The organism is Empedobacter sp. R750 (genome assembly GCF_030324345.1).
GTDB lineage: Bacteria > Bacteroidota > Bacteroidia > Flavobacteriales > Weeksellaceae > Empedobacter > Empedobacter falsenii_C.
In genome coordinates this window covers 115,026-157,043 of sequence record NZ_JACAGF010000008.1, presented here as the reverse complement: position 1 = coordinate 157,043, position 42,018 = coordinate 115,026, and the positions used below count along the sequence as shown (strand labels likewise).

Below are 42,018 nucleotides of genomic sequence, written 5' to 3'. Positions count from 1 at the left end.
TTAAGCCTGCCTGCGCCGATGGTACTGTTACTTACGGGAGAGTAGGTCGTCGCCAGTTTTTATCAAAAGCCTCAAGTGAATAACTTGAGGCTTTTTTTGTGGTTATGGATTTCGCTTTAAGCTGAACTGTAAGCTTTACGCTAACTCAAAACTATGTTCTATAAAACGAGAAGCTTCTTCTTAATAAAAAGGAAGCTTCCTTTTTACAACTAACTCAGAATTTACTACTCATAACTTCCAAAACACCCCTATAATCCCCTCAAGGGGATAGTTTTGTTTAGAATTTTATTCTGATATAATCTTAAGTTATTTAACATAATTCTTATTATTGAGTAAACTAAAAATTAGTTTCGCTTACCGCTTACCGCTTACCGCTTACAACTTACAACTTACAACTTACAACTCAACCCGTGTTAGGGATAGCAGTGAAAATCCTTTTGTAGGAATTAGATTGTCTGTAATTACTTCTATTTTCTTCTACAAAAGATTGGAACGGATAGCCCGACCGAGCGACTTATATTACTTGTTATTGAATTATTAAGAAGAAATTGATGAATCGTATAAATGAAAGGAAAAGAGCGAAGGAACGCCCAAATAATAGACATTTAATGAAGAATTTTTATATATTTAGGTTTTAAAGTAAAGAAGATATGAAACCATTTAATGTGCGTGTATATGCGTTATTGGAGCACAAGGGAAAGGTATTGGTGATTCACGAGCCGTTTCAGGGAGAGTTAATTTATAAGTTTCCTGGAGGTGGACTGGAGTTTGGTGAAGGAACGAAAGATTGTATAAGGAGAGAGATAAAAGAGGAATTGAATTTGAAAGTGGAAGTTCATGAGCATTTTTATACACAAGATTTTTTTGTGCTGAATGCTTTTGATCCAACAGAACAGGTTTTATTGATTTATTATAAAGCAACAATTACAGAGAAGGCATTGGCTAAATTGAAAATTTTGGATGCGGATATCAACGAATTGTTGTGGTTATCGAAAGAAGAATTGAACGTAGAGAAATTTACGCTAGATGCAGATAAAGTGGTCGTTGATTTGTATAAAAAAGAAAACTTCGAATCTTAAGACTCGAAGTTTATTATTTTTTGATCATCAAAATACTGTATAACGGCGTATTTCATCAACAAGGTTTGCTCATTTGTTTTAAGCGGTGGTAAATTTTCCAGTAACTCAAAATGTGGCCAACCATCTGGATCTAATCCATCGAAACGATAAAAGCCAAAAGGTTCTAACACGCGACAAACTGCAATGTGTAATAGATTGAGTTTATCATCTTTTTTGAATCGTTTTTTTCCTTGTCCTAATTCTTGAACACCGATTAAAAAAAGAATCGTATCTAAATCTGGTCTTTCACCGTCTGTGAAATTTTGTTGAAAAAATTCTTCAATCAGTTTCCACTTGTTGGTGTTTGATGATGATTCTTCTGTAAATTTTGATATATCCATTTAGAATTTACGCCCTTTGTGACGCATGTGTGGGTTTTGTAATTGCGAATTACTTACGTTGAAACGTTTCATTTGATCGTTCATCATTTTGATTTGATCAGTAAACATTCCTTTCGAATCGTTTTTCTTCGCTTCTTTAATATAACCTTCCGCTTCTTTCTTTTTACCTTTTGACATTGCAGCTCCAGCCAAAGATAAGTTAGCCATTGCTCTGTCATGATCAAACGATAAACCGTAGTTTAAGGCTTCTTTCATATATTTTTCTGAAACCGCAACATTGTCCTGTGCTTCAGTAATTCCCATCATGTAGTGGTAATATCCCATTTGTTTAGGAATTAATTCTGATGATGGATTTTTGATCTTTTGTAACCATTTTTTCGCTTTTGCCATATCCTCTTTACGTAAAAACCAGAAAGCTAACAAGATGTTTTCGTTTCTGAAATAGAATAAAATTGGAAATACAGCGACTAATAACGAAACAAATCCCCAACCGTATTCGCGAATGGTAAACAAAAAGATTGCTAAAGCGATTAATACAGCGGCGATTACTAATTTAATGTATTTGTTCATCGATTATAAATATGATTTGATATTATCTGCAATTTTGATCATTTTCTCGGCAGATAATTGAAGTTTTGGATTTGAGAAATTGATATCTTGCATTGTATTTAGAGGAACCAAATGCACATGTACATGTGGTACCTCTAAACCAACAACAGCTACGCCAACGCGTAAACAAGGTATTGCTTTTTCTATAGCTTGTGCAATTTCATAAGAAAAGTCCATTAAACCTAAATAGGTTTCTTTGTCTAAATCGAAGATTTTATCGATTTCTTTTTTCGGGATAACCAATACATGACCTTCTACCAAAGGAAAAGCGTCCAAAATAGCGATGTACTTATCGTTTTCGGCAATTTTGTATGATGGTATTTCTCCGTTTATAATTTTAGTGAAAATGCTTGCCATATGTTTTTTAATTTTTGAAATCTTAGTCCAAAGATATTTCTAAAATTTCAAAATTTAAAGTCATTCCGTTAGGTAATGTAATTTCTGCAACTTCTCCAAGTGATTTTCCTAACAATCCTTTTGCGATTGGAGTATTCACAGAGATGCGCATTTTAGCTAAATCAGCTTCAGATTCAGGCACCAAAGTGTACACTAATTCTTGTCCGTTCGCTGTATTTTTTATTTTAACTTTTGATAATATTGATACTTTAGAATGGTCTAATTTAGATTCATCAATTACACGTGCATATGCTACAACTTCTTTCAATTTAGCAATTTGCATCTCTAACATTCCTTGAGCTTCTTTTGCAGCATCGTATTCTGCATTTTCAGATAAATCTCCTTTATCACGCGCATCAGCAATTTGTTGCGAAATTTTTGGACGCTCAAAAGTTTCTAACTGATGAAGCTCTTCACGCAACTTTTCTAATCCTTCTTTCGTTACATATTGTATATTTGCCATAACAACAATGTTTAATTAATTTTTTATTAAATAGGTCTTATAAAATAAATAATCCTACACATATGTAATACTATGCGCAGGACTATTTAGTTATTGTACTACAAAGATAATAAAAAAAATACAGCAAATTAAAAATGAAACAATTTATTAAAACGATTCTAAATAAGGTTATTTTGGTTTGTGTTTTTGCCAGCTTATTTCAAGGTTGTAATTCAGATGACGGTGTAGTAAGTTGTGTGCCAAATACGATTGTAAATGTCTCAATCAATATCAATTTACCTTTATATTCTAATCTAAACAATCCAGGAGGATGGGTATACGTTGATGGAGCAACAGCTGGTTCTAGAGGTTTGATTGTGGTGCGTACAGCTTCTGGTTTCAAAGCTTACGATCGTAATGCGCCGCATATTTGTCCTGGTGCAGAAACTACTTTGTATGTAAAGAATGACATCAGTATTGTATGTGATGCAGATAATTCTGAATGGATTTTATTGACAGGACAACCTACAAAAGTAGCGAACAGAGCGCCAAGAACATACCAAGTGTATGTAAATGCAAATGGAACCCTTACAATAACAAATTAAATTTTTTATCTAAAGTTTTTTTAATTCACTCAAAAAATAATAATCTTTGCAGGCATCGAAATTATACTTCTTTATTATGCATGCATAAGTTTTTCGAATTGTTTTTGAATTAAATTATTTTTAAAAAAAGATAATTTCGTTGTAAAGATTACTCAAATCCATTATTTTTGGTAAATCAAAATTTTATCAATTAAAAAATATTAATAATGAGCATTATTTCGCATATCCATGCAAGACAAATTTTAGATTCTCGTGGTAACCCAACTGTAGAAGTAGACGTGTATACAGAATCAGGTGTTTTAGGTCGTGCAGCTGTTCCATCAGGAGCATCTACAGGAGAGTATGAAGCAGTAGAATTACGTGATGGTGGAGACTTGTACTTAGGTAAAGGAGTTTTGAAAGCTATCGAGAATGTAAATGAAGTGATTGCTCCAGAATTAATTGGTTTTTCTGTTTTTGAACAAAATTTAATCGATCAAGTAATGATTGATTTAGACGGAACTGAAAACAAAGCTAAATTGGGTGCTAATGCAATTTTGGGTGTTTCTTTGGCGGTTGCAAAAGCTGCAGCAGAAGAATTAGGTTTACCATTGTTTAGATACATCGGTGGAGTTAATGCAAACACATTACCAGTTCCAATGATGAATATCGTAAATGGAGGTTCTCACTCTGATGCGCCTATTGCGTTCCAAGAATTCATGATTATGCCAGTTCAGGCAGCATCTTTTTCTGACGCTTTACGCAAAGGAACAGAAGTTTTTCATGCATTAAAGAAAATTTTACACGACCGTGGTTTATCTACAGCAGTAGGTGACGAAGGTGGATTTGCACCAACTTTTGATGGCACAGAAGATGCTTTAGATACTGTAATTTCTGCAATAGAAAAAGCAGGTTACAAAGCAGGTGAAGAAATTATGATTGCATTAGATTGTGCATCATCAGAGTTTTATCACGATGGAAAATATGACTATACAAAATTTGAAGGAGAGAAAGGAGCTATCCGTACTTCTGCAGAGCAAGCAGCTTATTTAGCAGAATTGACAGAGAAATATCCAATTATTTCTATCGAAGATGGTATGGATGAAAACGATTGGGAAGGTTGGAAAATCTTAACAGATAAAATCGGTAAACGTGTTCAGATTGTTGGAGACGATTTATTGGTAACGAATGTAACTAAATTAGAAAAAGCAATTGATGTTGAAACAGCAAATTCTATCTTAGTAAAATTCAATCAAATTGGTACGTTAACAGAAACGATCAAAGCAGTACAAATGGCGCAAAATGCACGTTATACAGCAGTTATGTCTCACCGTTCTGGAGAAACAGAAGATGCTACAATTGCAGATTTAGCTGTTGCTTTGAACACAGGACAAATTAAAACTGGTTCTGCTTCTCGCTCTGATCGTATGGCGAAATACAACCAATTATTACGTATTGAAGAGATTCTTGGAGAAACTGCAATTTTTCCAGGGCTTAAGGCTTTTAAAGTTAAGCGATAAAATAATTTGAGACTGATATTTATCAGTCTCAAATTAATAAAAAAAGTGTAAATTACGCAATAAATAATATAAACTATAAAATGTCAGATAAGGTAATATTAAATTACAACGGAAATGAGTTGGAGCTACCTGTTACAACTGGTACAATGGATGAAAAATCTATTGATATTTCCAAGTTAAGAAGTGCTACTGGATTAATCACAATGGATCCAGGTTACAAAAATACAGGGGCATGCGAATCTAAAATTACATTTTTAGATGGTGAAGAAGGTAAGTTGATGTACCGTGGATATCCTATTGAACAATTAGCAGAGAAATCTTCTTTCGTAGAAGTAATGTATTTGTTAATCAAAGGAGAATTACCTACACAAGCTGAATTAGATAAATTTATCGCTGATATTAATGAGTATAACTATGTGTCAGAAGATTTAATCAAAATCTTAGATGCATTCCCAAGTTCTGCTCACCCAATGGGAGTATTAACATCTTTAACAGCTGCTTTATCAGCATTCAACCCAAAAGTTGTTGATGTTACTTCTCCAGATGATATGTACAAAGCGGCAGTTACTTTATTAGGTAAATTCCCAGTATTAGCGTCTTGGACACAAAGAAAAATTAAAGGATTACCAGTTAACTACTCTAACGATAAATTATCTTATGTAGAAAACTTTTATCAATTATTATTCAAAAAACCAGGTCAAGAATTAGACTTAGATCAAGTTATTATTGATGCAATTGACAAATTATTAATCTTACACGCAGATCATGAGCAAAACTGTTCTACATCAAGTGTACGTTTAGTAGGTTCTTCTCATGCAGGTTTATTTGCTTCTATCTCTGGAGGTATTTCTGCATTATGGGGACCATTACACGGAGGTGCTAACCAAGCAGTATTAGAAATGTTAGAAGCGATCAAAAATGATGGTGGAGATGTTGAAAAATACTTAGCTAAAGCAAAAGATAAAAACGATCCATTCCGTTTAATGGGATTCGGACACCGTGTTTATAAAAACTTTGACCCTCGTGCGAAAATCATCAAAGTAGCTGCGGATAACGTTTTAGAGAAATTAGGAATCAATGATCCTATTTTAGATATTGCGAAAAAATTAGAACAAGCTGCTTTAGAAGACGAGTATTTCAAATCAAGAAACTTATATCCAAACGTAGATTTCTATTCAGGAATTATCTACAAAGCGTTAGATATCCCAACTGAAATGTTTACAGTTATGTTTGCTGTTGGACGTCTACCAGGATGGATTGCACAATGGATGGAAATGCGCGAAACAAATCAACCAATTGGTCGCCCTCGTCAATTATACACAGGAGCACCATTACGTGATTACGTTGAAATTGAAAACAGATAAGAATTTTCTTATTTATCATATAATCCGAAAATCAAACTTTGATTTTCGGATTTTTTTTAACAATTAATTTTTAGAGATTGTTTGTTTAAAATATGTTAAAACCTTATTTTTAAGTAAATTAAATTTTGTAACCATGAAATTTGAGAAAATACATAATAAAGGTCAAGCGCAAATCTTCGAAAACAAATACCTCGAAATGTTGACAAAAGGTCATCCCGCAGTTATTTGGGGAATGTACATTCCTCTACTTTCCTATTGTATTTATTATGGAATTTCTAGTTACGATTTATCAGTCTTAACAGTTGTCAGTCTATTTTTTGGAGCGATGTTATTTTGGACTTTGTTCGAATATTTTGCGCATCGTTATCTTTTTCATTGGACAGCCGAACAACCAAGTCTAAAACGAATTGTTTACATTTTTCACGGAAATCATCATCATTATCCGCGCGATAAACAACGTTTGTTTATGCCTCCAGTTCCAAGTATTCTTTTGGCGTCAATCATTTTCTTGATTCAATATTTAATTTTAGGGAAATACACCTTTGCTTTCTTTCCTGGTTTTATGATTGGCTATTTATTGTATGCGTCTATGCATTATTTGATTCACGCTGTTGCACCGCCTTTCAAGTTTATGAAACCTCTTTGGCGCAATCATCATTTGCATCACTATAAAGACGAAGAATTAGGTTTTGGAGTTTCAAATACGTTTTGGGATCGTATTTTCGGAACAATGTTCGACTTAAAGCATGAAAAAGAAGACAAAGAAAAAGTAAAAGAATTGATGTTTGAGAAGAAAAGTTAATATGAATAATATCAAAACTATAATACTTTTATTGTTGTTTTCTAATTTGCTTTTTGCTCAAGAAATAAAAGAAGATTTTTCAGCTGAATTAGTGATTTTAAATGATGAAAATTTAAAAGAAATAATTACGAATATAAATCTTAATGATTATTGTATTAATAAGGGCTATGTTTGGTATTTAAATTATAAAAAAGATTATTTACAATTATCAAGTATTTCTAGATACAAACTTTATGGAATAAAGACTAATTATTATGCAACTATGATTAATAATAACCTTATTTTCATAAGATTAAATAAAGAAAATGATTTGATTTTTAAGAAGTTAGGATTCAGGATTAATTTAAATGATTTCAAATCAAATATAATCTCAACTGGACCTCATACTACTTCTTGGTATTTTAAAAAGGTAAATGAAAAAACAGAATTGGTAAAAGAAAATATCTTTCCATGTGTTTATAATTAGATGTTTGAGAAGAAAAGTTAATTTTTCGTATCTTCCGTCAAATTAAGTTCACACAGAAAATGAAAAAATATACTTTACTTGCAATTGGATTACTTGCTTTCAATCAAGCAAACGCGCAATATTCTAAAGAAAATCAAAAGAAATATGTCGAAGAATTAGCCTCCGATGCTATGCAAGGTCGAAAATTTGGAACGCCCGAAAATCGATTGGCTGCTGAATTGATTGCTGAAAAATTCAAACAAAATAAATTAAAACCTTGTGTTGGTGATTCATATTTAATCGAATTTGAATATAAAGGGAAAACGGGACAAAATGTTTGTGGAATCAAAGAAGGGAAATCGTCTGATATTTATGCTGTAGGTGCGCATTTTGATCATGTTGGAACAGATGACAAAGGCGATGATAAAGTTTTTAATGGTGCGGATGATAATGCAAGTGGAACTTCGGCTGTAATGGCTTTATCTGATTATTTCAAAAATAAAAAAGTTAAACAAACCATGATGTTTATGGCTTTTGATGCTGAAGAAATTGGATTAATTGGTTCTAAAATGTTGGTAGAAAATACAGATTTTCAGTCTTATTTACCAAATATGAAAGTGATGTTGAATCTTGAAATGATTGGAACTGTTTCTGCTTTCGGCGAAGGAAAAGTGTATATGACGGGTAGCGATCGTTCGGATTTGATGAATTTGATGAACAACAATTCGACTAAAACATTCAAAGTCGAAAACGATCCTTATTTGCAGCAAAAATTATTTTATCGTTCGGATAATGTAAATTTTGTAAATCACAAAGTGGTATCACATGCGCTTTCTTCTGTAAACATGGAAAATCAACATCATTATCATCAAAAAAATGATGAAGTTTCGGTGATTAATTTCGAAAATCTATCAGAAATTACGCAAGGAATTGGACATTCTTTATACGAAATGATGAAGAAAAATATTCAACCAAAATATAACAACTAATGGATAAAGCAATTAATATTGTTAGTGTTGCGGTTATTGTAATTTTATTGTTAGCATTTTTATCAGAAAAATTTTTCCCTATAAAAGGTCTTGAATTGTTTTATGAGAAAAAGTTTTATCTCGCAATTATCTATTTAATTTTAAGAGTTTCCAGAATTTATATTCTTCGAAAATCAAAATAAATTTTTAAATCCGTTCCAATTTCTGAACGGATTTTTTAGTACCTTTTATTTACTTAAAATAAATGTATGGAAGGTTATTTAGGAATTGTTTTGCGCTGTATTTCGGTGTATTTTTTTATGTTAATTGCACTTAGAATTTTTGGGAAACAACAATTATCGCAATTAAATACAGCAGATGTTATTTTGATTTTATTGATTAGTAATGCTGTTCAAAATGCGATGGTTGGTTCAGATTCGAGCTTGCAAGGTGGATTGATAGCAGCTTTTGTATTGTTTCTTTTAAATTTTATTGTCAAAAAGATCATGCTGAAAAGTAATTTTTTAGGAAACTTAATTGAACAGAAACCCGAAATTTTAATCCGTAATGGTAAAGCAGATTTTACGATGTTGAGCAAATTGGGAATTAATTCGGAAGAATTGAACGAAGCAATGCGCGAACATGGTGTGGAGCATATCAAAGATGTAAAATTGGCAATGATGGAGATTGACGGAAATATTTCAATCGTCACAACAGATAAAAATCAGTTTAAGGAAACACATTATAAACGCAAACATAATCACAAAAATTTACAGGGAGTTAATTAATTTGTAACAATTTAGATTATACATATACTTATATTAAAACTAAATCTATGAGCAAATTTATCAATCCAATTAGTTATTTTCTTTTTGCAATTATATTATTTTTGATTCTTTCTAATAAATTTTTCCCAATCGAAGCTTTAGAAGAATTATATAAATATAGAATTGTTCTGATTATTCTTTATGTTGTTTTAAGAGTGTTAAAACATTATGTATTCAAAGAAAAACAAATAATAAATGAATGATTTAGTAAACGGGATTATCAAACAATTCCAGTATTATAAACAATTGGGTGAAAAAACATTTTCGCAATTATCAGATGAAGAATTGTTTTGGCAATACAATGAAAACTCTAATAGCATTGCGATTATTGTGAATCATCTTTCAGGAAATATGTTGTCGCGTTGGACTGATTTTTTGACAACAGATGGTGAAAAAGAGTGGCGAAATCGTGATGAAGAATTTGAAGATACAATCAAAACGAAACAACAATTTTTAGATAAATGGGAGAAAGGTTGGAAGTGTTTGTTTGATGCTTTAGCACAAATCAAAACGGATGAAGATTTACAACAAATCATCTATATCCGAAATGAAGGACACACGGTAATAGAAGCCATAAATCGTCAATTGGCGCATTATCCTTATCATGTTGGTCAAATTGTTTTTATAGGAAAATTAATAAAAGACAATGAATGGAATTCACTTTCGATTCCAAAGAATAAATCAGCAGATTATAATCAAACGAAGTTTTCGGTAGATAAGAAAACACAGCATTTTACAGATGAGTTTTTAGATGATAAAGAAAAATAAAAAAAAGCTCCATTCGGAGCTTTTCAGGTTTTATGCTAAATTTTCTTCTTTCTGTAGAAGCATTTTATAAATTAATCCACCTACAATTGCACCTGCAATAGGAGCAACCCAGAATAACCATAATTATGTTAAAGGTTCGCCGCCTACAAAAATAGCTTGTGATGTAGAGCGAGCAGGATTTACAGATGTGTTAGTGATTGGAATAGAGATTAAGTGAATTAATGTTAAGGCTAAACCAATTGCGATTCCAGCAAATTTTCCGTTTGCAAATTTGTCTGTCGCACCTAAAATAACAATTAAGAAGAAGGCTGTTAAGACAAATTCAATTAAAAAAGCAGATAACATGCTGTAACCATGTGGTGAAAATGCGCCATATCCATTTGATGCAAATGCACCAGCTTTGGTATTATCAATTGCAAAATCTGCATTTCCCGAAGCGATAGCATATAATACTCCAGCGGCAGCGATAGCTCCTAATACTTGCGAAATAATGTAAGGAAATAATTGTTTTCCTTCAAATCGTCCTCCAGCAAATAAACCGAAAGAGACAGCAGGGTTGAAATGTCATCCTGAAATATGACCAACTGCGTAAGCCATTGTCAATACAGTAAGACCAAATGCTAATGCAACACCAGCGTAACCAATTCCTAATTCTGGGATTCCTGCAGCAAAGATAGCACTACCACAACCTTCAAAGACTAACCAAAAAGTACTGAAAAACTCGGTAGCATAATTTTTTATAATGTTATATTAAAAGTTTAGTTGGAATGAATTTAAGAAAATTTTAAGAAATAAAAACATTTTAAACATTTAATTTATTTTCAATAAAAAAATCGCTCCGATTTCTCAGAGCGATTTGTATTTATAATATATTCTTTCTAGAATAATTAATCCATATATGCTTCGATAGGAGCACAAGTACAGATTAAGTTACGATCTCCGTAAGCATCATCAATACGAGAAACAGAAGCAAAGAATTTACGTTCGCGAACCCATTCTGCTGGATATGCAGCTTTAGAACGAGAATAAGGATATTCCCACTCGTCTGCCGTAATTAAGTGAATTGGGTGAGGCGCGTTGTGTAATACGTTGTTATCAACTGGATAATCTCCGTTAGCAACTTCATCAATCTCTTGACGAATAGAAATTAATGCATCACAAAAACGATCTAATTCTGCTTTGTTTTCAGATTCTGTTGGCTCAACCATCAATGTTCCAGCAACTGGGAAAGATACTGTTGGCGCATGGAATCCATAATCAATCAAACGTTTTGCGATATCAGTTACTTCGATACCTGCTTTTTTGAATGGACGACAATCTAAGATAAATTCGTGTGCCACTACATTGTTTCCATTTGTATATAAAATATCAAAATGTTTCTCTAAACGAGTTTTCATGTAATTAGCATTCAAAATTGCACCTTGTGTCGCTTTCAATAAACCTTCAGCACCTAACATTAAAATGTAAGAGTAAGAAATAGGTAAAATGAACGCAGAACCATAAGGAGCCGCAGCAAATGTATTTGTAGCTTCTTTTCCTCCAGTTTCGATTAATGGAGAAGATCCTAAGAAAGGAGCTAAATGTGCTTTCACACAAATTGGTCCTACACCAGGTCCTCCACCTCCGTGAGGAATAGCGAATGTTTTGTGTAAGTTAAGGTGACAAACGTCTGCACCAATATTTCCTGGAGAAGTTAATCCAACTTGCGCATTCATATTTGCACCGTCCATATAAACCTGACCTCCATAAGCGTGAATCATTTCAGTAACTTCTTCGATATTGCTATCAAAAGCGCCATACGTTGATGGATAAGTAATCATCAATGCAGCTAAGTTATCTTTGTGTTTTTCACATTTTTCTTTCAAATCAACTAAATCTGTTTCACCAGATTCTAAGTTTTTCACAACAACAACTTGCATTCCAGCCATTGCAGCAGAAGCAGGGTTAGTTCCGTGAGCAGATTGTGGAATTAAAGCAACATTTCTGTGTCCTTCTCCTCTTGCTTCAAAGTAAGAACGGATTACCATCAATCCTGCATATTCTCCTTGTGCACCAGAATTTGGTTGTAAAGAAGTTGCATCAAAACCTGTGATTACAGCTAAATAATCTTCTAAGTTTTGGATTAATGTTTGGTAACCTTCTACTTGATCTTTTGGAGTGAAAGGGTGTACATTCCCCATTCTTTCCCAAGACATGTGCAATAATTCTGTTGCAGCATTCAATTTCATTGTACAAGAACCTAATGCAATCATCGATTGGTTAAGAGCCAAATCTTTACGCTCTAAACGTTTGATGTAACGCATTAATTCTGTTTCTGTATGATATAAATTGAAGTTTTCGTGTGTTAAGAAATCAGAAGTTCTGATTAAATCTTGAGGTAAATAAGAATCATCTACTTCAAATTCGAAACCATCTTCTGTATTTTTAATTGTAGCAAAAACACTTAAAATTTCGAAAATATCTTCTTCAGAAGTCATTTCATCAATTGTGATTGAAATTTTTCCGTTCTCGAATCCATTTACATTAATTTTTTCTTCTGCAAAAATCTTTACAATTTCGTCTGAGTTTTCAACTTCAATTTGAATGGTATCGAAGAAATTTGTATTCACTAATTTAAATCCTAAATGCTCTAAACCTCCATGTAAAACAGCTGCTTTAGTATGGATTTGATCAGCGATATATTGTAAACCATCTTTTCCGTGGTAAACCGCGTAGAAAGAAGCCATAACCGCTAACAATACTTGTGCAGTACAAATGTTAGAAGTTGCTTTTTCACGTTTGATGTGTTGCTCACGTGTTTGTAAAGCCATACGTAACGCATAGTTTCCTAAACGATCTTGAGAAACTCCAATAATACGTCCTGGAATTACACGTTTGTATTCTTCTGTACAAGATAAGAAAGCCGCGTGTGGTCCACCGTATCCCATTGGAACACCAAAACGTTGAGAAGTACCAATTGCGATATCAGCTCCCCATTCACCTGGAGGTGTTAATAATGTTAAAGCTAATAAATCGGTTGCAACAGCAACTTTTACGTTAACCGCATTTGCTTTTTCTACAAATGATCTATAATTATTGATTTGTCCTCCTTTTCCGATGTATTGTACAATCGCTCCGAAGAATTCTTCTGTTAATTCAGTTGTTTCAAAGTTTCCAACAACTAATTCAATTCCTAAACCATGTGCTTTCGTTTCTAAAACCGCTACAGATTGAGGGAATAAATTATCTGCTACAAAAAATTTGTTGACATTGTTTTTCTTTTGATCACGAGAACGAGATTCAAATAATATGTGCATTGCTTCACCACATGCAGTACCTTCGTCTAATAAAGAGGCATTTGCGATAGGTAAACCTGTTAAATCAGAAATAACAGTTTGGAAATTTAATAAAGCTTCTAAACGTCCTTGCGCAATTTCCGCTTGGTATGGTGTATAAGCTGTGTACCAACCAGCATTTTCTAATACATTACGTTGAATTGGCGCTGGTAAAATTGTACCATAATATCCATATCCAAGATAATTTTTTACTTTTTTATTTTTTGAAGCGATTTCAGCTAAATGATTAATAGCTTCAAATTCTGATAGAGCTTCTGGTAAATCCAAAGCATTTTTCAATCGAATGTTCTGAGGAACCGTCGCCTCAATTAAAGAATCAATAGAATCTTTCCCAATTACAGAAAGCATTTCAGCTGCTTGCTGCGCATTGTTTCCAATATGTCTAATGGAAAAATCGTTTGTGTTCATTGTGTTTGCGCTATGTTTATTTTCGCGTAAAAATACGTTTTTTTATCTTAAAATAAAAGCGATTAACAATCTTAAAAATTAATCGAATGAATGCATTAAAAATTATTTTTTTTAGAAATAAATGTGAATAAAATCTTTCTTTTTTTTCAAAAAATAGTAATATTGGCAGTAGAATTGAGATAAATAATTCGGTAGAATTTCTTAAATTTATTCTACGTTTAAAAAATCTAAGCAAACAAACGATTTTATGGAACTTAATGAAAATACTTCTGAAGTCAAAAAAGAGAAAAAATTTCCATTCTTAAAGAAATTGGAAATCATGATGGAAGATGCTAAGTTAGAGGATGCGAAAAAATCTAAAATGAAACGTGTTCATAAAAAAGGCAATTCGCAAATCGCTAAAAAAATGGGAGAAGAAGCTGTAGAAATGGTTATTGCTTCGGAACAAGACAATGATGATAACTTTTTGGAAGAATCGGCAGATGTTTTCTTTTATTACCTTATGGCTTTACATGCACGTGGTTTTGAATTGAAAGATGTTTTGGAGATTTTAAAGAAAAGGCACAAAAAATAATTAACACACACTAATATGCAAAAGGGCGGAACGTCGATGAAATTAATAATTGCTGCTGCAATTGTTATTTTTTCTCTTATAAAATATTTTTCTTCTTCAGAAGTCAATGAAATTACAGGCGAAAAGCAATATATTTCATTAACCAAAGATGACGAAATTGCGATGGGAATTAATTCGGCTCCGCAAATGGCACAAGAGTTTGGTGGACTATCTCGAAATGCTCAATTCCAGGAGCTTGTAAAACGAGTAGGCGCGAAAGTGGTTAATAATAGTGATGCGCGCAAAACCAATTATCCATTTCAGTTTTATGTGTTAGCAGATAATCGAACTGTAAATGCTTTTGCATTGCCTGGTGGACCAATTTTTATTACCGAAGCCTTGTTGACTCGTTTGCAAAACGAAGATCAATTGGCTGGAGTTTTGGGACACGAAGTTGGTCACGTTATTGCGCGCCATAGTGCAGAACAAATGTCGAAACAAGAGCTTTCGCAAGGAATTGCAGGTGCGGCTGGCGTTGCCGCTGGAGATGCAAATTCGGCTTATTATGCACAAGTTGTGGCAAATATGGTGAATATGAAATATGGTCGTGATGATGAATTGGAGTCTGATGATTTGGGCGTTCGATTTATGATTCAGGCAGGATATAATCCAGAAGCATTGATTGGTGTAATGGATATTTTGGAAGAAGCTTCGGGAGGAAGCCAAGTTCCAGAATTTCAGAGTACGCATCCATCGCCATCAAACCGTCGCGAAAAAATAAAAGCTGCAATTGAGAAATACAGAAATCAGTAGATTTTAATTCATTGTAATGATAAGAAAAATACTTTTATCAGTTCTTTTATGCACAAATATTACATTTTCTCATGCTCAAGATTATGATCAAATCAGTAAAGAAATTTGTAAATCAATTACAAAAGATCAATCATTATCAGGAAAAATAAAATTCCCAGATTTTAGAGATTTTATCAAAACGGATGCTGATAAATTTTTAATATCAGATGTAAATGTTTTTCAGTTCAATTTACAAAAGAGTTTGATTAAAAATTGTACTGAATTTCCTTTTATAGAGAATTATTCTTTGGTTCCGTTTTCAAATGTTGTTGATTTAGAAAAAGTCTTTAATAGAGAAGATTTAGCAAAACTTGAAAAACAATTAAAGGAAATTCAAAAGACCAGTCGTTTTCAGTTATTTATAATTTCTACAGATGATTATTTTCCAAATGAAAATATAACAGATTATTCATTTTCAATTCTTAATAATAATAGTTCGGATTTATTTCAAAAGGGAAATATGATAATTGTGTTTAATTTAAAATCAAGAGAAGTTAGAATTTCGACGAACAAGATTGCTCAAAATATAATTTCTGACGAATTTTCTCAAAAGCTAATTGATGAGATAATTGTTCCAAATTTTAGTGAGGAAAAGTATTTTGAAGGAATCAATGAAGCTATTGTAAAAATTAATGAAAAAATAGTTGCAGAAGATTAAATAATTTAAACAGAGTTAATAAATTGAAAGTCCATTTTTCATTTCTTGAAGTTTTATATCTTGCTCAAGTTATTTGTTGTTTCATCTATTTTAAATTTACAGATAGATTAGGTTATATGATAAATGAAGATACTTTTTATAAAGTGTCGAGCTTGTATATGCAACCAGAACAAGATGATGATGCTTGTTTTGTTCTTATTGGAATTTTTTCTTTTTTAGCTTTATTGATTAGTATGTTTAATAAAAATAAATTAACAATCCTTTTCGTTTATTTATTATCAACGTTTCTATCATTCTTAATTATCAAAAAGGGAGAAATAGATTCAACAATTCTAAATGGAAATTATATTTTGTTATTAATAATGCTTGTTATAGGAGTATTAACAATTTACTTTTTATACTTATTGATTCGCAGAGTTTTCAAATTAAAATAGATTTTTCTATTCCAAAAACTTTGCTTTCAATTCTGGAGTAGGTAACCAGCAACTTTCTTGTTTTCCGAACCAACGATAACGATTTTTCGCAATAAAACTATAAACCATATCGCGTAAAGGTTTTGGAACAATCATAAAAATAGTCAACCACGAAGTTATTCCATCCAAATATTTCGAAATTTTAAGTGCTGCAGATGATTTGGTATAAAATTTATCATCTTCAATAAAAACGACAGAATCAAATTTTGAGGCATCCAAATTATTTTCTTTCAAGAAATTTTGTCCAAAATCAGATTGTAATGAAGCAAACTGAAATTGATTTTTATCGTCATGTTCAATCACAAATTGAACAGATTGATTGCATAAATTGCAAATTCCATCAAACAAAATAATTTTCCTCGTTTTCATACAATAAATATACGACAAAAGTAGCTAAACTCTAAAGGTTATTTTTAAATTAGCCAAAATTAACAATCAATCATGTTTAGCGAATATTTATTCCGAAAAGTTGATAATTCTCCACTTGTAATTTTCCGAATAATCTTTGGTTTATTAATTGTTGCAGAATGTTGGGGAGCCATTTTTACAGGTTGGGTACAAACAAATTTTGTTGAACCACACATTACATTTTCGTTCATCGGATTCGAGTGGACCAATGTTTTCTTGGGACAAAATATGATTTATTTGTATGTGCTCATGGGAATTTTAGGTTGGTTTATCGTGTTTGGTTTTGCTTACCGATTTTCCATTATCGTATTTTCGATCTTATGGTCGTTGACGTATTTCATGCAAAAAACAAGTTACAACAACCATTATTATCTGTTTATGCTAGTTTCGTGGATGATGACAATAATTCCTGCGCATCATTTCTTTTCGATTGATAGTTTGATTTTCCCGAAAATAAAACGTCTAACCATGCGCAATTGGGTACCAACTTTATTCATTATTCAGTTATTGATTGTTTACACTTTTGCTGCTTTCGCTAAGATTTATCCAGATTGGTTTAACGGTGTTTTTTTACAAATGAAATTCCATGAATATGGCGATTTATTGACGACAAAATATAATCTTGTTGGTTTAGGAAAAGTTGTAAGTAGTTTAGAGTTTGCGCAAGTGTTTGCTTGGGGTGGTTTCTTTTTTGATTTATTAATAATTCCAGCAATGTTGATGAATAGAACGCGCGGAATTGCTTTCAAATGTGCTGTAGCCTTTCATATTTTTAATTCAGCAGTTTTCGGGATTGGGATATTTCCTTTTTTCGCTTTGGCGATGTTAATTTTCTTTTATGATCCCGTTAAGATTCAGGAAGTTGTTTTTCCTAAAAAATCATTTATGATGGATCGTTCAGATGATGATAATTTATTGACAACACGCCGTGTCATGTTCTCTTATTTGATATTTTTCTATGTGATTTGGCAAATATATTTACCTGTTCGCCATTATTTTATTCCGGGAAATGTTTTTTGGACAGAGGAAGGTCATCGCATGGCTTGGCGAATGATGTTGCGTAACAAAGCGGGTGAAGTTGTGGTATATGTTTCGAAACCAGATCCGCAGAAAAAAGGTAAATTCTTGAAACGCGAGAAAGTAGATTTGACAAAATATCTAACCTTCAAACAAATGTCAAAAATGGCGGTTAGCCCAGATATGATGTGGCAATTTGCACGTTATGTAAAATATGATTATGCGAAAAATGGTGTGAAAGATGTCAAAGTTTTTGTGGATGCAAAAGTTTCTGTCAATGGTAGCGATTATTATCAATTTACAAATCCAAATTACAATTTAGCTTATACAACTTGGAGTTATTTTGGTCATCAAAAATGGATTCAGCCAACACCAAAAGAGTTGAATTTATCTTATTTTGAATAAATTTATGTAACTTTATAGGACAACAATCAAAGAAATACAATTATGAAATATACATTATTCGCAATAGCTTTTTCGGTTTTATTATTTTCTTGTGGTAACAAAGAAAATGCTGGAGTAGAAGCTTATAAAGGTTTGGATAAGCAAAAGCAAGAACAAAAAGATTTGGATAGTATTGGGAAGGAAGCGCAACAAACGTTTGATGATTTCAAATTGGCGTTGTCGATGAAAGATACAACGACAACTAATTTTATTGTCAAACAAATGTATGATATTCCGAATGCGACACAAAAAGAGCATATTTGGATTCGTGATGTATATTCGGACAACGACCAATTAAAAGGAATTGTGGACAACGTACCTCAATACACAAAATTGGTTAAACACAATGATACAATTGTGATAGATCCAACTAAATTATCAGATTGGATGTATTATAAAGGTGATAAAATGATTGGTGGATTTACAATAAAATATATGCGTAGTAAAATGACTGATGCGCAGAAAAAAGAGTTTGATAAACAATATAAAGTAAAATTTGAGGATTAATTTCTGCTCAGAAAATAATAAAATCAAAAAGGCAATCTTTCGTTAGATTGCCTTTTAATTTTGAAATTATTTTCCTTAATCAATCAAAGACAATTGAATTTTACGTTTTTCTGTATCAATTCCAATTACGGTTACTTCAATTTGTTGACTCAAATGCACTTTTGAATTTACATCTGAAATAAATTCATTCGAAATTTTAGAAATATGAATCAAACCATTTTCTTTGATTCCTATATCTACAAAACAGCCAAAATTGGTAATATTATTAATAATTCCAGGAACTTTCATGCCCAATTGCAAATCTTCGAATTTCTTTAATCGTTGATCAAAACTAAAAACTTTTGCAGTAGAACGCGGATCTAAACCAGGTTTTTCAAGTTCTTTTTTAATATCTTCTAAAGTTGGTAAACCTACTTTTTCGGTAATATATTTGGTTAAATCAAGTTGATTAATCAATTCTTTATTTTGAATCAAATCTTTCAAATCAACTTTCAAATCTTTCGCCATTTTCTCTACAAGTGTATACGATTCTGGGTGAACAGCAGAATTATCTAACGGATTTTTTGCATTCGGAATTCGTAAAAAAGCAGAAGCTTGTAAGAATGCTTTTTCACCCAAACGAGGAACTTTTAGTAACTCTTTTCTCGAATTAAATGCACCATTTTCGCTTCGATATTCTACAATATTTTCAGCCATTTTTTCACCAATTCCTGCAACATAATTTAGTAAATGTTTACTTGCCGTGTTCAGATTTACACCAACTTTGTTCACACAGAAAGAAACAACATCATCCAACTCATTTTTCAATAAAGTTTGATCGACATCATGTTGATACTGACCAACTCCAATCGATTTTGGCTCTATTTTCACCAATTCTGCCAAAGGATCTTGTAAACGACGACCTATAGAAACAGCACCGCGAACAGTAACATCTTTATCTGGAAATTCGTCGCGCGCAATTTTAGAAGCCGAATAAACCGAAGCTCCAGCTTCATTCACAACAAAAACTTTTAGCGGACGATCAAATGCAATGTTCTGTACCAAGTTTTCTGTCTCGCGAGAAGCCGTTCCATTTCCTATCGAAATTGCATCGACATTATAAGCATTGACAAGCGATTTTAGTTTTTTGATAGCTTGCACTTTTTCATTTTGTGGCGCATGCGGATAGATATTTTCGTTGTGCAACAAATCGCCTTGCTCATCTAAAACGACAACTTTACATCCCGATTTATAACCAGGATCTATTGCCAAAATTCTTTTTTCTCCCAAAGGTGGCGCCAAAAGCAATTGATTTAAGTTTTTCGAAAAAACATTGATTGACGTTTCATCTGCTTTTTGTTTTGCCTCTTTCAACACTTCATTTGAGATTGAAGGAGCTAAAAGTCGTTTGTACGCATCTTTTATCGCTTCTTCAATAACCCACGAAACTTCTGGTTGAATAGATTTGATCAACGTATACTCCAAAAATTTGAAGGCTTCTTTTTTATCAATTGATACATTTACTTTTAAAAAACCTTCATTTTCGCCGCGTAAAATAGCCAATAATCGGTGAGAAGCAATTTTTTTCAATAGTTCTTCGTATTCAAAATAGTTCGAGTATTTAGCCGAATCTTCATCATCTATTTTAGATTTTATTAGTTTACTTTCAATCAAAGCAGATTTTCTGAAAATATCTCGCAATCGATGACGCACATACTCATTTTCATTGATCCATTCTGCAATAATATCTTGCACACCTGCAAAAGCATCTTCGATACTTATCACATCTTCATTTAGATATTTTTTTGCTAAATCATCCAAATCAGGAATATTATTTTGCTTCATGATGATTTTTGCCAAAGGCTCTAAACCTTTTTCTTTTGCAATGGTTGCACGTGTTTTTTTCTTCTTTTTATAAGGAAGATATAAATCTTCTAATTGAACCAAATCAAAACTTTTCTGAATACGTTGTTGTAATTCGTTACTCAATTGATTCTGCTCTTCCAATGTTTTTAAAATAAATTCTTTTCGAGAAACAATTTCATTGTATTGATTTTGCAGTTTTTTTATAGCAGAAATTTGAACTTCATCAAGATTTCCTGTGACCTCTTTTCTATATCTTGCAATAAAGGGTATGGTATTATCTTCATTCAAACAATTTACTGTATTGTTGATTGATTTTTCTGAAATAGAATTAAGATGTTGATGAATGTATTGAATCAAATTCATGTTAAAAGTTTGGCCTTGCAAATTACTATTTTTCACAAATATAAAAAATAGCATGTTTTATTTATATAGGTCGTATTTAATAGAGTATTTTTTTATATAATAATCTAAATATTTAGAGTTTTTTATATCAGTCTTATTTTAAATAAAAAAGAATAATAAAAAATTTCTAAAAAGTTTTGGTATTTATTAAATTATTTCTAAATTTGACCATAGGTAGTAGAGAGTAAGATTGATTTTTTTTAATGTTAAATTTATACTTACTAGTGTAAGTTTTTTTTAAAATCAATTGGGTTTAAGCTGAGGAGCTTAAACCCGTTTTTTTTTTATACAACTTTCTTATCTTTGAGCAAATATATCTACAAAATGGCTCGTATAAAATTAGATTTTTCAGACAAATTTTTATTTTCAACAATAATACCAGTACGCATAACTGATCTCAATTATGGAAATCATTTGGCAAACGATAAAGTATTGTCCATTATACATGAATCGCGAATTCAGTTTTTTCAACATTATGGTTATTCCGAATTAGATTTTGCAGGTGTAAGTGTGATAATGGGTGATGTTGCGATTGAGTATAAAAATCAAGCTTTTTATGGCGATGAATTGTTGATTGAGATTGGTGTGCAAGATTTTTCGCGCGTTAGTTTTGATATCATCTATAAAATTTCTACAAAAGATAAATTAATTGCAAAAGCTAAAACAGGAATTGTAACCTTCGATTATCAACAAAATAAAGTGGTTGAGGTTCCTCAAAAGATAAAAGATCTTTTCGAAGTTGTATAATCTTATAAATTAATTACGCTAATCATTTAAGTCTTTGTAAATTTGCACCGAGTTATGAAGATTTTACCATATAAAAATTTATTTGTCGGAATTACCGACACATTGCAACAAATTTTCTTCGAAGGAAAATATGCAGATAAAGAAGTTGAGCGAACATTGAAATCGAACAAGCAATGGGGAGCGCGCGATCGTGCTTTTATTGCGGAAACGGTTTACGATTTAGTTCGTTGGAAACGTTTGGTTGAAGGCGCAATGAGCCGTCCGCTTTCTCCTGATACAATTTGGGAGTTTGTTGGAACTTGGTTTGCTTTAGATCCAGAACAAACGTTACCAAAATGGGAAGAATTTCAGAAAATCTATCCAAAAGAAGTCTTGAAAAGACATCACAACTCGTCTAAAAATGTTGCGGTTGCAGAATCGTATCCAGATTGGATGTTCGAGTTAGGAGAGAAGTCTTTGGGAAATCGTTGGTTAGATGAAGTGCATGCAATGAACTCGCAAGCGCCAACAGTTTTACGTGTAAATTCATTGAAAACGGATCGTAAAACATTGCAAAAAGCATTGAAAGAACGTAGAATAAAAACGAAAGTTTTATCGAAATATCAAGATGCTTTAGAGCTTGAAGAGAAAACAAATATTTTCCGTACAGATGAATTTCAGAATGGTTGGTTCGAAGTTCAAGATGCAGGATCACAATTGATCGCGCCATATTTACGTGTTCAACCAGGAATGCGTGTGGTAGATGCTTGTGCTGGTGCAGGAGGAAAAACATTGCATTTAGCTGCTTTGATGGAAAACAAAGGACAAATTATTGCAATGGATTTGTACGATTGGAAATTGAAAGAATTGAAACGTCGTGCAAAACGTAACAATGTGCAAAATGTACAAACAAAGGTAATTGAAGCAAAAACAATCAAGCGTATGGAGAATTCTGCTGATCGTTTGTTGATTGATGCGCCTTGTTCTGGAATGGGAGTTTTGAAACGTAATCCTGATGCGAAATGGAAATTAAGACCAGAATTTATTGACGAAATTTTAGCAACACAAGAAAAAATCTTAGCTGATTATTCCAAAATTATTAAAGTTGGTGGAATGATGGTTTATGCTACGTGTTCTATTTTGCCACAAGAAAATGAGCAACAAGTAGAAAAATTCTTGAAAAATCATCCAAATTATAAAATGGTTTCAGATAAAATGCATTATCCATCTCAAACTAATTATGATGGATTTTACATGGCTTTGATCGAAAGAATTTCTTAAGCTGATAATTATATAAGATACATTAAAAGACCAAGATATTCTTGGTCTTTTTTTATTATATTTAAAATAAAAATTGAGATGAAGAATATTCTAATTCCAAAGCATCTAATTTTAAGCTTTATTTTGTTTTTAATTGTTCAGTTTTTAATACTAAAAATCATTCTGGTAAATGACAGAAGTTTGTCTAGTATGTTTGGTTTATTTTTCAATTTACCTATTGCAATAATTTTTATCTTTCTTTCAATATTTAGCTATTTAAAATTCAAAAAAACAACATCATTACTACCAATTATAATTTTACTTATCTACATTATTTTATCTATTTTGAATATGATATTTAATTAATCCTAAACCTCACTCGTCTATTCTCAAAATTTTTCCAATCAATACAATTTTCGGCAGGATTACATTCTTTGTGTTTCAAATCCGAAAAGCCTTTGGCAGAAATTGAAAATCGATTTTTATTCAGGCCTTTTTCTGCCAAATAATTCAATACCGCATTTGCTCTTCGTTGTGATAAATCGAAATTATAAGATTCAGTTCCAACGGCGTCTGTGTGACCTTCGATGATAAAATGATGCGACGGATTTCGTTTCATAATTGCAACAACTTCATTCAATTTGGCATAATCAATCGCTCTGATTTCAGCTTTATCAAAATTGAATTCGACTGTTTCCATCAAATAATTTGAATAATCTTGAACATAATTTCCAATCTTTTTATCACTCAAATTATTTTCAGGACAGCCATTTCCAAAACGATTTCCTTTTATATACGGACATTCATCTTCGATATCCATCACGCCATCGCCATCTGTATCATAATCATTGTTGTAATTTTCTATATTTCCTTTCTGGATCAATAAATTATAAGGTGTTGAAATATTGAATTCAGTTCCAATTTTCTCAATTTCTTTTCGATATCGTCCATCTTTTTTGCACATTTCACCGCAACGTTCCTCATCTTTTAAGAGATAATCAATTTTTTGTTTTGCCCAATAAAACTTAATTGCTTCGGTAAATTCACTTGGATTTGGTTGTTTGATTTCAAAATTTTGAGTGAAATTTTGGTTCGATTGATTACCAATAATTTCTATTTTTTTTGGATAACGACGATTACAATCGCGTGAAACAAAATTGACAGAATTTTGAGCTAAATACGTATTGAAATTCTTCGGAAACGTTTCGTTGAGGTTGATTTGGGATGATTGAACTTTAAGATGATAAATAGAAGAATTCAAAACAGCTTGCTGAAATTGTGTTATTTTCTGATTCAATTCTCTTGGTTCATTGACCGTAATCGGAAGCGTTCCTGTTGCCAAACTAATAAAATTCATCGCATGATAATCCAATTCTTTTCCAATTCCTAATGTTATAAATTGTGTGTCTTTTGCATAATTTCGGAGTGAATTGTAAACCGTTTCATTCAAATTTATCGCTCCATCCGATATAATTGTAATGATTCGTTTATAATTTTTATCAAAAGGATTTTTCTGAATTTGCTCTATTGCTTCGTTCAATAATTTTTCTCCAGTTCCATTCAAAGAATTAATTTTTTCTAAAGCTAAATTGATGTTTTCTTTGGTTGAAAATTGAGATTCTTTAAAAACTAATTCATTTTTTGTCGAATAAATCAGCACATTAAATTTATCTGTTTCGGTTAAATTTGGTAAAATTTGATTCATCAACTTTTTAACAGTTTCAATTGGTTGATTCATCATTGATCCAGAAGTATCTAAAACAAATAAAAATTCTCGCGAAGCTTTATATTTAGAAGGATTATTTGCTGGTTCAATTGATCCTAAAATATAATCGCAACCATTTTCGGTAAATGTTTCAATTCCGGTTTGTAGTTCATTTTTTGTATAAGCATATTGAAGAGTTGGAATCTTTTTATCCGAATTTTTTGAAACATAATTTCGATCATTTTCCTTTGAAAACTTTAAATCAGAAACAATTTTTGAAATCGGGAAATTTCCAGAAAGATGAATATTTGAATTTATGTTTTTCGGAAAACCATTCAATTGATTGTTCCAACGATGAATTTGCGTAAAAGATTCTGTTCGTTTGACGATAAATTCTGGAAACGAAACTTGATAATTAAAACTATTTTCTTCAACAATTTTCGAAACTTTTAGCTGAATTTTTAGTATAGTATTCGCAGGAATTTTTCCTAAATCTAATTGTAAAACTTGATTGTTGTGTTGATTTTTAAAAATAGTTGAAGCATCAATATTTTTTAACTCTTTTCGAATATCTACGATCGATTTGGATTGAATTTCGAAAATTTTATCATTTACAAAAGCTTTTAATTCGTACACATTTTGCGAAGGCTGATAAGGATAAATAAATTTAGCCGAAATATCTTCCGAAGAATTGTTCAGAAAAGTAAAAGTATGACTCAAATTTCCCAATAAATGATGAAAATTGTAGTTATTTTCGAGAGAAATTGCATCTATTTTTTCAAAATCTTCCTCATTTTTAAGTTCCAAATACGGAAAAATTTGCTGTGCACAACAAAATGTATTCAGTAGAATAAAAAAAATGGAAAAAAATAGATTTTTTGCGTTCAACGAATCAATTTTAAAAATTCAATGTAAAGATAATGAAAGAATTGATGTGTTTTCTATCATAAGTTATTGTAAAGTTTAATGTATATTTAATAAATTATCAAATCAGAAATAATTATTCAATCATATCTAAAAAAGATTGGTTTAATAATTGCATCATTCAGATTTAATAAAAAAGTTAAGTAAATTTGCACTTTATTTTACATAAAAGATGAATTTTAATTTCACAGAAGTTGAAAGAGTAGAAAGTATTTCTGCAAAAGATTTTCAGAAATATTACGTTAAACCTCAAAAACCAGTTGTAGTAGAGCGAATTACAGAGGATTGGCCTGCGTACGAAAAGTGGAATTTTGAGTATATAAAACAAGTTGCAGGCGACAAGGTTGTTCCTTTATATAATAATGATCCGGTTGATTATACGAAGAAAGTAAATGAGCCAGTTGCAAAGATGAAAATGTCTGAATATGTGGATTTGCTGCAAAGTGAGCCGACAGATTTGCGTATATTTTTGTACAATTTGATGAGTCAAGTTCCGCAATTACAACAAGATTATAAAATGCCAGATTTGGGTTTGAATCTTTTCAAATCGATGCCAATGTTATTTTTTGGAGGTGAAGGATCGAATGTTTTTATGCATTATGATATCGATTTAGCGAATATTTTGCATTTTCATTTTGCAGGAAAAAAACGTTGTATTATTGTTCCGCCGGAGGATTCGAAGTATATGTACAAAATTCCACATTCGGTAATTTGTCGAGAAGATATTGATTTTGATAATCCTGATTTTGATAAATGGCCAGCGTTGAAACATATTAATCCGATGGTTGCAGACCTAAAACACGGAGAAATGCTATATATGCCAGAAGGTTGGTGGCATTACATGAAATATTTGACGCCAGGTTTTTCGATGAGTTTGCGTTCGTTAGCACATAAACCAAAGCATTTATCAGAAGCTATTTATAATGTTTTTTTGATGCGTACGTATGATAATATTATGCGAAAAATAAAAGGTCAGGCTTGGATTCTTGAAAAAAATGAACGTGCAATTACGCAAACAAATAAATTAATTGCGAAATAAAAATACAATTTTTAGAAAATTTTTCTAAATGAAGGAATGTCTATCGAAAGATGTTCCTTTTTTTATTCTACTGTCCTAAAAACTTATAAATCAATAAATATTTGATTTTCATATTTTAAAATTTCGATAGATATTTGCAGAATATTTTTCTGAATTTTTAGTAATATGATCATAAAAAAAGGAAATTTTTGGGCTTTATTGCCTTTAATCATTTTCATACTTGTCTATTTTTCGGCATCTATTTATCTGAACGATTTTTACTCTGTTCCAGCATTGGTTGTTTTCATGTTGGCACTCGTAATTGCATTTGTTCAGTTCCCTAAGGTTTCATTTCATACAAAAGCAGAAGCTTTTTGTAAGAATGCAGGAGAGGAAACGATAATGTTAATGATTTTAATTTTTCTTCTCGCTGGAGCTTTTGGAAGTTTAGGGTCTACAATTGGAGCGGTAGAATCAACAGTAAATTTATTCTTGAATTATCTTCCTTCTTCCTTTATTGTAGCAGGTTTTTTCTTGTTGTCTTGCTTTATTGCGACAGCTTTGGGAACATCGGTTGGAACAATTGTAACTGTTGCGCCAATTGCAGTACAAATGGATAAAATGATTCCAGGTTCTATGCCAATTTTGTTAGGCGCAGTGGTTGGTGGAGCGATGTTTGGCGATAATTTATCGTTTATTTCTGATACAACGATTGCTGCAACACGTACGCAAGAAGTGAGCATGAAATCTAAATTTAAAACTAATTTTAGAATAGTAGTTCCAGCAGCTATTGTTTCGACGATTATATATTTTTCACTTTCTCAACATTTTGACACAACCAATTTCCAAGGAAAACAGTTAGATTTTGACTTGATTTTAGTTTTACCTTATCTATTAGTTTTTGGACTTGCAATGTCTGGAATTAATGTGATTTGGGCTTTAATTGTAGGAATTCTATCGTTTCTTGGAATTGGTTTGTTCTATTCAGGTGTTCCTTTACTAGACTTAGTTTCTTCTATTAATGAAGGTTTCAAAGGAATGTTTGAGTTGAGTATTATTTGTTTAATCATTGGCGGAATTGTTGGAATTATTCGTCTAAATGGTGGATTAGATTTTATTATTTATCATTTGACCAAAAATATCAAAACAAAACGTCAAGCCGAGATGAGTATTGCGTCGCTTACAGCTTTGGCAAATGCTTGTTTAGCAAACAACACGATTACAATTTTGATTTGCGGTAAAATAGCAAAAGATATTTCTGATCATCATGATTTGGAAGGAAAACGTGTGGCAAGTATTTTGGATACGGTTTCGTGTTTTGTACAAGGAATCTTACCTTATGGTGCGCAAGTTTTAGCGGCTGTTGCTGGTGCAAATGCAGTATCTAAAGTGACAAAAGTTTCTTCTGTAGATGTTTTATCTAATTTATATTATCCGTTTTTAACTGGAATTTGTACCCTTATTTTTATCTTATTTTTTCAACCAAAATCATTCAAAAAATAGATTGATGTAGGATAATCATTCGTCGAATATTATTTTATAACTTTGTAGACTGAAATTTTTTAAGATGAAAAGAGTTGTCGTAGGACTTTCTGGAGGAGTAGATTCAAGTGTTACAGCCTATTTGCTAAAAGAGCAAGGTTATGATGTGATCGGATTATTTATGCGTAATTGGAACGATGCATCGGTAACGTTGGAAGATGAATGCCCATGGATAGAAGATAGTGCAGACGCTTTGTTGGTAGCTAAAAAATTAGATATTCCTTTTCAGGTCATTGATATGTCTGATTCGTACAAAGAACGTATTGTAGATTATATGTTCAATGAATACGAGCAAGGAAGAACACCAAATCCTGATGTGTTATGTAACCGAGAAATTAAGTTCGATTTGTTTTTGAAAACAGCTTTAGAACTTGGAGCAGATTACGTTGCAACAGGACATTATGCACGAAAAACTTCTACAATTGATGAAAATGGAAAAGAGATTTTTCAATTGTTAAAAGGTAATGATAACAATAAAGATCAATCGTATTTCTTGTGTCAATTGTCGCAAGATCAATTAAGCAAAGCATTATTCCCAATTGGAGATATAGAAAAACCAGAAGTAAGAAGAATTGCACAAGAGCAAGGCTTGGTTACAGCGAATAAGAAAGATTCGCAAGGTTTATGTTTTATTGGAAAAGTTAGTTTACCCGAATTTTTGCAACAACAATTAAAACCAAAAGAAGGTGTAATTGTAGAAATAGCCAAAGATTGGAACGGATATAAAAGAGAAATTCCAACTTTTGCAAATAAATATGAAGCATTAGATTTCGAAGCAAAAGGTTTCTCATATAAACAAGAAGATGGAGAAATTGTAGGTAAACATCAAGGTGCGCATTATTTCACTCGCGGTCAACGAAAAGGATTGGGAGTTGGAGGAAAAGTAGAACCTTTGTTTATTATTGATACAGATGTAGAGACAAATGTTATTTACACAGGTCAAGGTGCTGATCATTCAGGTTTATTGAAGAAAGCATTGTTTATAAAAGAGGAAGAAGTACATTGGGTTCGAGAAGATTTAACTTTAAAAACAGACGATACAATGGAAGTGATGGCACGTATTCGTTACCGTCAACCTTTGCAAAAAGCAATTTTACACAAAGCTGAAAACGGAATGTATGTCGAGTTTGAAAATCCTCAATCTGCGATTACAGAAGGTCAATTCTGTGCTTGGTATGTTGATGACGAACTTTTAGGTTCTGGTGTAATTAATAACTAAAAATATAAACATCATTATTATACAAAACGCTCAAGAAAATCTTGAGCGTTTTTATGTTAATATCATTTTATTAAAAAACTTTTCCGTCTGCTTTTGGTTGTTTTGATAAGCCATCTTGAAATCTCATCGAAGCATGTGTTCCATCACAAAAAGGCTTATTAGAAGATTGTCCACAACGGCAAATTGTTTGTCGATTTCGCAACTCGTAATATTCGCCATTCGCACTTTTTAGCGGAATTCCTCCCCATAACGCATAAGGACCGCTCAAATCATTCGCAACATCTTCAATAATTCCAACAGAAGCTGAGGTGTTATCGTCTTCGATTGGTTGATTATTCTCATCCCAAACAATCAATCGTCCAGAAGGACAATGATGCGCCATTTCAACACTCAAATCAACAGAGTTTTGTGTAGAATCTTCAACTTGATTCCAAATGCGTTTTCCATTATCACAAAATCGAGCAAAAGCACATAATTTTTCATCATCACTAAGCGAAACAACAGGTCCTTCTATAACTTCTGCAGTTAATAATTCGGGATTAAAAGTTGCTCTTTCAGTTAAATCCACACCATTTTCTGCTGCTTTTTTATGCGAACCATCACAATAAGGTTTGTGCTGAGATAATCCACAACGACAAAGATAAGTTGCATCCTTTGCTTCAAATTCTTCACCTTCTTGGTAATTGACAGAAGTTCCTTGCTGATTTGGAACGATAAATTGCTGCACAACTTTAGGTTTTCCGTGCAGTAAATAAGGTCCATTTTCTGTGACTTCTATATAGATACCATCAGAGTTTTGAGTTGTCCCGATTTGAATATTTAACTTATTTTGATTATCCATAATTGTAGATTTTAGATTGAAATTATCTACAATTTAAAAAGTATTTTAGTTAGAATGATTTTAAATTTTTATTGATAATTCATTAAAATTTAATAGATAAACCTTGTTGTTTTTATATAGGATTTAGAATGTTTTAATTACTTTTATTTGAAAATAATCATCCATGTCAATAATTCAACTCAAACATACAGAAACCAAACATTACGATGCTTTGTTATATAATTTGCCAGAAGACCAAATTCCTTTTACAGCCTTGCCTAGCGAGACTTTTGAGCGTTTGAAATTACGCACAGATGGACATGCAAAACCAATTACAATTTTGTTAGATGAAGAACCAATTGGTTTTTTTGTGTTAGATTATGGTGACGATAAATTGGAGATGACGAATAATACGAATTCGTTGTTGTTGCGCTCTCTATCGATAAATCCTGAATTTCAAGGAAAAGGTTACGGAAAAATTTCTATGAGTTTGATGGATGATTTTGTAAAAGATAATTTTCCTACAATTGATGAATTGGTTTTAGCGGTTAATTTCAAAAATAAATCAGCATATGATTTGTATCTAAAAGTTGGTTATATAGATGATGGTTCTCAACGAGAATGGTTTAATGAAATGCAACATTTGTTGAGAAAGAAAATTTAATTGTTAAACTTTTTCCTTCTCCCAAGCGACAACTTGCACACCTTCTGAATAATGCACTAAATCTGGTCTCGAATCGATATTTAAGTTTTGAAGCTGATAATCAATCGTTAAAAATTCTAATTCAAGTTGATTGATTTTCCATGGTAAATGCTGGATTTCATAACGAAACAATTGATCGTTATCTTCTAAATACAAACAATATCGTTCAGTCAAAAATAAATCCAATTCACTTTTGTGTTTTACTTGCATTCCAACATGGAAATCCGCTAATAAAGAGAAATTTCGTTTGGGATGATTGGCTTGATAAGAATTTTCGGTTCTATTGATGTTCGATTTTTCGTAAGGCAAACCTGACAATGATTTTGCTAAAATTGCAGAAAATAATTTTTCAGCTTCAATAGATAAAAAATAAACACCAGGTTTTCCATTTTTCGTTACATAAGTTCTTAAATTAATTTCATCAAAATCAGAAATAGGAGAGAATGCAGGCAAAAAGCGAGGTCGAATTTTTTCCATTGTAAATGCGACAAGCGAGACCCAAGCAGAATCATTTATTTCATCAATTTCTAAATCTTTTGGAACTAATTCTCTCAAAATTTCTTTGTCAATTTTGTAATGAAAAAATAGCGCTTTGTTCCACTCTTGATAATATTTCCACGATTTTGAAGGATATTGCCAAGCACGATGATTTGTTTCGGCTAAAATTTGTTTGATTGTATATTTCACTTAAAACCTTGTTAAACTTATGGTTGAAGGTACAAAATCTATTGCGAAATAAATAAAATTGTAGTTACTTCGCATACCAATTTTTATCATATGAAAAACTTGTTTTATATCTTCGTGATTAGTTTTTTAACGTCATGTGCAGCAATACATAATGTGCCAACTTCTCAGAATCCAAATAATTTTATTCAACCGAATACAACAAGTTCTTTTGTGGATCAAAACGGAAATTTTTACCCAGATAATTGGTTGAAATCGTATGGTAAACCTCCTAAAAATGCAAGTCGTAGAGATTATTCGTTGATGAAAATTGCGACTGAAAGTAACTTTCAAAATCAATTAACTTCTTATGAAAGTTTGCGTTTGAAAAATATTGAAAAAAGAGTTAAAAATAAGAACCGTGTCATCATTTTTGTGCATGGAATTGACAATGATTATTTGTTTAGCCTAAAAAATTACAACAAAGCCAAAACTTATATGAATATTAATTCTTCGAATGATGAGGTAATTAATTTTTATTGGGATGGATTGGTGAACGAAAGTCTTTTTGGAGCAGCAAAAGTTTGGGTAAGTGCAACGACAAATAGCCAAATGGCGGGCGTTTTTGGACTTCGTAGAATTTTGAATGTCATTCATAACAAAGATGTTTATTTGATTTCGCATAGTCGTGGCGCATCGGTTGTTTTGAGTTCGTTGGTGAATCCTTCGTTGCGCGAAAGTGAGATAAAACGTGCTGAAAATGCGCATCATGTCGATTTTACGAATGCAGAAACGTTGTTAGAAAATAATAATAAAATTTACAGTATTATGTTGGCGCCTGCAATTGGAAAAGTTGATTTTACGTTGGATAATAATCAATTAAAAACGTTTACACCTCAGTTAAAACGCATGCATATCACGATAAATGATACGGATTATGTATTAGGGAAAGGAAAGATTGGGTTTTTATCTCGAAGTTTGATTGCGACAGATTTTGGTTACAAAAAAGATTTGTTTGATGAACTTTCTAAAAATTATACATTCTTAGAAGAAACGGATTTTTCTGGACAAGATTCGCACGAATTTAGAGAATATATCACTAATCCGAAGTTTATTACTATTCTGAAAGAATTTAAGTTGGCGAAATAAAGCGAGGTTAGATGTGCGAAATACGAATCTCGAAACTCGAGCTACGAATCTCGCAAATCATTTCTTAAACTCAATCACTTCTAAATTCTCGATTCTTCCTTTATTTAATTCAAAACGTAACATCGTACGAACTTTCTGAAAACCGTGTTTACCAACAGCGCCTGGATTCATATGAATTAAACCCAATTGTTTATCAGGCATCACTTTTAGTATATGTGAATGTCCACAAATAAATAATTTCGGAGGATTTTCTGTGATTTCTTTTCGAATTGCAGGATTATATTTTCCTGGATAACCACCAATATGCGTAATCCAAACATCAACACCTTCTAACGTAAACCTGTTGTTGAGCGGGAATTCTGCGCGAGCTTTATTATCATCAATATTTCCATAGACAGCTCGCAAAGGTTTTATTTCAGCCAATTTATCGGTTACAGAAATATCGCCAATATCTCCAGCATGCCAAATTTCGTCCGCTTGTTGCGCATATTCCAAAATTCTATCGTCGATATAAGAATGCGTGTCCGAAAGTAAAAGAATTTTCTTCAAAAGGTTGTATTTTTGTTGCTCAAATTTACAACAATTGCGATATTTTTTAGAATTAGCATACAACGGAAAAAATTATTTTGGTTATCAAATTCAACCCAATCAAATTTCGGTTCAAGAAGTTATTGAAGATAGATTGTCTAAAATATTAAGAAAAGAAATTTCGATTGTCGGAGCAGGGCGTACAGATTCTGGTGTTCATGCGAAAAAGATGTTTATTCATTTTGATTATGAAGATGAATTATCGGTTGATTTAATCAAAAAATTAAATTCTTTTTTACCAAAAGACATCGCTGCTTATCGTTTATTTTTGATGGATGATGAAGCGCATGCGCGTTTTGATGCGACTTCGCGTTCGTACAATTATTTTATTTCACCTTTCAAAGATCCTTTTGCGTTTGATAGCGCTTGGATTTTTAACCGAGAATTGGATATTGAAAAAATGAATGAAGCAGCAAAATTGTTAATTAAGCAAGGAGATTTCGGAAGTTTTGCTAAATTACATACCGATGTGAAAACAAATATTTGCGATGTAAGAGAAGCGTTTTGGCGCAAAAATGAAAACGGACAATTGATTTTTCAAATCACTGCTGATCGTTTTTTGCGAAATATGGTGCGTGCAATTGTTGGAACATTAGTTGAGGTTGGGTTAGGAAGAATTTCTATCCACGATTTTGAAGAAATTATTGAACAAAAACAACGTTCTTCGGCAGGAGCTTCGGCGCCAGCGCAGGGTTTGTATTTGGTAGATGTTCAATATCCAAAAGAATTATTTAAAAATGAGTTCAAATAACGAAAATACATCGTTTGATTTTAATGGATTAAAACGTGTTTTACAAATCGGGGCGCAAAGCAAAGTGATGTTTTGGTCGGTGGTTTTTGTAGCGGTTTTTAGTGCGTGTTTTTCTGTTTATCGTCCCTATTTAACGGGAAATATCATCGATGATTATATTCAGACAAAAGATTTACCAGGGCTTCAAATGCAAATCGTGAAACTATCTTTGGTATTAGTTTTCGAAGGAATTTTGTCTTTTTTTATGGTTTATTTAGCGAATGTTGTTGCACAGCGAGTTATCCGTTTGTTGCGCGTTCGTTTGTGTAATCATTTAATCAAATTCAAACTTGGGTATTTCGATAAAACGCCAAATGGAGTTTTGGTAACGCGTTCAGTTTCTGATATCGAAACGATTGCAGAGGTTTTCAATGATGGAATTTTAGTGATGTTAGGCGATGTATTGAAAATCGTTTTCATCGTTTTTGTGATGTATTGGATGAACTGGGTTTTGGCAACAGTTGTGATTGTGATTCTTCCGTTGATGATGATTATTACACGATTATTCCAAAAAGCATTGAAAAATGTTTACCAAGAAGAACGTACAATTGTGGCGAAGTTGAATACGTTTGTGCAAGAACGATTAACAGGAATGAATATTATTCAGGTTTTTAATCGTCAGCAAGCAGAATATGACAAATTCGTTTCGATTAATAATGATTTAAAGAAAAACTATCTAAAAACAGTTTTCTATTTTTCTTTAATGTTTCCTGTTGTCGATATTATTTCGGCTTTAGCAACGGGAAGTTTGATTTGGTTTGGAGGACTTAGAACAGCTGTTTATGGAGATGTTTCTGTCGGAGATTTGATTGCTTTTACACAATATGTTACGTTGTTAACTGCTCCAATGCGTGCAATAGCAGAGCGTTTCAATACTATTCAGCGTGGTTTGGTAGGAGCGGATCGTGTGTTCAAAATTATTGATGATGATCAAACGTTGCCAGATAATGGAACAATAAAATTGGATCATGTAAAAGGTAAAATCGATTTTGAAAATGTGAAATTTTCTTATGTTCCGAATAATTTGGTTTTGAAAGGAATTTCTTTTTCGACAAAACCAGGTGAAAAAATTGCAATTGTAGGTGCCACAGGTGCAGGAAAATCTACTATAATTAATTTATTGAGTCGTTTTTATGACATCGATTCTGGAACAATTAGAATAGATGATGTAAATATTCATGATATGGAATTGAAGAATTTACGTCAACACGTTGCAGTTGTTTTGCAGGATGTTTTCTTGTTTAATACAACGATTTATGACAATATTGTTTTAGGTAATAAAGATATTTCGTTGGAAGAAGTCCAAAATGCTGCGAAAATTATTGGAATTGATAATTTTATCATGTCACTACCAAAAGGTTATTACAGTGAGGTAAGCGAGCGTGGTTCGACACTTTCTGTAGGTCAGCGTCAATTGATTTCGTTTTTGAGAGCATATATTTATAATCCAGAGATTTTGGTGTTGGACGAGGCAACGTCTTCTATTGATACAGAGTCGGAAGAATTGATACAAAAAGCTACTGATAAGCTAACGCAAGGCAGAACTTCTATCATCATTGCGCATCGTTTAGCGACGATTCAAAATGCAGATAAAATTATTGTGATGGATAATGGAATGATTGTTGAGCAAGGTACACATAACGAATTGTTAGCTCAGAAAGGTTATTATGCCAATTTATATGAAGTCCAATTCTCGAAAGAAAATTAAAAATTTAACAGAAATAAATCGTTAGATTTGTTTAACTTGAACAATCAATAATATTAACTTTAAAACTCTAATTAAAAATGAAAAAATTATTTTTAGCTGCTGCAGTATTAGGTGTAGTTTCTTTATCTTCTTGTAAATCTGAAAAAGAAAAAGTAGATGCAAAAGTAGAAAACACACAAGAAAATGTAGCGAATACAGTAGAAGACCAAGTAGAAGCTGGTAAAGAGACAATGGATAAAGTTGCTGATGTAGCAAAAGATTTACCAACTTTCTCTGATCCAAAGGCTACTGAATGGGTTAATCAATTTAATCAATTAGCTGCAGACATGAAAGTTGCTGCAACAGCTGGAGATCAAGCGAAATTAGCAGAATTATCAAAAAAGGCAATTGATTTGCAACAAGGTTTGAAATCAATAACTCAAACTTTGAAACCAGAAGATGCTAAAAAATTACAAGATTGGACAGCTGAAATTCAGAAACAATTAAACAAATAATTAAATTTATATTTAATGATAAGCTCGAATTTATTCGGGCTTTTTTTATGGATTAAATTATGATTTATGATATAGATTGATAATATAATAATGTATATCTTTATCACAAAAATTTATAGATATCAATTTTTATATATGACATTAGTACAATTACAATATGTGCTGGCAGTGGCTGAGCATAAGAACTTTACAATTGCTGCTGATAAATCCTTTGTAACTCAACCGACATTGAGTATGCAGATTCAGAAATTGGAAAAAGAATTGAATATTGATATTTTCGATAGAACATCGCATCCAATCAAAATCACTCAAATTGGAGAGAAAATTGTTGCGCAAGCAAAAACGATTTTAATGGAAGCTAATCGTATGAAACACTTGGTAAACGAAGAAAAAGGTTTATTAGAAGGTGATTTCATTATTGGTGTTATTCCTACTGTTTTACCTTCTTTGGTACCATTATTTTATAAAACATTTCAGAAAAATAATCCGAAATCGAATCTTATTATCAAAGAATTGCAAACGGATAAAATTATAAAAGGAATAAAAGATGGTTCGTTGGATTTTGGTATTGTGGTTTCGCCACTTTTCGAGGATCAAATTATCGAAAAACCTCTTTATTATGAACCATTGGTGGCTTATGTGCCAAACGGGCATCGCTTATCTGACAAAGATAAAATCAATGAAGATGATCTAAACACTTCTGATTTATTAATCTTGCAAGAAGGACATTGTTTCAGAAATAATGTGTTGGCTTTATGTGATACTTCAAATCTAAAAAATCGTCCGATTAAGTTAGATTCAGGAAGTTTTGAAGCTTTAGTTAAATTAGCAAACGATGGATACGGAATGACTTTGTTGCCTGCTTTGGTTGCAGATGATTTGCCACAAGAATATAAGAAATTTGTCAAAAACTTTGAGTCGCCAGTTCCAACGCGAGAAGTTTCGTTGATTTTTCATCAATCTCAATTAAGAGATTCTTTCGAAAAAGAGTTAATCAATACAATTCAAAGTATTTTGAGAGGAAAAATATTCTTAGAAAAAGATCAAAAATTAGATTCGAATATGGTTTCTTTACCAAAAAAATAAAAACAAAAAACGACTCAAAATTTAATTTTGAGTCGTTTTTTTTATGTCTTTTAATTTCCTTTATGGAACTATTGTAGTAAATAAATACGTGGCAAAAAGTGTTAATAAAACAATTCCTTGCTGAATATTTGTTCGACCAGAATTTAATGATAAATAAACAGTGAACAAGGATAATACTAATAAGATAGATGATTTTGCATCTATTCCTAATGTAACTTCCAATCCTGTGAAATAACAAACAATTGCTACTGCAGGAATTGTTAATCCAATTGAAGCTAATGCAGAACCTAAAGCCAAGTTAAGACTTGTTTGTAAACGGTCTTGTTTTGCTGCTTTATATGCAGCTAAACCTTCTGGTAATAAGATAACTCCGGCAATTATAATTCCCACCAATGATTTTGGAGCGCCTAAATCCATCACAATTGTTTCGATGGTTGGCGATAATTTTTTTGATAACAAAACAACTGCACACAAAGCAACTAATAATAAAACCAAACTCGAAATCGTTGTAAGTAAATTTGGTTTTTCGACATGCAATTCTGATGTTACATTATCTTTGCTACTTTGTGGTAAGAAATAATCACGGTGACGAATGGTTTGGACGGAAATAAATCCGCCATATAAAATCAACGAAATAATTGCTACAAAAATTAATTGACTTGTCGAAAATTCTCCTCCTTTTTCTGAAGTTAAAAAATTAGGTAAAACTAAGGTTAATATAGATATTGCAACTAAAGTAATTAAAGCAGTTGAAACACCTTGTTTGATAAAATTTTGTTCTCTATAGCGAACTCCTCCAGCCAATAAACAGATTCCGATAATTCCGGTAAGAATGATCATTACAGCAGCAAAAACGGTATCTCTAGCCAAAACTGAAGGAAAGCCGGTAGGTTCGGACATCATTAATGAAACAATTAACGAAACTTCGATAACTGTAATGGCTAAGGCCAAAATAATGGTTCCGAAAGGTTCTCCAACTTTATGCGCTACAACTTCTGCGTGATGTACAGCTGATAAAACGGCTGAAATTAAAATGATTCCTAAGACTCCAGAAAACCACATCTGATCTTTAAATCCTTCGGCTATAGTTAGTGAAAATATGGCAAGAATGGGACAGATAATTGTCCAGTAGGGTAAAGCTAAATTGAATTTTTTTGAAAGAAAATTATCTACGTGCATTAATTATGAGGTTTTGGATTTTTACAAATTTAATAAATAATATTGATAATTATTATGCATAATTATCATAAATAATAATAATTATAACATTTAATTATCATAAATATTAATAGTTATTTCAATAATTGAGTAAAAATAACCTTTTTAACTAATGATTATCATACCTCTACTATCAATAAACGATTAAATTTGCAAAATGTTAAACGTATCTGACGAAAAGTTAAAAAAATGGTTTAGCACATCATGTGTGTGGGAAACGATAAGTTGTACGCTCTTATTTTTGGTCGCAATGCCAATTAAATATCAATTCGATTATGTGTTGCCAATGCCATTTGCCGGTTGTTTTCACGGTTTTTGGTTTACAGCTTACTTGATTTTACTTTTTAGAGTCAGAAGAATATATAAATGGGATGACGAAGACTTTATCATTTATGTGATGTACGCATTTATTCCGTTTGCAACTTTAGCGGTACATAAAGTAATAAAAGAGGATAAAAATAATAGATAAATAAAAAAAAACGGTTTCTTTTTGAAACCGTTTTTTAATACCCATATATTTTACGCCATTTAGCTACAGTATTTCGACTGATTTTAAACTTATCAGCAGTAAAAGTATTGGTGTAATTATTTTTTTGCTGAATTTTTAAAATCTCTAAAACAGAATTCAAATCGTAGGATTTATGCTTTTGATTTTCGGCTGTTTTGTTTGCATTCAGTATTTCTGATACCTTCATGATATCCAAAACATTCATATTCTTTTTTAACAATTTTTTTGTCTGTTCTATTTTTTCAGGGAAATTGCGTTTAATAATGTCTTGATAGATTTTTTGGTAGTTTGGTTTTTCCATAGTGAGTAAGATTTAATTTTGTGGTAGGTATTTTTTTATCCAATTATGAATGGTATTTTTAGGGATATTGTATTCATTTGAAATTTCTTGAATTTTCTTTTTTTCTTCAGTGTATAAATTCAATACAAAATCTATAATCTCTTTTGTATACACACTTTTGCGATAATTTGGTAAAACAGAGCTTTTAGGGGATGTTGAAGTTGCGGCGTTTTTTCCAACAGGAGCAAATAAAATAATGTGCTGCGTATAAATTCTAAAAAAATCATATTCCAACAACTTCGACCATTTTAATAAATCGTCTGTTTGTATGCTTTTACTTAAATATTGAGCATTAATTTCTTTTTCAGAATAAGTTTTGAAGAAGCCCTTGATACGGGATATATCAATTCCAAGTTCGTCGACTCTTTTTTTGATTAAAGAGCCTATGTGAATATCTTTCATAGGTAAGTAGGTTTTGAGTAATTGTAAATATAGTAAATCGAAATCAGTATTCCTATTAATTATCTCAAAAATAGAATGATTTTATGTACAAAAAGATCGTTTCGTTATATAGAATTTATTTTATAAATTTATGCGACTAAATTAAGTATAATGATTATTCAACCAAGAACAAGAGGTTTTATTTGCATTACGACTCACCCTGAGGGAACTGCAAAAAATGTTCACAATCAAATTGAGTACGTAAAATCAAAAAATATTTCAGCCGAAGGACCAAAAAAAGTATTGGTAATTGGAGCTTCGACAGGTTTTGGTCTGTCATCTCGTATTACAGCTGCTTTTGGATATAATGCTGCAACAATAGGTGTTTTCTTCGAAAAACCTGCTGCACCAAGAAAACCGGGGACTGCGGGGTGGTACAACACAGCTGCTTTTGAGAAAGAAGCGCAAGAAGCTGGTTTGTATGCAAAAAGTATTAATGGAGATGCTTTTTCTGATGAGATTAAACAACAAACGATTGATTTAATCAAACAAGATTTAGGTCAAGTAGATTTAGTAGTTTACAGTTTAGCTTCGCCTCGTCGTACACACCCAAAAACAGGTGTTGCGTATTCATCAGTTCTTAAACCAATTGGTGAACCATTTACAAATAAAACAGTAGATTTTCATACAGCAGAAGTTACAGATATTACAATTGATCCGATTGAATCTCAAGAAGAAATTGATAATACAATTGCTGTAATGGGAGGTGAGGATTGGAAATTTTGGATGGAAGATTTGAAAGCTGCTGGTGTTTTAGCTGAAGGAGTAAAAACTGTTGCTTATTCATACATAGGGCCAGAATTGACGCATAGAATCTACAAAGATGGATCGATTGGTATGGCTAAAAACGATTTAGAAAAAACGGTTCCTGTTATCAACGAATTATTAGCAGATTTAAATGGTGTTTCTTACGTTTCTGTAAACAAAGCTTTGGTAACACAATCTAGTTCTGCGATTCCAGTTGTGCCATTATATATTTCGTTATTGTACAAAGTAATGAAAGCAAAAGGAATTCACGAAGGAACAATAGAGCAAATGCAACGTTTGTTTGCAGAGCGCTTGTATACTGCAAACGGAGAAGTTCCTTTGGATGAAAATGGACGTATTCGTATCGATGATTTAGAAATGCGCGAAGATGTACAAAAAGAAGTAGATGATTTATGGAAAATTGTAACTTCTGAGAACATCAAAGAAATTTCTGATATCAAAGGTTATCATGATGAGTTCTTACAATTGTTTGGATTTAGTTTTGATGAAATCGATTATGATGCTGATACAAACGAATTGATTTCAGTTCCAAGTATTGCAGAATAAGAAGATCATTTCAATAATAAATACAAAACCTCGAAAATTATTTTCGAGGTTTTTTTTGTGTCAATAAAATAACTCAAAAATAATTTTATTCTGTTTATCGTCTTACTTCTCGATACACTTTTCTTTTGCTAACAAAACGAAAAGCACTCGAAGTGACGAAGAGATTAATTTGATGTTTCAAAATGCGAAAATCTTATGGAATCTCGCAATTTTAATTTCTTTATCTAAAAGTCTATCTAAACTAATTATACATTATTTCTTAATCTTATCGATTATCAGTAAAATTATTTAGCATGTGTTCGAATTGCATTCACTATACTTTCAGTGTTCCACTTAACATCAACCATAGAACGAGAAGAAACCATCGCTGAAATACGTTCTTGCCCTCGGGGTATGATACCTATAATTGGAATATTATATTTTACCGCTGTATCAAGTTCCCATTCCATCCACTCGCTATGAGAAGCATAGATTCCTGCTAAAGCTAGAACTACATCAGAATTAAGGAGTTTCTCTTTTAATCTTGTTTTTATATATGTTGCATTTGGAGAATTAATAGGAGTATCTTTTGAAACTTCTTTAAACTCAACATTAAAATAACCTCTTGAATTTAATAACCTTCTCAATTCTACTAAATCATCATGATGATCCCATGAATGACTAATGAAAATTTTATAATCTTTTGCCATAGCTTTTATTTATATATCGTTTTTAGT

45 protein-coding genes and 1 pseudogene (1 of these 46 cut by a window edge) are annotated in these 42,018 nt (G+C 31.8%); 29 read left to right on the top strand and 17 right to left on the bottom strand.

Annotation, left to right across the window (positions count from 1 at the left end):
- Positions 1–650: 650 nt before the first annotated feature.
- On the top strand, positions 651–1,079 hold the full coding sequence (locus HXZ74_RS10210) for an NUDIX domain-containing protein (RefSeq protein WP_180905999.1): 429 nt from the start codon (positions 651–653) through the stop codon (positions 1,077–1,079).
- Here HXZ74_RS10210 and HXZ74_RS10205 read toward each other — a convergent pair.
- Genes HXZ74_RS10205 through greA form a run of 4 tightly spaced genes read right to left on the bottom strand, consistent with a single transcriptional unit; the run spans position 1,076 to position 2,927 of the window.
- The gene (locus HXZ74_RS10205) at positions 1,076–1,459 is read right to left on the bottom strand and encodes a hypothetical protein (RefSeq protein ID WP_280063424.1); all 384 of its coding nucleotides are present in this window, start codon (positions 1,457–1,459) and stop codon (positions 1,076–1,078) included. The genes HXZ74_RS10210 and HXZ74_RS10205 overlap by 4 nt on opposite strands.
- On the bottom strand, positions 1,460–2,029 hold the full coding sequence (locus HXZ74_RS10200; RefSeq protein WP_038333778.1) for a tetratricopeptide repeat protein: 570 nt from the start codon (positions 2,027–2,029) through the stop codon (positions 1,460–1,462).
- A 3-nt stretch (positions 2,030–2,032) separates the two neighbouring features.
- Positions 2,033–2,425, bottom strand: a complete 393-nt coding sequence (locus HXZ74_RS10195; protein ID WP_280063425.1) for an HIT family protein — start codon at positions 2,423–2,425, stop codon at positions 2,033–2,035.
- Between the two features lie 22 nt (positions 2,426–2,447).
- Positions 2,448–2,927, bottom strand: coding sequence for a transcription elongation factor GreA (gene greA / locus HXZ74_RS10190; protein ID WP_019976987.1), 480 nt, complete (start codon positions 2,925–2,927; stop codon positions 2,448–2,450).
- 134 nt (positions 2,928–3,061) lie between these two features.
- Between greA and HXZ74_RS10185 the strand changes: the two genes are divergently transcribed.
- From HXZ74_RS10185 to HXZ74_RS10140, 10 genes are all read left to right on the top strand, one after another.
- Complete coding sequence (locus HXZ74_RS10185) at positions 3,062–3,511, top strand: hypothetical protein (protein WP_114999220.1); 450 nt, start codon at positions 3,062–3,064, stop codon at positions 3,509–3,511.
- Between the two features lie 206 nt (positions 3,512–3,717).
- The gene (gene eno / locus HXZ74_RS10180) at positions 3,718–5,010 is read left to right on the top strand and encodes a phosphopyruvate hydratase (protein WP_280063426.1); all 1,293 of its coding nucleotides are present in this window, start codon (positions 3,718–3,720) and stop codon (positions 5,008–5,010) included.
- A gap of 80 nt (positions 5,011–5,090) precedes the next feature.
- Positions 5,091–6,374, top strand: a complete 1,284-nt coding sequence (locus HXZ74_RS10175; protein WP_286475189.1) for a citrate synthase — start codon at positions 5,091–5,093, stop codon at positions 6,372–6,374.
- A gap of 133 nt (positions 6,375–6,507) precedes the next feature.
- Positions 6,508–7,176, top strand: coding sequence for a sterol desaturase family protein (locus HXZ74_RS10170; protein ID WP_286475188.1), 669 nt, complete (start codon positions 6,508–6,510; stop codon positions 7,174–7,176).
- Position 7,177: 1 nt separating this feature from the next.
- Positions 7,178–7,642, top strand: coding sequence for a hypothetical protein (locus tag HXZ74_RS10165; RefSeq protein ID WP_286475184.1), 465 nt, complete (start codon positions 7,178–7,180; stop codon positions 7,640–7,642).
- A 59-nt stretch (positions 7,643–7,701) separates the two neighbouring features.
- On the top strand, positions 7,702–8,610 hold the full coding sequence (locus HXZ74_RS10160; protein ID WP_286475182.1) for a M28 family metallopeptidase: 909 nt from the start codon (positions 7,702–7,704) through the stop codon (positions 8,608–8,610).
- Complete coding sequence (locus tag HXZ74_RS10155) at positions 8,610–8,792, top strand: hypothetical protein (RefSeq protein WP_286475181.1); 183 nt, start codon at positions 8,610–8,612, stop codon at positions 8,790–8,792. Before HXZ74_RS10160 ends, HXZ74_RS10155 begins: the two co-directional genes overlap by 1 nt.
- A 66-nt stretch (positions 8,793–8,858) precedes the next feature.
- The gene (locus HXZ74_RS10150) at positions 8,859–9,377 is read left to right on the top strand and encodes a DUF421 domain-containing protein (protein ID WP_286475179.1); all 519 of its coding nucleotides are present in this window, start codon (positions 8,859–8,861) and stop codon (positions 9,375–9,377) included.
- 47 nt (positions 9,378–9,424) lie between these two features.
- Positions 9,425–9,619: a hypothetical protein gene (locus HXZ74_RS10145; RefSeq protein ID WP_286475177.1), complete on the top strand. Its 195-nt coding sequence runs from the start codon at positions 9,425–9,427 to the stop codon at positions 9,617–9,619.
- The gene (locus HXZ74_RS10140) at positions 9,612–10,184 is read left to right on the top strand and encodes a DUF1572 family protein (protein WP_286475174.1); all 573 of its coding nucleotides are present in this window, start codon (positions 9,612–9,614) and stop codon (positions 10,182–10,184) included. The genes HXZ74_RS10145 and HXZ74_RS10140 overlap by 8 nt, the downstream gene beginning before the upstream one ends.
- Positions 10,185–10,214: 30 nt before the next feature.
- On the opposite strand, the pseudogene aqpZ reads toward HXZ74_RS10140, so the two are convergent.
- Both aqpZ and gcvP read right to left on the bottom strand, forming a co-directional pair.
- Positions 10,215–10,925, bottom strand: a pseudogene (gene aqpZ, locus HXZ74_RS10135) (aquaporin Z).
- 146 nt (positions 10,926–11,071) lie between these two features.
- A complete protein-coding gene (gcvP, locus tag HXZ74_RS10130) occupies positions 11,072–13,927 on the bottom strand; it encodes an aminomethyl-transferring glycine dehydrogenase (RefSeq protein WP_286475172.1) in 2,856 nt (951 codons plus the stop codon).
- Between the two features lie 247 nt (positions 13,928–14,174).
- Between gcvP and hisE the strand changes: the two genes are divergently transcribed.
- Genes hisE through HXZ74_RS10115 form a run of 3 tightly spaced genes read left to right on the top strand, consistent with a single transcriptional unit; the run spans position 14,175 to position 15,990 of the window.
- Positions 14,175–14,501: a phosphoribosyl-ATP diphosphatase gene (hisE, locus tag HXZ74_RS10125; RefSeq protein ID WP_280062523.1), complete on the top strand. Its 327-nt coding sequence runs from the start codon at positions 14,175–14,177 to the stop codon at positions 14,499–14,501.
- A 15-nt stretch (positions 14,502–14,516) separates the two neighbouring features.
- On the top strand, positions 14,517–15,293 hold the full coding sequence (locus tag HXZ74_RS10120; RefSeq protein ID WP_280062522.1) for a M48 family metalloprotease: 777 nt from the start codon (positions 14,517–14,519) through the stop codon (positions 15,291–15,293).
- A 16-nt stretch (positions 15,294–15,309) separates the two neighbouring features.
- Positions 15,310–15,990 (top strand): TPM domain-containing protein, encoded by a 681-nt coding sequence (locus HXZ74_RS10115; RefSeq protein ID WP_280062521.1) that lies wholly within the window; start codon positions 15,310–15,312, stop codon positions 15,988–15,990.
- Positions 15,991–16,430: 440 nt separating this feature from the next.
- Here the strand turns inward: HXZ74_RS10115 and HXZ74_RS10110 are convergent, their stop codons facing one another.
- Complete coding sequence (locus HXZ74_RS10110; protein WP_280062520.1) at positions 16,431–16,832, bottom strand: thiol-disulfide oxidoreductase DCC family protein; 402 nt, start codon at positions 16,830–16,832, stop codon at positions 16,431–16,433.
- A gap of 72 nt (positions 16,833–16,904) precedes the next feature.
- Between HXZ74_RS10110 and HXZ74_RS10105 the strand changes: the two genes are divergently transcribed.
- A complete protein-coding gene (locus HXZ74_RS10105; protein WP_286475170.1) occupies positions 16,905–18,293 on the top strand; it encodes an HTTM domain-containing protein in 1,389 nt (462 codons plus the stop codon).
- 42 nt (positions 18,294–18,335) lie between these two features.
- A complete protein-coding gene (locus HXZ74_RS10100; RefSeq protein ID WP_219034560.1) occupies positions 18,336–18,839 on the top strand; it encodes a DUF2314 domain-containing protein in 504 nt (167 codons plus the stop codon).
- A gap of 75 nt (positions 18,840–18,914) precedes the next feature.
- Here the strand turns inward: HXZ74_RS10100 and HXZ74_RS10095 are convergent, their stop codons facing one another.
- The gene (locus HXZ74_RS10095) at positions 18,915–21,047 is read right to left on the bottom strand and encodes a Tex family protein (protein WP_286475168.1); all 2,133 of its coding nucleotides are present in this window, start codon (positions 21,045–21,047) and stop codon (positions 18,915–18,917) included.
- Between the two features lie 363 nt (positions 21,048–21,410).
- Here HXZ74_RS10095 and HXZ74_RS10090 point away from each other — a divergent pair, with 363 nt between their 5' ends.
- Together HXZ74_RS10090 and HXZ74_RS10085 are read left to right on the top strand one after the other, a co-directional pair.
- Complete coding sequence (locus HXZ74_RS10090; RefSeq protein ID WP_286475166.1) at positions 21,411–21,833, top strand: acyl-CoA thioesterase; 423 nt, start codon at positions 21,411–21,413, stop codon at positions 21,831–21,833.
- A gap of 54 nt (positions 21,834–21,887) precedes the next feature.
- A complete protein-coding gene (locus HXZ74_RS10085; protein WP_286475164.1) occupies positions 21,888–23,093 on the top strand; it encodes an RsmB/NOP family class I SAM-dependent RNA methyltransferase in 1,206 nt (401 codons plus the stop codon).
- Positions 23,094–23,430: 337 nt separating this feature from the next.
- Here HXZ74_RS10085 and HXZ74_RS10080 read toward each other — a convergent pair whose 3' ends face one another.
- The gene (locus HXZ74_RS10080) at positions 23,431–25,584 is read right to left on the bottom strand and encodes an OmpA family protein (protein ID WP_286475162.1); all 2,154 of its coding nucleotides are present in this window, start codon (positions 25,582–25,584) and stop codon (positions 23,431–23,433) included.
- Between the two features lie 289 nt (positions 25,585–25,873).
- Here HXZ74_RS10080 and HXZ74_RS10075 point away from each other — a divergent pair, with 289 nt between their 5' ends.
- From HXZ74_RS10075 to mnmA, 3 genes are all read left to right on the top strand, one after another.
- Positions 25,874–26,740, top strand: a complete 867-nt coding sequence (locus HXZ74_RS10075; protein ID WP_114999253.1) for a cupin-like domain-containing protein — start codon at positions 25,874–25,876, stop codon at positions 26,738–26,740.
- Between the two features lie 165 nt (positions 26,741–26,905).
- Complete coding sequence (locus HXZ74_RS10070; protein ID WP_286475159.1) at positions 26,906–28,222, top strand: Na+/H+ antiporter NhaC family protein; 1,317 nt, start codon at positions 26,906–26,908, stop codon at positions 28,220–28,222.
- 64 nt (positions 28,223–28,286) lie between these two features.
- Positions 28,287–29,480, top strand: a complete 1,194-nt coding sequence (gene mnmA / locus HXZ74_RS10065; RefSeq protein ID WP_114999257.1) for a tRNA 2-thiouridine(34) synthase MnmA — start codon at positions 28,287–28,289, stop codon at positions 29,478–29,480.
- Between the two features lie 70 nt (positions 29,481–29,550).
- Here mnmA and HXZ74_RS10060 read toward each other — a convergent pair whose 3' ends face one another.
- On the bottom strand, positions 29,551–30,321 hold the full coding sequence (locus HXZ74_RS10060; protein WP_114999259.1) for a CDGSH iron-sulfur domain-containing protein: 771 nt from the start codon (positions 30,319–30,321) through the stop codon (positions 29,551–29,553).
- A gap of 163 nt (positions 30,322–30,484) precedes the next feature.
- On the opposite strand from HXZ74_RS10060, the gene HXZ74_RS10055 reads away from it, so the two are divergent.
- Complete coding sequence (locus tag HXZ74_RS10055) at positions 30,485–30,964, top strand: GNAT family N-acetyltransferase (RefSeq protein ID WP_114999261.1); 480 nt, start codon at positions 30,485–30,487, stop codon at positions 30,962–30,964.
- 3 nt (positions 30,965–30,967) lie between these two features.
- Here the strand turns inward: HXZ74_RS10055 and HXZ74_RS10050 are convergent, their stop codons facing one another.
- The gene (locus HXZ74_RS10050) at positions 30,968–31,690 is read right to left on the bottom strand and encodes a YqjF family protein (protein ID WP_114999263.1); all 723 of its coding nucleotides are present in this window, start codon (positions 31,688–31,690) and stop codon (positions 30,968–30,970) included.
- A gap of 90 nt (positions 31,691–31,780) precedes the next feature.
- Here HXZ74_RS10050 and HXZ74_RS10045 point away from each other — a divergent pair, with 90 nt between their 5' ends.
- A complete protein-coding gene (locus HXZ74_RS10045) occupies positions 31,781–32,815 on the top strand; it encodes an alpha/beta hydrolase (protein ID WP_114999264.1) in 1,035 nt (344 codons plus the stop codon).
- Between the two features lie 57 nt (positions 32,816–32,872).
- On the opposite strand, the gene HXZ74_RS10040 is transcribed toward HXZ74_RS10045, so the two are convergent.
- The gene (locus HXZ74_RS10040) at positions 32,873–33,364 is read right to left on the bottom strand and encodes a metallophosphoesterase family protein (protein ID WP_115001978.1); all 492 of its coding nucleotides are present in this window, start codon (positions 33,362–33,364) and stop codon (positions 32,873–32,875) included.
- Positions 33,365–33,398: 34 nt separating this feature from the next.
- Here HXZ74_RS10040 and truA point away from each other — a divergent pair, with 34 nt between their 5' ends.
- The 4 genes from truA to HXZ74_RS10020 all read left to right on the top strand — a co-directional run bounded on the left by truA (position 33,399) and on the right by HXZ74_RS10020 (position 37,481).
- Entirely contained in the window at positions 33,399–34,154 is a 756-nt protein-coding gene (gene truA, locus HXZ74_RS10035) for a tRNA pseudouridine(38-40) synthase TruA (protein WP_115001980.1), read from the top strand.
- Entirely contained in the window at positions 34,141–35,901 is a 1,761-nt protein-coding gene (locus tag HXZ74_RS10030) for an ABC transporter ATP-binding protein (protein WP_286475157.1), read from the top strand. Before truA ends, HXZ74_RS10030 begins: the two co-directional genes overlap by 14 nt.
- A 77-nt stretch (positions 35,902–35,978) precedes the next feature.
- Positions 35,979–36,395: a hypothetical protein gene (locus tag HXZ74_RS10025; protein WP_114999268.1), complete on the top strand. Its 417-nt coding sequence runs from the start codon at positions 35,979–35,981 to the stop codon at positions 36,393–36,395.
- A 135-nt stretch (positions 36,396–36,530) separates the two neighbouring features.
- The gene (locus HXZ74_RS10020; RefSeq protein WP_038333906.1) at positions 36,531–37,481 is read left to right on the top strand and encodes a LysR substrate-binding domain-containing protein; all 951 of its coding nucleotides are present in this window, start codon (positions 36,531–36,533) and stop codon (positions 37,479–37,481) included.
- Between the two features lie 60 nt (positions 37,482–37,541).
- Here HXZ74_RS10020 and HXZ74_RS10015 read toward each other — a convergent pair whose 3' ends face one another.
- Positions 37,542–38,660 (bottom strand): calcium:cation antiporter, encoded by a 1,119-nt coding sequence (locus tag HXZ74_RS10015; RefSeq protein ID WP_038333912.1) that lies wholly within the window; start codon positions 38,658–38,660, stop codon positions 37,542–37,544.
- A gap of 196 nt (positions 38,661–38,856) precedes the next feature.
- Here HXZ74_RS10015 and HXZ74_RS10010 point away from each other — a divergent pair, with 196 nt between their 5' ends.
- Positions 38,857–39,168: a DUF3817 domain-containing protein gene (locus tag HXZ74_RS10010; RefSeq protein WP_038333915.1), complete on the top strand. Its 312-nt coding sequence runs from the start codon at positions 38,857–38,859 to the stop codon at positions 39,166–39,168.
- Between the two features lie 34 nt (positions 39,169–39,202).
- Here the strand turns inward: HXZ74_RS10010 and HXZ74_RS10005 are convergent, their stop codons facing one another.
- Complete coding sequence (locus HXZ74_RS10005; RefSeq protein WP_038333921.1) at positions 39,203–39,508, bottom strand: hypothetical protein; 306 nt, start codon at positions 39,506–39,508, stop codon at positions 39,203–39,205.
- Between the two features lie 12 nt (positions 39,509–39,520).
- The gene (locus HXZ74_RS10000) at positions 39,521–39,949 is read right to left on the bottom strand and encodes a transposase (protein ID WP_038333926.1); all 429 of its coding nucleotides are present in this window, start codon (positions 39,947–39,949) and stop codon (positions 39,521–39,523) included.
- A 150-nt stretch (positions 39,950–40,099) separates the two neighbouring features.
- On the opposite strand from HXZ74_RS10000, the gene fabV reads away from it, so the two are divergent.
- Positions 40,100–41,302, top strand: a complete 1,203-nt coding sequence (gene fabV, locus HXZ74_RS09995; RefSeq protein ID WP_286475155.1) for an enoyl-ACP reductase FabV — start codon at positions 40,100–40,102, stop codon at positions 41,300–41,302.
- A gap of 284 nt (positions 41,303–41,586) precedes the next feature.
- Here fabV and HXZ74_RS09990 read toward each other — a convergent pair whose 3' ends face one another.
- Together HXZ74_RS09990 and HXZ74_RS09985 are read right to left on the bottom strand one after the other, a co-directional pair.
- A complete protein-coding gene (locus HXZ74_RS09990) occupies positions 41,587–41,991 on the bottom strand; it encodes a TIR domain-containing protein (RefSeq protein ID WP_286475152.1) in 405 nt (134 codons plus the stop codon).
- Between the two features lie 5 nt (positions 41,992–41,996).
- Positions 41,997–42,018, bottom strand: the 3' end of a protein-coding gene (locus HXZ74_RS09985; RefSeq protein ID WP_286475150.1) for a tetratricopeptide repeat-containing protein. The gene runs 1,226 nt beyond the window's last position; 22 of the gene's 1,248 nt are visible here — the last part of the coding sequence; its start codon lies beyond the right edge, outside the window; it ends in the stop codon at positions 41,997–41,999.

What these genes read in the sequence shown, in the direction of transcription:
- HXZ74_RS10145 (WP_286475177.1), top strand. Translation starts at nt 9,425, where the DNA reads ATGAGCAAATTTATCAATCCAATTAGTTATTTTCTTTTTGCAATTATA.
- eno (WP_280063426.1), top strand. Translation starts at nt 3,718, where the DNA reads ATGAGCATTATTTCGCATATCCATGCAAGACAAATTTTAGATTCTCGT.
- HXZ74_RS10000 (WP_038333926.1), bottom strand. Translation starts at nt 39,949, where the DNA reads ATGAAAGATATTCACATAGGCTCTTTAATCAAAAAAAGAGTCGACGAA.
- greA (WP_019976987.1), bottom strand. Translation starts at nt 2,927, where the DNA reads ATGGCAAATATACAATATGTAACGAAAGAAGGATTAGAAAAGTTGCGT.
- HXZ74_RS10025 (WP_114999268.1), top strand. Translation starts at nt 35,979, where the DNA reads ATGAAAAAATTATTTTTAGCTGCTGCAGTATTAGGTGTAGTTTCTTTA.
- HXZ74_RS10110 (WP_280062520.1), bottom strand. Translation starts at nt 16,832, where the DNA reads ATGAAAACGAGGAAAATTATTTTGTTTGATGGAATTTGCAATTTATGC.
- HXZ74_RS10165 (WP_286475184.1), top strand. Translation starts at nt 7,178, where the DNA reads ATGAATAATATCAAAACTATAATACTTTTATTGTTGTTTTCTAATTTG.
- HXZ74_RS10105 (WP_286475170.1), top strand. Translation starts at nt 16,905, where the DNA reads ATGTTTAGCGAATATTTATTCCGAAAAGTTGATAATTCTCCACTTGTA.
- HXZ74_RS10070 (WP_286475159.1), top strand. Translation starts at nt 26,906, where the DNA reads ATGATCATAAAAAAAGGAAATTTTTGGGCTTTATTGCCTTTAATCATT.
- HXZ74_RS10115 (WP_280062521.1), top strand. Translation starts at nt 15,310, where the DNA reads ATGATAAGAAAAATACTTTTATCAGTTCTTTTATGCACAAATATTACA.
- HXZ74_RS10015 (WP_038333912.1), bottom strand. Translation starts at nt 38,660, where the DNA reads ATGCACGTAGATAATTTTCTTTCAAAAAAATTCAATTTAGCTTTACCC.
- HXZ74_RS10200 (WP_038333778.1), bottom strand. Translation starts at nt 2,029, where the DNA reads ATGAACAAATACATTAAATTAGTAATCGCCGCTGTATTAATCGCTTTA.
- hisE (WP_280062523.1), top strand. Translation starts at nt 14,175, where the DNA reads ATGGAACTTAATGAAAATACTTCTGAAGTCAAAAAAGAGAAAAAATTT.
- HXZ74_RS10010 (WP_038333915.1), top strand. Translation starts at nt 38,857, where the DNA reads ATGTTAAACGTATCTGACGAAAAGTTAAAAAAATGGTTTAGCACATCA.
- HXZ74_RS10055 (WP_114999261.1), top strand. Translation starts at nt 30,485, where the DNA reads ATGTCAATAATTCAACTCAAACATACAGAAACCAAACATTACGATGCT.
- HXZ74_RS10210 (WP_180905999.1), top strand. Translation starts at nt 651, where the DNA reads ATGAAACCATTTAATGTGCGTGTATATGCGTTATTGGAGCACAAGGGA.
- HXZ74_RS10175 (WP_286475189.1), top strand. Translation starts at nt 5,091, where the DNA reads ATGTCAGATAAGGTAATATTAAATTACAACGGAAATGAGTTGGAGCTA.
- HXZ74_RS10205 (WP_280063424.1), bottom strand. Translation starts at nt 1,459, where the DNA reads ATGGATATATCAAAATTTACAGAAGAATCATCATCAAACACCAACAAG.
- HXZ74_RS10075 (WP_114999253.1), top strand. Translation starts at nt 25,874, where the DNA reads ATGAATTTTAATTTCACAGAAGTTGAAAGAGTAGAAAGTATTTCTGCA.
- HXZ74_RS10120 (WP_280062522.1), top strand. Translation starts at nt 14,517, where the DNA reads ATGCAAAAGGGCGGAACGTCGATGAAATTAATAATTGCTGCTGCAATT.
- HXZ74_RS10150 (WP_286475179.1), top strand. Translation starts at nt 8,859, where the DNA reads ATGGAAGGTTATTTAGGAATTGTTTTGCGCTGTATTTCGGTGTATTTT.
- HXZ74_RS10195 (WP_280063425.1), bottom strand. Translation starts at nt 2,425, where the DNA reads ATGGCAAGCATTTTCACTAAAATTATAAACGGAGAAATACCATCATAC.
- HXZ74_RS10170 (WP_286475188.1), top strand. Translation starts at nt 6,508, where the DNA reads ATGAAATTTGAGAAAATACATAATAAAGGTCAAGCGCAAATCTTCGAA.
- HXZ74_RS10030 (WP_286475157.1), top strand. Translation starts at nt 34,141, where the DNA reads ATGAGTTCAAATAACGAAAATACATCGTTTGATTTTAATGGATTAAAA.
- HXZ74_RS10160 (WP_286475182.1), top strand. Translation starts at nt 7,702, where the DNA reads ATGAAAAAATATACTTTACTTGCAATTGGATTACTTGCTTTCAATCAA.
- gcvP (WP_286475172.1), bottom strand. Translation starts at nt 13,927, where the DNA reads ATGAACACAAACGATTTTTCCATTAGACATATTGGAAACAATGCGCAG.
- HXZ74_RS10090 (WP_286475166.1), top strand. Translation starts at nt 21,411, where the DNA reads ATGGCTCGTATAAAATTAGATTTTTCAGACAAATTTTTATTTTCAACA.
- HXZ74_RS10100 (WP_219034560.1), top strand. Translation starts at nt 18,336, where the DNA reads ATGAAATATACATTATTCGCAATAGCTTTTTCGGTTTTATTATTTTCT.
- HXZ74_RS10155 (WP_286475181.1), top strand. Translation starts at nt 8,610, where the DNA reads ATGGATAAAGCAATTAATATTGTTAGTGTTGCGGTTATTGTAATTTTA.
- HXZ74_RS10045 (WP_114999264.1), top strand. Translation starts at nt 31,781, where the DNA reads ATGAAAAACTTGTTTTATATCTTCGTGATTAGTTTTTTAACGTCATGT.
- HXZ74_RS10005 (WP_038333921.1), bottom strand. Translation starts at nt 39,508, where the DNA reads ATGGAAAAACCAAACTACCAAAAAATCTATCAAGACATTATTAAACGC.
- HXZ74_RS10060 (WP_114999259.1), bottom strand. Translation starts at nt 30,321, where the DNA reads ATGGATAATCAAAATAAGTTAAATATTCAAATCGGGACAACTCAAAAC.
- HXZ74_RS10095 (WP_286475168.1), bottom strand. Translation starts at nt 21,047, where the DNA reads ATGAATTTGATTCAATACATTCATCAACATCTTAATTCTATTTCAGAA.
- HXZ74_RS09990 (WP_286475152.1), bottom strand. Translation starts at nt 41,991, where the DNA reads ATGGCAAAAGATTATAAAATTTTCATTAGTCATTCATGGGATCATCAT.
- HXZ74_RS10085 (WP_286475164.1), top strand. Translation starts at nt 21,888, where the DNA reads ATGAAGATTTTACCATATAAAAATTTATTTGTCGGAATTACCGACACA.
- HXZ74_RS10020 (WP_038333906.1), top strand. Translation starts at nt 36,531, where the DNA reads ATGACATTAGTACAATTACAATATGTGCTGGCAGTGGCTGAGCATAAG.
- HXZ74_RS10140 (WP_286475174.1), top strand. Translation starts at nt 9,612, where the DNA reads ATGAATGATTTAGTAAACGGGATTATCAAACAATTCCAGTATTATAAA.
- mnmA (WP_114999257.1), top strand. Translation starts at nt 28,287, where the DNA reads ATGAAAAGAGTTGTCGTAGGACTTTCTGGAGGAGTAGATTCAAGTGTT.
- HXZ74_RS10185 (WP_114999220.1), top strand. Translation starts at nt 3,062, where the DNA reads ATGAAACAATTTATTAAAACGATTCTAAATAAGGTTATTTTGGTTTGT.
- fabV (WP_286475155.1), top strand. Translation starts at nt 40,100, where the DNA reads ATGATTATTCAACCAAGAACAAGAGGTTTTATTTGCATTACGACTCAC.